This window comes from Streptomyces sp. NPDC049597 (assembly GCF_040675505.1).
Lineage (GTDB): Bacteria > Actinomycetota > Actinomycetes > Streptomycetales > Streptomycetaceae > Streptomyces.
This window is the reverse complement of the sequence record NZ_JBFAOY010000024.1, coordinates 56,787-110,900: the sequence shown is the minus strand read 5'-3', so window position 1 is coordinate 110,900 and position 54,114 is coordinate 56,787. Positions and strand designations below refer to the sequence as shown.

The following is a 54,114-nucleotide window of genomic DNA, read 5'->3' as shown; positions in this document are numbered from 1 at the left end:
ATCGCCCGTCAGACGGCGGCAGTTGTGGCCACGGGCCGCTCCGACTTCCCCAACCAGATCAACAACGTCCTGGTGTTCCCGGGCGTGTTCCGGGGTCTGCTGGACGCCCAGTCCCGCACCGTCGACACGGAGATGATGCTGGCGGCCGCGACCGCCCTCGCGGACGTCGTCACCGAGGACGAGCTCAACCCGAACTACATCATCCCGTCCGTCTTCAACGACAAGGTCGCCGGCGCCGTAGCCGGGTCGGTACGGGCTGCCGCCTGGCACGAAGGCGCCGTCTGAGGACGACCAGGAGCCTGCCTGCGGCATCCGGCCGCGCGCCCCCGCGCCACGCGGGTCTCAGACCGGGAACGCCGCTGTCAGGGGCTGTTCGGCCCAGATGACCTTGCCGTCCGCCGTGTAGCGGGTGCCCCAGCGCTCGGTGAGCTGGGCGACGAGGAACAGGCCGCGCCCGCCTTCGTCCGTGGTGTCCGCGTACCGCAGGTGAGGCGACGTGCTGCTGCCGTCGGACACCTCGCAGATCAGCTTGCGGTCGAGCAGCAGCCGGACGCCGATGGGGCCGGTGGCGTAGCGGAGGGCGTTGGTGATCAGTTCGCTGAGGACGAGCTCGGTGACAAAACCGATCTCCTCCAGGTTCCATACGGCCAGTTGGTCGGTGACGGCGGTGCGCATCTGTCCCACGGCCGCGGGATCGCGGGGCACGTCCCAGTGCGCGACCCGATCCGGGGGCAGCGCGCGGGTGCGTGCCACGAGCAGCGCGATGTCGTCGCGAGGAGGCGTCGGCAGCAGGGCGTCGAGCACCGCGCCACAGGTCTCCTCGGGCCCTTCGTCCGCGCGGCGCAGGGTGCTGCCCAGGATGTCGAGGCACTCGTCGATGTCCCGGTCGCGGTGCTCGACCAGGCCGTCGGTGTAGAGCACGAGCCTGCTGCCCTCGGGCACGTCGAACTCAGCGGCCTCGAAGGGAAGACCGCCCACGCCCAGCGGGGGACTGGCGGGCAACTCGAGGAACTGCACGGTGCCGTCGGGCCTGGCGAGCGCGGGCGGGGGGTGGCCGGCCCGGGCAAGGACGCAGCGGCAGGCGACCGGGTCGTAGACGGCGTACAGGCAGGTCGCCCCGACGATCGCATCGGCGAATTCCGTCGTCTCCTCGCCCTGGGCCAGTTCGTCGAGGCGCGCCAGGAGCTCGTCGGGCGGCAGGTCCAGGGTGGAGAAGTTGCGGACGGCGGTGCGCAGCCGGCCCATGGTGGCCGTGGCGTACATGCCCTGGCCCACCACGTCGCCCACCACCACAGCGACCCGCGCGCCCGACAGCGGGATGACGTCGAACCAGTCTCCGCCCACGCCCTGATGCGCCGGCAGATAGCGGTGCGCGATGTCGAGGGCGTTCTGCTCGGGCAGACCGCGGGGCAGCATGCTGCGCTGCAGCGTCACGGCCATGGTGTGTTCGCGGGTGTAGCGGCGGGCGTTGTCGATGCAGACCGCGGCGCGGGCCGCCAGCTCCTCGGCGAGGGCCAGGTCGTCCTCCTCGAACGGCTGGGGCTTCTCCGAGCGCCAGAAGTTCGCCACGCCCAGAACCACACCCCGGGCACACAGCGGGGCGGTGATCAGGGAGTGGATGCCGTAGTCGATGACCCGCCGGGCGCGCTCGCGGTCCTGGGCCCAGAATCCGGGGGCGTGGCGAAGATCGGGCTCGAGGACGGCCCGTCCGCTGATCAGGCCCCTGACCTGAGGCGCGGAGCGGACGAACTCGATCACTTGGTCCGAGGGATAGAGCGGAGGGTCCTCGCGGATGCCGGCGGTGGCGGTTCGGTGGAGCTGCTGCTCCGGACCCGCCGGCTCGTCGCCGCGCAGCACCGGCTCCGCGAGGTCGACGGTGACGAAGTCGGCGAACTGCGGTACCGCCACCTCGGCCAGCTCCTCGGCCGTCCTGGGCACATCGAGGGTGGTACCGATGGCAGCGGCCGCGTCGTAGAGCACCTGGAGGCGTTCCCTCGACGCTTCCACCTTGCCGGAGAGCAGCTGGAGCTCAGTGGTGTCCCGCAGCGTCACCACGTTGCCGCGAGGCCCCCCGTACCGGTCCAGGGCCCGTTGGTTGACCGCCAGCAGCCGCCCGCCCGTCAGATGCACCTCGTCGTCGGCCTCACGGCCGGAGGCCAGCAGCGTGACCATGGGCGGAGCGAGGCCCACCTCGCCCACAGGGCGGCCCTGGGCGTCCGGAGGCAGATCGAGCAAGCGCTGCGCCTCGTCGTTGACGAGCAGCAGACGACGGTCGGCGTCGACGATGAGGACTCCTTCCCGCGCGGCGTGCAGGACGGCGTCGTGGTGCTCGTACATGCGGGTGATCTCGGTCGGGCCGAGGCCGCGGGTCTGGCGCAGCAGCCGTCTGCTGAGCACCGCCGCCCCACCCGTGGTGACGACCACCGCGGCTGCCGCCATCCCCAGCACGAGCGGCAGCTGCTCCGTCGCCCTCTTGTCGACGTTCTCGATCGTGACGCCGGCGCTGACCGCGCCGACCACCGAGCCGTCAGCGTCCTTGACCGGGACGAACGCCCGGTACTGAGGGCCGAGAGAGCCACTGGTCTCGCTCTGGGTCGTCCGCCCGGCCAGCAAAGGCGACATGTCCTCGTCGTTGTCCACGCCGATGCGCTCCGGCAGGGGGTGCGTGTAGCGGATTCCCTCCCGGTCCACGACGACGATGAAGTCGACGCCGGAGCCCTTTCTGGCCGCCTCGGCCCGCGGCTGCAGCACCGCGGTGGGATCGGGTGACTTCAGGGCCTCCGCGATCCCCGGGGACTGGGCGAAACCCTGCGCGACGGCGAGCGACCGGTCCCTGGCGTCCCGTGTGCTCTCGCGCTGGAGCGTGAGCACCAGAAGGGCGAGGGCCCCGGCCGCGAGCAGCACCACGATCGCCACCTGCAGGAGGAACATCTGACCGACGACGCTGTGAGCACCGAGTGCGGACCTCATCCCTCTGGCCCGCCTTCCTGCGGACCCGTCCGAATGCGGAGCACCGAATGAGCCCCGAAAACGGCGGGGAGGTCGATCCATAACTCCTTTCTACTCTTCATTCATGACCGCAGCCACCGTTGCTTGTGCATGTCCTGACCTGCGCTGATTCCCGGAATGCTCCCCCGCGGACGCGGCCGCGGGGGAACGGCACCGGCCACCGGGGACGGATCACCCGTGCCACCCGCCCCCTCCGGCGTACCGCAGTGCCGGGAGGGAGCAGGCCGTGGTGCATCGAGAAACGTTGCCGTTTAGCGATGCTCAGGGGGTGGGCGGCGGGGTGTCCGCCGTGATGCCGGCGATCGGGTAGCTGGAGTCGGCCTGGAAACCGCGCAGCGGGAGGAAGATGCCCTGATCGCGGATGACCTGCTGACCCTGCTTGCTCAGAATGAAGCGGGTGAGTTCGGCGAAGACCGGGTTCAGTGGGGCGTCCGGCTTCTTGTTCATGTTGAGGTAGGCCAGCCGGCTCAGCGGGTATGCGGCAGACGCGACGTTCTCGTAGGTGGGTGCGTACACGGGGTCGCCGGTGTGGTGGGACAGTGACAGGACCTTGACGGGAGCGTCGATGTAGGCGTTGCCGGTGTAACCGATCGCATAGGGGTCGGCGGCGACCTGCTGGGCAAGCTTGAACACCGTCTTTTCCCAGTGGACGTTCGGGTCCGTCTCAGGCGAGCGCCATTCGCCGCGCACGTCCTTCGTGCTCAGTACGCGCTGCCGGATGAACTCCTCGTAGCCGTTCCACGGCGCGATGCCGTAGATGCGGATCGGCTTGTCGGCCCACTCGCCGGTCAGACCCAGGTCTCCCCATGTCGTGATGGGGTCGCCGCCACGGGCGCGGGTGGTGGACAGGATGGAGTCGAGCTGGTCCAGGGAAAGCTTGTCCATGGGGTTCTTCTTGTTGACCGTGAAGGCCAGGGAGTCGAGCCACCCGAACTGGCGGTAGCTGCCACCGGAGATCGGCACGCTCGTCGGGTCGTAGCCGTATGCGTCGCGGAAGCTCTTGACGTCGGTGGGCTTGAGCTCGCGGGAGACGAAGGCGCAGTCCAGGTTGCCGTTGATGAGCTCGACCGCTCCGAGGCTTCCGGCATAGGGAGGATCGACGGAGATGTTGACGTTGGGGTAGTACCTCTTGAATTCCGCGATCCAGTTCTTCGACAGCTCGGTGAGCACGTCGGACGAGGCGCACTTGAAGTCGCCCCGCAGCTCGCTCTTGTTGCGTGCGGGCTGGAACTCGTGCAGCGCCGGGTCCAGAGTGGGTTGCAGCAGCTCGGGATTCGGCTTGGCCCTGCCGTTCTGTCGGCTGTACTCCGCCTGCTCCGCCGTCTGGGGCGTATTGCTCTTCAGCGGCGGGACGGCCCAGTGCGCCATGGTGGGCGCAGTGTTGTCGCTGTCCACCGCACCCGCGACGACCGTCCCGGTCAACGTGAGGACGATCGCTGCCGACAGCACGGCCGCATTCCGCAACCGCGTCTTCTTGAAGGTCTTCCTGCTGAACACTCGCTCTCCTCTTCATCGGGGAGTGTCGTTCTGAACAGAAGAAGTTGTAGCCGGGCCCGTTGCGGCACCCTCGATCCGCGCTTTTCTGTAGCCGGAAAGCGCACCATTCACCTGCTGATCCTTTGGGATTCGGACCAACGTCATTCGGTGGCGCACGGCGTGCACAGTACGCAACTCCGGTTCGCGCCGCCACAGTCAGGACTTTTCTTCCATTGTGCTGATTGTGTTCATTGTGTTCGCGGGTATTCGTCCCGTCCGCAGGGCGGCGGGGCCGCGCTCTGCGCAAAGACCGTGAGCAGAACAAGCAGAAGGCGCAAAGAATGCTTTGATGTCATCAAGCCGCAGAACCGTTCCGCTTTGCGTCGCCCGCACATACGGTGCACGGGAAAGCGCGAACGGGCCCACCGGGGACGGTGGCCTCCGACAGGCCGCCTCGACCCGGGGCAGGCCCCCATGGATCACTCACCCGCCCGGTTCCCGGACAGCACCGGCCGGGTGAGTGCATGTCCGAGCGACCGCCGGCCGGCATCGACCTGCCCCGTACGGTCAGTGCGGCGCGGGCTCGCCTGCACCGAGCCGCCGGCCGCCGATGCCGCGGCCGAACGCCAGGGACTGCCCCTGGCCGGCGGGGCATCACGGTGATCCCCGATTTCGGATCCCCGATTTCGTCGCCCATGCCGGGGCGTGGTCGCCGCCGCGTTCGCCACGGACGCCCGCTACTCCGGCTTCCGGCCGGACCCGGCCGCGATCTTCGAAACGATCTCCGACAGGCTGAGGGCCACCACCCTCACCGTCCTCGACGCAGCCGAGCGGCAGGACGCCATCCCCCACACGGCCGGGCGGTGCCTCGCCGAGGATCGCGTCCGCGCCGCGATGCACAGCAGGGGACGCATCGCCCGCAGCTGACCCCGTGCCCTCAACGAGGCGGTCGTCGCGCGCTCGGTGCGGTACGGGAGGGAGCCATGGCCCAGCGAATGACCCGGGTGAGGGCGTGGCCGGTGAGACGGACGGCGGTCTCCGCGGCAGGGTTCGGGTTCGGCAGGCCCAGCGAGCTGCGGGCCCACGGCGGCAGCGCGGCGACCGCGTTCGCGGCCAGCAGGGCGTAGGGGCCCTTGGCCACGAGCGGCAGGGGCGGATGGAGCAGGATGAACCGTGCCGCCTCGCGGGCTTCCGCGGTGCCGCGCAGTTCGGGGCGGTAGGCGTCGAAACGGTCCGCCAGCTCGCGCCGGTCGCGCGGTGGATCGGCTACGCCGAGGGCCGATGCCACGCGTGCCATGTCGGCGATGTACGCGTCGCAGCCGGCGCCGTCGAGGGGGCGGGAGCCGAAGCGCTGGTGGGCCCTGAGGAAGCTGTCGACCTCGGCCACGTGGACCCAGCCCAGAAGGTGCGGGTCGGCCGCGTGGTAATGCAGGCCGTCGGCCGTCGTGCCCCGGGTGCGCTCGTGGACCGCACGGACGCGGTCCACGGCCGCCTGCGCGTCGTCCGCGGTCCCGAACGTGGTCACGGCGAGGAAGGTGCTGGTGCGCTGCAGGCGTCCCCACGGGTCGCCGCGGTATCCGGAGTGCGCGGCCACGGCCGCCATCGCGAGGGGGTGCAGGGACTGCAGGAGGAGGGCGCGCAGCCCGCCGATGAACATGGAGGCGTCGCCGTGCACGGTACGGATGGGCCGCTCGGGCCCGAACCACCGCGGCCCCGGCGTGTGGTGGATGCGCTCCCTGTTGGCAGGACCGGCCGGGCCTGCGACGCGGCGGAAGATCCCGGCTCCCACCCGCTTGCGCAGGTCCCTGACGACAGGCGGGGACCCATTCATGGGCCAAGTATCGACCCGGGCGGGGCGGGGTGTCACCACGCGTGGCGAGCCGGGCCGCAGACGGCCCCGCACCGGGCGGCTGCCGGTGCGATCCCGATCGCGTGGTGCGGCCCGTCGTGCGTAGGCGGGGAGCAAGGGGGAACCCGTTCGTGGTAGCGACGGGAAACGTGTTCGAGTGACGGGAGGGATGTATGGGCACCTGGCCACTCACCCCTCGGGGCCGCACAAGAGAAGGACCCGGATGGCGGACGTCAGGAACTGCCGGTGAAGGGAAGTCGGTCGACGTGACCACGAACGAGCGGCAGGGCGAGCAGCTGATCGGTGTCAGGGCGCACGAGGACGTCACCTTCGTGTTCAAGGGCCTCGCGGCACGCACGACGGCGCCCGAGTTCTCCTCCGGCGCGGCAGCGGCCTACGAGTGGGCGATGGGACATGCCGAGCGGTCACCCGTCACCGGCGCGGGCGCCGACGGCATTCCCGGCCTGCGGCTGCTGACCGCCGAGGTGGACGCGGCAGTGGTCCAGCTGGACGACCCCACCCTGCGGGCCGGGAAGCGCGACTACGTCCGCGGGGTGCACGACGCACTCGCCTGGGTCTGCGGATACAGCGATCACGCGGCGTGAGCCGGGAGCCCGCCCGTCCCGGCCCGCCGCGACGAGGGCCGTCCGCTCAGCGGTCGGAGTAGCTGAAGTCCCCCACCGTCCAGGCGCTCACGTCCTTGATGGCGATGCGGTACATGCCGCCGGTCTCGGGAATCCCCACACTGCCCTGGAGGATTCTCGCGACATGGAAGTGCAGGTGCGAGGGGGGCTCACCGTGCCGGTCGCGCCGGCCGCCGGCCTTGGTGAACACAGGGGAGAAGGCGCCCAGTTGCTCCGAGTCCTTCAGCACTTCGGCCACGCGCTCCCGCCAGACGGCCTCCGGAGCCAGCCGTCCGGTGACGACGGCGCCGGGGATCACGACGGTGAGGGACATCTGACTGGTGTGCTCGGACTCCACCGTGGCGGCGATGTCGACGAGCAGGTCATCAGGGTTCGACATGAGCGCCGATTCTACGGGGCGGGCACCGGCATGCGCCGCCTTTCCGGAGCCGTTCCTCATCCGGACTCGCGAACAGCGCCGTCGGAACCGGCGAAGCGGCCGCCCATCCCGCACGACTTCACCCCGCACCACCCGGCGGCGTCGAGGGATCCGATGCCGCTCGGCCGCCCCGGAACCGAACCGGTGGCCCGAGGCCCCGGCGACGTCGCCGCGGCCGTGGGGTGCTCCACGCGCTGAACGGGACGCCGCCCCTGCTTGCTACGCTGCGCTCTGCGTCCCGTGGGGGAAGTCCGGTGGGAATCCGGCGCTGACCCGCAACGGTAAGCGCGCCCGCCCGCCAGGCGGGGCCGCGCAAGCCCGATCACCCGTGGGACGGCTGGAGTTCCCGACTGCTCGCCGCGGACTGCGAGAGGGATGGCGCACGTCCTCGTCATGAGGGCCACCCCTTGACGTGTACGGACGCGGCCCGAGGCGAAGGACCGCACTCGTGTCCGTCAGCACGTTCCCGTCCGCGGCCACCGCCGCGCCGGCTCCGCCTGTCACGAGGCGCGTACCGGCCGCGCCGCTCACCGGCGCACTCACCGCCCTGCTGCTCGTCTCCCTCGTGTGCGCGGTCGCCCTCGGAGCCTCTGACCTGACGTGGGGCCAGGTGCTGCACCTGCTGCGGGCCGGGCTGACCGGCGGCACCATACGGGCCGACGAGCAGTCGGCCTACGCCATCGTGTGGGAGATCCGGCTGCCCCGAACCGTCCTGGCGGCGGTCGTGGGCGCCGGGCTGGCCACCGTCGGCGTGGCCGTACAGGCCATGGTGCGCAACGCGCTCGCCGACCCGTTCGTGCTCGGCATCTCCTCCGGGGCGGCGGTCGGGGCCAACGCGGTGATCCTCCTGGGGGCGTTCTCCGTCCTGGGCATGTGGGCGCTGCCGGTCTCCGCGTTCGGCTCGGCGCTGGCGGCCATGGTCCTGGTGTACGCGGCTGCGCGCAGTGCGCACGGCCTGACGCCGCTGCGGCTGGTGCTGACCGGTACCGCGATGAGTTACGGCTTCTCGGCCGTCACCACCCTCATGGTCTTCAGTGCCGACCGGGGCGAAGCCGCCCGGTCGGCGATGATGTGGCTGCTCGGCAGCCTCGGCGGGGCGACCTGGGCCTCGGTGCCGGTCGCCGCTGCCACCGTGCTCGCCGGGACGGTGCATCTCGGCCTGTCGGCGGGGCGGCTCGACGCCCTTGCCATGGGGGACGAGACGGCCGCGGCGCTGGGCGTGGACGCCAGACGGCTGCGCAGGGAACTGTTCGTCGTGACGGCCGCCGTCACCGGGACCGTGGTGGCGGTCAGCGGGGCGATCGGATTCGTCGGCCTGATGGTGCCGCACCTCGTACGGATGGTGGTGGGCGCCGGTCACCGGCAGGTGCTCGCCGTGGCGCCTGTCGCCGGAGCGGTGCTCCTGGTGTGGGTGGACGTGGTCTCCCGCACGGTGCTCGCCCCGGCGGAGGTGCCGGTGGGCGTCGTCACGGCCGTCGTGGGCGTGCCCTGCTTCCTGTTGCTGATGCGCCGCCGCGGCTACGCGTTCGGGGGCCGCTGATGCGTGTCGGCATCGAGGACCTGTCGGTCGACGTCGCGGGCGCCCGCCTCGTCCAGGACATCACCCTGCACGCCGCTCCCGGCCAGGTCGTCGGCCTCGTCGGGCCGAACGGCAGCGGCAAGTCGACCCTGCTGCGCTGCGTGTACCGGGCGCTGCGTCCCGCCGCCGGCACGGTGCGCCTGGACGGCGAGGACCTGCACGCCATGGACGCGCGCGCCGGTGCCCGCCGGCTCGCCGCGCTGCCGCAGGAGTCGTCGGCCGAGTTCGACTTCACGGTGGCCCAGGTGGTGGAGATGGGGCGCCTGCCGCACCGGCGCGGCCCGGTGCCGGGCGGTCGTCCGTCCCCGGGCGACGCCCGGATCTGCCGCGACGCGCTGACCAGGGTCGGCGCGGCTCACCTCGCGGAACGGTCCTTCCTGTCCCTGTCCGGCGGTGAGAGGCAGCGCGTCCTGATCGCCCGCGCGCTGGCACAGCAGCCCCGTGTGCTCGTGCTCGACGAGCCGACCAACCACCTCGACATCGCCCAGCAGTTGGACGTCCTGTCGCTGGTGCGGGAGTGCGGTTCCCCCGCGACGGAGTCCGGGCGCGGGCCGACCGTACTGACCGCCCTGCACGACCTGAACCTGGCGGCTGGCCACTGCGACGTGCTGTACGTGATCGCGCACGGCCGCATCGTCGCCTCCGGCCCGCCGGAGGACGTCCTGGCTCCCGAGTTGCTGGCCGACGTCTTCGGGGTGCGCGCCCACCGCGTACGGCATCCGGTGACAGGGGCCCTGCAATTGCTGTTCGACCGCGTCATCCGTGCCGGCGACCTGCCCGCTTCCCGGGCCGACGAACGTCCGGCTTCCCCGCACCCCTGCCGATGAGGAGCACCATGATCCCCGCCCTGCGACGCGCGGCCCTCGCCACCGCGCTCACCCTGAGCCTGACGGCGTGCGGCGCGCATGTCGCACCGACGTCCCGGGCGAAGGGCGACGGCCCGGTCACGCTGACCAACTGCGGTCGCCAGGTGACGTACGACAAGGTCCCCGAACGGGTGGTCACCAACGACGTGGGCATCACCGAGATCATGTTCGCCCTCGGCCTGGAGGACCGGATGGCCGGCTTCGTCATGCCGGACGACAAGGGCGATGTGACCGGCGTCCCCTGGAGAACCGGCTACGACGAGGTGACGTGGCTCTCCAAGGACCGGATCACCAAGGAGATCGTCCTGGACGCCCGTGCCGACATGGTCTTCGCGGGCTGGAACTACGGCTTCGGCGAGGACAACGGCCTGACACCTGAGGCGCTGCGCAAGGCCGGCATCGGCTCGTACGTCCTCACGGAGTCCTGCCGCAACGGCCGCGAGAAGGCGCGGGGCATCATGCCTCCCCTGGAGGCGCTCTACACCGATCTCGCCAACCTCGGGAAGCTCTTCGGCGTGGAGGAGCGGGCGCACAAGCTCATCGCGGACTTCCGCGGGCAGGTCGGCGCCACCGAGGAGAAGGCGCCCAAGGGGGTGGACCGGCCGACGGTCTTCCTCTACGACAGCGGCGAGGACAAGCCCTTCACCTCCGGCCGCTTCGCCGCGCCGCACGACATCATCGCCAAGGCAGGCGGCGACCACGTCATGAAGGACCTGAACGACTCGTGGACGACGGTGGGTTGGGAAACCGTCGTCCAGCGCGATCCCGATGTCATCGTCGTCAACGACTACGGCGACACCAGCGCGGATCAGAAGAAGAACTTCCTGCTCTCCTACCCGCCGCTCGCCCAGGTGTCGGCGGTCAAGCACCGGCGCATCTACGTGCTGGACTACGTCGACCTGGTGGAAAGCCCCCGCAATCCGGCGGCGGTCGCGGCACTCGGGGCCTATCTGCGGTCGGTGACGCCTCGTTGAGACCGGCAGTGTGCCCCCGGCCGGCCTTGCTGAGTCCCGGCGTCGTCAGGGAGCCGGGTCGAGCCGTACGCAACACCGGTTCGGGGCGGGGGCGAGGCGGGCCGTGAGGGTCTCCTCGCCGAGCCCCTGCAGCACCCCGCGCAACAGGTGCAGGTTCATGCCGCACACCGTCTCGGTGTGGGCGCGGGCCAGGGCGTGGAAGGGGCAGTTGGCGAGCGTGACGGCGTCGCCCTCGCACCGCGGCTCGAATCCGTACCGCTCCAGCAGACCGATGAGCCCTGTGTCGTCCTGCTCGGCCAGCCGCGCGCCCAGTTCCTCGGCCTTGCGGTGCAGCACGGCCCGTACGGGCTCGCCGGTCGCCTCCGCTTCCTCCACTGCCTGGGCCAGCAGTCGGCCGGCCAGCTCGTAGCGACGGTCGGGCAGGCTGACGGCGACCTGTTTCGCCGAGCGCCGGTAGAGCTTGGCGGGCCTGCCCGCGCCCGGTCCCGTGCGCCCGCTGCGACGCTCGTAGACCACGTCGAGCAGCGATTCGTCGGCCAGCCGGTCCAGATGGAACGCCGCGGTCTGCCGCGCCAGGCCCAGGGCCGTCGCGGCCTCGTCCCGGCTGACCGGGGCCGACTGCCGTACCACGTGGTCGTACAGCCTCCGGCGGGTCGGCTCGTCGAGTGCGGCGATGGCGGAGACGTCGGCGTCGCGGGTTTCCTGCGGTGCGTTCACATCACCAGTGTAAAACCGATCGCCGTTGACTAAAGAGTGTGGGCCTTCTGTCGTCAATGATAGTTGTCGATAGAAGGAGGGCGTCATGACGTCCGCAGACACCACCCCCAGGCCCGGCACCGCACGGCGGCAAGCGCTCAGCGACCCGGGGTACCAGGCATTCCTGATCCTGCGCACCGGATTCACGGTGGCGCCGGTGCTGTTCGGACTGGACAAGTTCGCCAACCTGCTCGTGGACTGGCCCGCCTACCTGGCGCCGTGGATCGACGACCTCGCGCCGGGCGGCGCCCAGGCGGCGATGTACGCGGTGGGCGTGATCGAGATCGTCGCCGGTGTCGTCGTCGCCCTGGCCCCGCGCTTCGGTGGCTGGTTGGTGGCCGGCTGGCGGGCATCATCGTCAACCTGCTGACCATTCCTGGCCACTACGACATCGCGCTGCGCGACTTCGGCCTGCTCCTCGGCGCGATCGCGCTGGCAAGGCTCGCCCAGCGGTACCAGGGCGGCCGGCGGCGACTGTGACCGCCGCCCCGTCCGCGGGGCCGCCGGTGGCGGCGCGGCCAGGGCTGCGCCGCCAGGCGGCGCAGCCCTGGCGCGGTGCCCTCACTCCTCTTCCTCGTCCTCGCCCTCGTACTCTTCGTCCTCGTATCCCTCCTCGTCCTCCCCTTCCTCCGCTTCCTCCCCTTCCTCGGCTTCCTCCGCTTCGTACGCGTCCTCGTCTTCCTCGCCCTCGTATGCGGCCGCTTCCTCCTCTTCCTCCACGGCCTCCTCGTGGGTCCGGACCACCTCGCCGTCGCGGATCTCTCCGCGCCAGCCCTCGGGCTCCTCGTCGGTGAAGGTGACGTACCGCTGGAAGTTCTTGAAGTCCAGGCGCAGGCGCCGTCCTTGGGCACGCCAGAGGTTGCCGGTCTTCTCGAAGAACCCGGAGGGGTAGTACTCGACGACGAGGACGATGCGCGTCAGGCTCGGCGCGAGTTCGTGGAACGTCACGCACCCCCGGGTCGTGCCCTTGGCGCCCTCGGAGGTCCACATGATCCGGTCGTCCGGCACCTGTTCCTGGACGGTGGCCTTCCAGCCGCGGGTCGACGGCCCCACCTTGACCTTCCAGTCGCTCGTCGTCTCGTCCCCCTGGGACACACTGCGCACACCCTTGGTGAAGCTGCTGAACTGCTCGTACTGGGTCCAGTGGTCGTACGCGGTGCGGATCGGGACGCCGACGTCCAGCGCTTCGACGATGTTCATCACCTTGGTGGTGCCCGCCTTGCGACGTCCCTTGCCGCCGCCCCCCGTCAGATCCTGGACCTTTCCGACGATGCTGTCCTTGAGGCCCTTGGTCTTCTCGCCCACCAGGGCCTTCAGCGGGGAGTCACCCTGGAGCACGCGCAGACCCGCTCGCGGCAGAGGGCCGCCGGTCTGGGCCACATCCAGGAGCTGGTCCGTCAGGTCCGCCAGTTTGTCGCCCGCCTTGTCGGCCAGGACTTCGACCTGCGCACTGAGGTGGTCGATGAGTTCGTCACGCAACAGCTCCAGCCCCGAGGCTTCGCCGCGGCCGGTGTCGCGATCTTTGGTGGCCATGGCCCTACCTCCGTCGCGTCGCCGTCTTCTTGGCCGTGGTCTTCGCCGCCGCCTTCTTCGCGGCCGTCCGTTTCGCAGGTGTCTTCTTCGCCGCGGCCTTCTTGGCGGGTGCCCTCTTCGCAGGTGTCTTCTTCGCGGGCGCCTTCTTGGCCGCCGCCTTCTTCGCAGGCGCTGCCTGCGGTTTCCTCCCGGCCGGCGGTGCCTTGCGGGCTGCCGGCGTCCTGGTGCGGCCTTCCTCGGCTGCACGCGTACGGCGCCGCATCCGCGGCCGCTCCTCCGGTTCCTCTTCTTCCTCCTCCTCTTCCTCGGCTTCTTCTTCCTCGGCTTCCGGCTCTTCCGGCTCCTCCTCGGCCTGGGGCTCTTCCTCCGCGCCCTCCTCCTCTTCCTCTTCTTCTTCCTCTTCCTCGTCGCGTTCCTCCTCCGGCTCGACGAGCCGGAGCGTGCGTTCGTGGAGCGAGTCCGCGAGATCGGCGAGCTTGCGGTCGGCCGACGCCGTCAGGGCCTTGCGACCCGCGTCGAGGACTTCGCCGCGCACCTGATCGTTCAGCTGCGATACCTGCGGAATCTCGCCGAGCCAGCGCACGCCCTGCGTGACGAGCTGCTGAGGGTTGAGCCCGAAGCGGCGCCCGGCGAGATACGTCGCCAGCCCGAAGGCGAGGCGTCCCTTCTTCGCCCGCCCGAGCACGTACCCACCCGCCATGGCGGCCCCGATGGCCATCTTGGTCGTGTCCTTCATCGGCTGGTCCCTTCGAGAGTCAAGAGACGGCCGGCAGCCCAACAACCCTTCCACGGACGGCGAATCACATGAGCAGCCTCTGGGGACCTTCGCATGGCCCATGCGTGCACCGCCGGACCGACGGCGACCGCCGGTTCACCCGCTGCTACCGGTCGGGCTTTTCCATGAGTCGGGAGACATCCCTATATGATGAGATTGTATGTTTTTGTCAGGTGTATGGCTTCCGCTCCGAGCGTCGGGGAGATCATGGCCGCTGAACAACCTGCCGAACGCCGCTCCGGCGTCGTCCACGCCATGCGAGCCGCAGCCGAACAGCTGCAGGAGCTGCTCGGCCGTACGCCGGAGTCCGTATCCGCGATCCAGCCCACGTCCGAGGGCTGGGAGGCCCGTGTCGAAGTCCTGGAGCTGGAGCGGATCCCCGAGACCACGAGCGTGATGGCGAGTTACCGCGTCACACTGGACGAGGAGGGCAACCTGCTGGGCTACGAAAAGACCCGACGCTACACCCGAGGGCACATCGACCGGGACGGCTGAGCGCTCTCATCAGCCCGCGAAGGGAGGCACCATGACCATGGTGCCGCAAGGCGGCGGCAGTGTTTCCAGAGGCGGCGGCACGGGCAGCCTCTACGACGTTCTCGACCTCATTCTCGATCGCGGCCTCGTGATCGACGTCTTCGTCCGCGTCTCTCTGGTGGGGATCGAGATCCTCAAGATCGACGCCCGCGTCGTCGTGGCCAGCGTGGACACGTACCTGCGCTTCGCCGAGGCGTGCAACCGCCTTGATCTGGAGACGGGAAGGAAGGCGCCGGCCCAGCTGACCGACGTCGTCGGCGACTCGCTGGAAAGCGGTGCCAAGGGGAAGTCGAAGGGGGCACTGACCGGCGCGGTCGAAGCGGTCACCGAGTCCCTGAAGGGCGTGACCGAGCGTGACGAGGGAGAGGACGAGGGCGAGGAGGAACCCGTCGAAAGGCGGCGGCCCGCCCGGCGCACCACCGCGCGTCGCACGAGGAGCTCGCCGCGCGAGAGGGAATGAGCCATGGCCGTATACATCTACTCCATCACCGGCAAACAGCACCCGGTGCGGCTCGACGGTCTCGACGGCGTCGGTGACCCGCCCGCCGAGCTGCGCACCGTGACCGGTGGACCGCTGTGCGCAGTGGTCAGTGACGCGCCGGACGACCTGCGTCCCAAGCGCCGTGACGTCTCCGCCCACCAGCGGGTCCAGGACCGGCTGATGGAGGACGGCACGGTGCTGCCGCTGCGGTTCGGACTTCTGGCCCCGGACGACGAAGCCGTCCGCGCCGCCCTGGAGGAGCGCGCCGAGGAGTACACGGAAAGGCTCAAGGCGCTGGAGGGCTGTGCGGAGTACAACCTGAAGGTGTCGCAGGAGGAGGAAGCCCTCCTGCGTCAGATTCTGCTCGAGTCGGACACGGCACGGGAAATCAACGACGGGATCCGCCGGGGCACAGCAGGCCCTGACGCGCCGGTACGCCTCGGTGAGCTGGTCGCCGGGGAGGTGCGGGCACGGCAGGAGGCACTGGCCTCCGGCGTGGTGGAGGCGCTCCGCCCGTTCGCCCGGGACCAGCAGCAGGCTCAGCCGACCGGCGAGGACTTCCTCAACATCTCCTTCCTTGTACCGGCCGAGCAGGAAGAGCTCTTCGTCACCACCGAGTTGAGCCTCGCCAATCAGATGGGCGAGGACGTCCACTTCCGGCTCAACGGCCCACTGCCCCCCTACAGCTTCGTCTGAAGGAACCGCCATGGGAGTGTTCACCCAGCTCGTCACCCTGCCTCTGGCACCGGTTCGCGGCGTCGTGTGGGTCGTGGAGCGGGTTCTGGAGGCCGCCGAGGACGAGTTCTACGACCCCGCCCCGGTGCAGCGTGAACTCGCGGAGCTGGAGCGGCAACTCCTTGCCGGGGAGATCGACGAGGAAACCTTCGACCGGCGCGAGGACGCACTGCTCGACCGGCTCGAAGAGATCAGGGCCCACCGCGACGGTCTGCGGCCGTGACAGCGCACGACGAGGGAACGAGGGCATCACCGTGACCGATCCCCTTCCCGACAGGCTCGGCTCCTACCCCTCACGAGCGGCACCGCCCTACGGACAGGGTTCTTCCGCCAATCTCGCCGACATCCTCGAGCGGGTGCTCGACAAGGGCATCGTCATCGCGGGAGACATCCAGATCAACCTCCTGGACATCGAGCTGCTGACCATCAAACTGCGCCTGCTCGTCGCCTCGGTGGACAAGGCGAAGGAGATGGGCATCGACTGGTGGGAGCACGACCCCTCACTGTCGTCCAGGAGCCGGTCCGACACCTCCCTGCCGTCCGGCAGAAGGCGCGAGAGGTCCCTCGCCGAGGAGAACCGGCGACTACGGGCGGAGATCGACGCCCTCCGCAAGGACGCGGCGCTTCCCGAAGCCGAACGAGAACCCGGGCACCGGCACCGCAGGAGCGGACGCGATGAGTGACCAAGTGCTCTACGCCTACGCCGTGGTGCGGGAGGCCGACGGGCTGGCGGACGTCGCGGGCACACTGACGGGTGTCGCCGGCGCACCGGTGCGCCTGATGGCCGGGACCCGCGACGACCGGCTGCTGCTCGTCGTCAGCCCCGTACCCGCGGCCGACTTCCACGAGGCGGCCCTGAAGCGGCACCTGGAGGACCTGGACTGGCTGGAGACGGTCGCCCGCGCCCACCACGCCGTCATCGACGCACTGGCCGCTCGCACCACGGTCCTGCCCATGCGCCTGGCGACCGTGTACCTCGACGACGACAGCGCGCGCACGGCGCTGGACGGCGGGGCCGGCGTTTTCGGCGAGCGGCTGGAACGACTGGCCGGACACCTCGAATGGGGCGTCAAGATCTACGCCGATCCCTCCGCGGCCCCCGCCCCCGCGCCCGGCGAGGCGGCGGACCTCGGTCCCGGCCGCTCGTATCTTCGGCAGCGCAGGGCGCAGCAGAGCGTCAGGGACGACGTCTACCGGGCCGCCGGCGTGGCGGCCGAACGGGTCGAAGCGGCAGGACGCCGGTACGCGGCCGGCCGCGCACGCCACCGTGTCCAGCAGGGTGCCCTGGCCGCTTCCGCTGACGAGAACGTCCTCAACGACGCCTACCTGGTGCACGCGGACCGTGCGGAGGAGTTCCGTGCGGAGGTGACGGGGGCGGCCGACGGGCTCACGGGCGTACGGGTCGAGGTGACCGGACCGTGGGCGCCGTACTCGTTCGCCATGCCCTCCGCCGGTCCCGACGACTCCACGGGCGGTGCGGTGCCATGACCGAGCCCCGTGACCTCCCCGCGGGGGAACCTCTGCACGGGCGGCAGGTCGCGCTCATCGACCTGCTCGACCGGCTGCTCAGCGGCGGCGCGGTCATCACCGGTGACGTGGTCCTGTCCGTCGCCGACATCGATCTCGTACGCGTCTCGCTGCGTGCGCTGATCGTGTCCATCAGCCCCGAGAACCCGTCGCCCTGGGCGATACCCGCCGCTCCGCGGGACAGCCATGACGTCTGAGGACCGGGACTCCGGGAGGAAGCGCCTCGACGAGGTGGCGGACGCCGCGGCCCGCGCCTTCCACCTGCTCCCCGCGACGCCACGCGACCTCCCGGAGGCCGGAGGGGAACCACCGGCGCGGACCCCGTCACGCCGGATCACCGCCGACCCCGACACCGTGGAACGGGACCTGGTCAGACTGGTCCTCACCCTGGTCGAGCTGCTGCGTCAGCTCATGGAGCGCCAGGCGCTGCACCGGGTGGACCAGGGGGACCTCACCGAAGAACAGGAGGAGCGGCTCGGGGCCACCCTCATGATCCTGCACGACCGCATGACCGGTCTGTGTGCCCAGTACGGGCTCACCATGGACGACCTCAACCTGGATCTCGGGCCGCTCGGCCCGCTGCTCCCGCCTTCCGACTGACGCCGGTACGGTTCGCGTGGCGTGGCGCGCGGGTGGTGGCGCACATGTAGTCCTCGTAGCGGTCGAGCACGAGGACCAGACCCAACAGCAGCAGGGGCAGAAGCAGAGCGACGGCTATCACGGCGGCCTCCCCGGAGGCGAAGAAAGCGTCCTGCTTTCCGGGTAGCCCCGCTGGAGCGGGTGGAGCGCGGTGCGCTGTGAGGATCGTGTGACGATGCGCGCACGTTGTGAAGGTGATCCTGACGACGGACTGACCTGGCGGGCAGGGCCACGGCAGGCTCCGCGGGCGGGCCGTCCCGCACACATCCATCCCACGTGCCGTGACGTGTCGGAGCGCAACGGCCCGGCCGTCACGCCGGGATGCGGACCACTCAGGTCCCGGCAGCCGACTGGGCCTCGGCAGCGGCCCGGCACAGCCGGCGCAGCCGGACCACGCCGAGGTCGTGCCGGGGCAGGTTCTCCTGCTGGTCGGCGTCCGCGGGCATGGCCTCCAGTCGTCCGGGAAAGGGACACGGACGACCGCCGGGTCGTCTCCTCGCGTCTCACCGACAAGGGGCCGGCGACGGTGGACACCGTGTTCGCCGAGCACCTGGACAACGAGAGCCGGATGCCGGCCGGACTCTCGCCGAGCGAGCGCCGCCAGCCCGCGCGGTTGCTGCGCAAGCTGGAGAGCTCGATTCCCGCCTCCGACGAGGAGGAGTCCGGCTCGGCGGTGTGAGGCCGCCGGCTGGACGGAGCGCACCGCAGGGGCAGCGGCCTGAGCCGTCGGGGGCGTCGCTCCGTCGGCGCGCGCCTCCTCAGGCTGTGAGGCGCCGACCGACGCGCTGACAGCCGATTCCCCAGGGGCAGTTGGGCCGCGTTCCGCCACGGCGCACGAAGTACGCTTGCGCCGTGACGATGCACCGGAGCGTCGATGTGAGTGTCGACGCGATGATCGAGGACCTCAGGACACTCGTCGAGACCGAGTCTCCCTCGCGCGACCTCGATGCCCTGACGGCTTCGGCGAGAGCCGTCGCCGCTGTCATCGAGAGCCGCCTCGGCGGGCACGCCCGCCTCGTCGAGAGCGAGGCCGGGCCGCATGTCCACTGGTCGGCCGGTGGCGACCCCGAAGTGCTGATCCTCGGTCACCACGACACGGTGTTTCCGCTCGGAACGCTGGAACGCCGCCCGTTCACGGTCGAGAACGGACATGCCACCGGCCCCGGGGTCTTCGACATGCTGGGGGGTGTGGTCCAGGCCGTTCACGGCCTGGCCACGCTGGCTGACCGGTCGGGCGTCGAGATCCTGGTGACGGCCGACGAAGAGGTCGGTTCACGCTCCTCTCGCGCTCTCGTCGAAGAACGAGCCCTCGCCTGCGGCGCCGTCCTCGTGCTGGAAGGCGCCGCTGACGGCGGCGCACTGAAGACCGGCCGCAAGGGGTGCGGCACGTTCGAGGTCTCCGTCACGGGCCGGGCGTCGCACGCGGGCCTTGAGCCCGCGGCCGGGATCAACGCCCTGATCGAGGCATCGCACCAGGTACTGGACATCGCGGCGCTCGCCCGGCCCGACATCGGCACGACCGTCACCCCGACCGTCGCGTCCGCCGGAACCCTGGACAACGTCGTTCCCGCACAGGCGACCGTCGTCGTCGACGTGAGGGTCGAGTCGGCCGACGAGCAGGAACGCATCGAATCCGCCTTCGCGGCACTGACTCCCCATCTCGACGGGGCGCAGATCACGGTGCGGGGAGCCGTCGGCCGGCCACCGATGCCCGAGTCGGCGTCGGCCGAGCTCTTCGCGGTGGCGAAGAAGCTGCTTCCCGGCCTGGAAGGCACGGCGGTCGGCGGCGGAAGTGACGGCAACTTCACGGCCGCGCTGGGCGTGCCGACGCTCGACGGCCTCGGGGCGGTCGGAGGCGGCGCCCACGCCGACCACGAGTACCTGGTGATCGAGGCCATGGCCGAGCGGGAGAACCTGGTCGCCGGACTGGTGCACGCGTTGAGGAACGCAGGGGAGAACGAGGACCCGCGCGACCGGTGAGCGATCGCACGGGGCCGTGACCCCCGCGACGGGGTCAGCCGGGCCGGCCGCGGCCGGTGAGCAGGTCGCGCAGGTGGTCCACCATGCTGGCGCCGGGTGCGAGGATCTTGTTCGCCGGCGGGTTGTCGGGAGCGGACGGGTGCGGCAGGGGCGGAGCCGCCTTCTTCGCGGAGCGGATCCGCTCGCCGAGTTCGTCGAGCGCGGTGGCGGGGCAGGCGTCGGCCAGCAGGGGAAACAGGCGGTTCTCCTCGTCCTCGACGTGAGAGGTGACCGACGTCCTGAGGCGGCCGAGGAGCGTGTCGAACCGGTCGTCGACGGGTCGGCAGCTCTCCAGTTCCTTGAGCATGCGCTCGACCTCGGCGTGGTCGTCGAGTTCCTTGTCGGCCAGGTCGTCGCCGCCGTCCACGTACCGGCGCACCGCCGGGTAGAGGTACTCCTCCTCGGCGACCGAGTGCCGCACCAGCTCCATGGTGAGCCGGTCGGCGAGCTCCCGTCGCTTCCCGTCGGCCGTCGGCAGCCCTTCGATCTTCTCGAACAGCGCATCGACCTCGCGGTGGTCCGCGGTCAGTTCCTCGATGACGTTTCCGCCGTGTGCCATGACGCCTCCCTGTCCTTGGTGACGGGCACCGGCCGCACCGGTCCGGGACGAATCGGTGACGTCGTCCACGTCGATGGGCGGAGCGGCGAGCCCACACAACCGTTACCCCGCCGCCCACGGTCGGCGGTGAGCCCAATCGGGTCGCATTCGGTTCCGGTGCCGCGGTGGGCGGGGCGAGACCCGGAATCGTCCGGGACAGGAAACTTGAAACGCTAACAAGCGACTCGTCGGGTCTGTAGGCTTCTGCCGCTCATCACACTATTGAGGGGGGACCTCACGTGCGCACCCATGCCGTCATCGCCGCGGCCGTCACGGCCGGAACGCTCGCCGCTCTGACCGCGAGCCCGGCCCAGGCAGCCGAATACTCCTCCGCGCTCAAGCTCCGCGGCGTCCAGTACGACGCACCGGGCAGAGACTCCAACAGCTGCTCGACCGGCAACACGGACGAGGAGTACCTGACCATCAAGAACTACTCGTCGTCGGTGACGGTCAACCTGCGGGGCTACTACGTCAAGGACGCTGCCGGCAACCGCTTCACCTTCACCGCCAACCACTACCTGCAGCCCGGCGACTACGTGAGGGTCCGTGGCGGCAACGGCACGGACTCCGACGCCGGCAACGTCGTCTACCGCGACAACTGCAACTTCATATGGAACAACGACGGGGACACGATCTACTTCTACAAGCCGTCGGGCAGCCGCGCCGACGTGCACTCCTACACCAAGAGCGCGAACGACCGCGACGGCAACGGCTACATCACGTTCCACTGAGACGTGACGACTGCGCGAGCCGTCCGCTCGTGGGCTCCCACTCCGCCGAGCCGGGCCCGCGGCTGACGGCTTCGCCGCCATCGGACATCAACAGCGCGTACGCGTACTCTCGTTGACGCCACTTCGCTCCAGCCGGGGAAGCCGGTGCGAGGCAGTGCCCGACGGCACGCCGGCCTCATGATGTTCCACACGACCAACGGACAACGTAAGGGTGCTCGTGCGCAGACTCGTCTACTACATCGCCTCGACCATCGACGGTTTCATCGCGGGACCGGACGGTGCCGACCCCACCGGCCCGGACGGCTTCTGGCCGATCTCCGAGGACTACGTGCAGCACCTCGTCACCGAGTACCCGGAGACCCTCCCCGGCCCGGCCAGGGCCGCGCTGTCCGTCACGGCGGGCGGCACACGTTTCGACACCGTTCTCGAAGGGCGCCGCTCCTACGAGATCGGCCTCCACGCCGGCGTCACCGACGCCTACCCGCACCTGCGGCACCTGGTGTTCTCCCGCACTCTGACGCAGAGCCCGGACCCCGCCGTGGAACTCGTCGCCGGGGACCCGGTCGAGAAGGTACGGGAGCTGAAGCAGCAGGAGGGCAAGGACATCTGGCTGCTCGGCGGTGGAGAACTGGCCGGCGCGCTCTACTCCGAGATCGACGGGCTGATCGTCAAACTGGGCCCGCTGACCATCGGCACCGGGATACCGCTCTTCTCCCACAAGGCCGGTTTCGATCCGCGCACGTGGGAACTCACGGACCACACCGTCCTGAAGAGCGGGGCGGTGTTCCTCACCTACGCCCGGAACGCCTCGGCGTAAGGCCGGCCCGCCCGCGCCCCGGCGCGGCGGGGGAGCCTCCGCAGCGGCCCTGACCGTCGACATCCGTCGCCGGCTCAGGGCCGTGACGCTTTGTCGCCGTGCACGGCGGTGTACTCGGCCGCGAGCCAGGGACCCAGGTGGTCGATGAGCAGGCTCAGCACCTCGGGGTCGGCCGAGGGCGCGCGGCCGGCGGCCGCGGCCAGGCGCATCTGTTCGCAGCGCTCGGGGTAGTAACGGCCGAAGAGTTCGGCCGACTCCCCGAGGTCGCTGGTCCAGCCGCCCCAGCGGGGCATGATCAGGGTGAAGCCGCTGCGGACGATCTTGCGGCCGACGATCCGGCTGAGGCCCCTTCGGCCGGCGTCCGTCACCGCCTCGGCCGCGCGCGCACGCCACCGCGGGAGCACGCGGGGGAGGTCACCGTTCGTCTCACGGGCGAGCAGGCTCGTCGGGCGGTAGCGGGGAAGGTGTTCGCCGAGGTCGCTGCCCAGCAGCGGTGTGCACAGGCAGGCCACGAAGAAGCCTCCGTCATGGCGTTCGCGTTCGCTGAGCAGGGTGTGCGCGCTCGACATGAGGATGCCGACGCCGTTGATCTGAGGGAAGGAACGGTCGAGTGCGGCCTCGATCGTTCCGGCACCGATGCGATCGGCCTTGGTGGGTTCGTCACGGAGGGCGAGGAGCAGGTCGAGATCGGAGACACCGGGGACGGCGGTGCCGCGGGGGATGCTGCCGTAGAGGTAGGCGCTGTGCAGCCGGTCGCCGGGGAACTTCTCGGTGATCTGAGCGCGGGCGGCATCGACGACGGGTACGAAGGCGTCCGGCACCCGGCTCGACGAGCCTTCCCTCGCGATGGTCCCGTCGCTCTCCAGCCCTCGTCCACTCATGGGTTCACAGTGCCTCGTGCCGCCGCGCCGCGCCGAGTGGATTTCCCGTGGCGCCGGACGTCGCGGTGGGGCCCGGAGCGGCGACGTCGGTCCGTGCGGCGGTGGTTCAGCGGCGGCGGTGCTCCCTGCGCCGGACGAACTTCAGTCCCGACCAGTCCTCGCCCAGCGCGGCGACCTTCACGTCGACGACGCCGAGGGGCAGGAACAGCTCACGCAGGGCGTTCTCGTCGATGTCGCTGTCGTGACCGCCTGCCCGGCGCGGCCAGGCGATCCACAGCGCGGCCGGGTCCGCGAGAGTGCCGACCAGACCGGGTGCCTCGGCCGCGAGTTCGGAGTGCGTGCGGTAGAAGGCCACGGTGACATCGGCGCCGTCGGTGCCGTCGTCGGCGAAAGTCACACCTTCCGGCAGGCCGGGGATCTCCCAGCCCGGCGGGCGGTGAGCCGCGTGGACCCGCTGGCCCGGTCTGACCCCGATTTTCCTCGCGAGGGGCGTTCCCGAGTGGCCCGTGCTCGTCATTTCCTCAGGACGTCGGCGACGGCGACGGCCGGCTCGCCACGACCGGAATGTTGAACACGTTGTCGGGGGTGACGATGCGCGTGATCGCCTCGCCGAAGAGGGTGCTGGGCTCCGTTTCGCCCTGCAGGATGTCCGTGTTGATGAGCACGACCAGCGTGGCCTGCGACTCGGGAAGGTAGATGGTGAGGGACTCGTAGCCGGGCAGGGAGCCGTTGTGGCCGATCCAGCCCTGGATGTCGAAGATGCCCAGCCCGTAGCCGGCGCCCGGAATAGAGGTCGGCTCCGTCTTGAGGCGCTGTTCCTGCGTCTCGCGGGACAGCAGGGTGCCCGTGGCGACGGTACGCGCCCAACTGCGCAGGTCCCGCAGCGTGGAGACCATCGCCCCGGCCGCCCAGGCCCATGAGGGATTCCAGTCCACCGTGTCCTCGACCTTCCCCGAGGCCGTCTGGTTGGTGTAGCCGTGGGCGTGCGGGCTGGGGAACTCCGCGCCGGTCGGGAAGACGGTGTGGCGCAGTCCGGCCGGCTTCACGACCCGCTGGTCGACGAACTCGTTCAGTGGCATGCCGCCGACCTTCTCCACCACCAGGCCGAGCAGGATCAGGTTGGTGTTGCTGTACTCGAACTCCTCACCGGGCTGGAACTGCACCGGGTGCTTGAAGGCGTAGTCCAGCAACTGCTGGGGGGTGAAGGGCTTCTCCGGATCGGAGACCAGTGCTTTGACGAAGCCCTCGTCCATGGAGTAGTTGAACAGCCCGCTGCGCATGCTCGCCAGGTTGCGCAAGGTGATCCTGTCCCCGTTGGGAACCCCCTTGATGTACTTGTCGATCGGATCGTTCAGACCCACCTTGCCCTCGTCGACCAGTTCGAGCAGTGCGGTCACGGTGAAGGTCTTGGTCTCGCTGCCGATACGCATGTACAGGTTCGGCTCCATGGGAGCGCCGGTGGCCTTGTCGGCGATGCCGAAGGTCCGGACGTAACTCCCCTTGCCGGGCGCCGACAGACTGACCATCACGCCGGGCACATTCGCCTCGCGCATGACCTGCCGGACCGCGGTGTCCAGACGTGCGGCGACGGCCGGGCTGAGCTCGGGGAAGTCGTTGTCGCCGGAGGCCGGCGCGGAGACGGGCGGCCCCACCGCCGGTGCGGCGCCGTACGCGCTTCCTGTGGACACCGGCACCGTCAGCATCGCGGCCGCGGCCATTGCCACGCATGCCCTGCGCCAGCGCATCTGCGAATACCTCACGGGCAGACCTCCTGCCAGGCGAGGACGTCCGGACGAGGACGCCCTGATGAGGACATCACTCCTCCTCCACGCTAGGCCCGCCGCCCAGGCCACGCATGGTGGCACCCGGGTTGCGTGCCTCGCGAAAGCGTGCACGCGGTGCGTGCCTTGCGTGGCTGCCGCCGTCTCCGCAGGGCGCCCGTCCCCGCGGAGACGGCGGCCGACGCGCCCCACAGGGTCCGGGCGGCCGAAGCCGGGTCCGACCCGGCCCGGCCGTGCGAGGACGAGTAGCCGGACGACGCCGGCCGGGCGACGATGGAGGATGGGACGGACGCAGGGCCCGGCCTCTTCGGCCTTCCCGTCCGTCGCGACAGCCGTGGGGAGTTCCGCCGCCTCTATCCGCGCAGGGGCCCACCGCTTTCCTCATCCGGCCGGACGGGTGTCTGGGCCTGCGTCTGGCCGCCCAGGACACTCAGGAGCTGTCCGCGTACGTGTCCGGGGTGTTTGGTTCACCACACCGCCGGTGACTGTCGCGATCCAGCTGTCCGTGGGGAGAGAGCAAGGCGGCCCGGCACGACCGCGCCCGCATTGCCTGGCGCTCCGTCAGCTCATCGGGACATCGAGGTCCGGACAGCCCTCAAGATGAAGCCCCGCATCTCAGCTGAAGATGTCCAGGAGGTCCGGCCCGGAGCCGTCGGCGGTGGGGCGGACCCGCACCGGGCGCGGCTCCGGATAGGTTGCCGCTGCGGCCCTCGCGCGGACGATCTCCGGGCCGCCGCACGCCGCGACCGCGAAGGCGCCGAAGACCTTGGCGAACGCGGCCGGGTCGCGAAACTCCACGCCGAACGCCCGGCCGTCCCGCAGCGGCACCCACACCACCCGGTCGATCCGTATCCACTCCAGCACCGGCTGGTCGTCCGCGGTCGACCGCCCCTCCAGCCAGAGCCGCGCCACGTGCAGGAGGTTCACCTCCTCCATCGGCAGCCGCTTGCGCCGTACACGCAGTTCACGCGTCGTCAGCGTGACCCGCTGGTCCTTCTTCGGATACCAGACGACGCCGACCCCGAACGGCGCCCACAGCAGGATCCCGATCATCGGCCAGACCAGAGCGTCGCCCCACGATCGGAGCAGCCCGCCGTCCAACAGGTACAGGGCCCCGAAGACCAGAACCCACTTCGCCGTCATCCGCCAGAACCCACTGCCTTGCCGGTACAGGACCCGCCGCTTCCTCGTCATCGCCATGGCGCCACGCTATCCGCCGCCCCGCAGCTCCCGACAAAGCCGGCTGTCCGTCAAAGTCACTCGGCCTTCGGTGTGCTCGTGACCATGGTGGGGGCCGCGTGGTCGGGGGGCCGGGTCGGGGGCCACGGCTCTCCTCATAAGGAATCCAAGTTGTCGGGCACGATGGGGGCGATCTGCTGGGTGTCGAAGTCCGCCAGGCCTTCCTCCACCGTGTTGCGGGCCGCGGGGTGCGAGCGAGGCTTGAGTCGGCGGACCAGCTCACGAACGCCGATCTCCCGGGGCGACGCCGGCCGCATGGACGGCCCGTGAGGACACGACCGCGTGCTCAGCAGGCTGAGGTCTCTGGGCGGGAACCGCACGCGCCAGGGGAATCCCACGGGTTCACACGGGAGTTCCATCTGCCCAGAGCCATGAAGCCACAGGCAGACGAATTCCGTCGGTGGCCCTCAGGCCCTGTGGTAGAGGGTGGTGAGCAGTTCGACCGCGGCCTGGGTGGCGGGGTGCGGATCCTCCCGCCACCAGGCGAGCCGTACGGCGATGGGTTCGACGTCGCGGACGGGACGGTAGACGACGCCTGGCCTCGGATACTGGTTGGCGGTCGACTCCGCGGTCATTCCGACGCAACGGCCGGTGGAGATCAGGGTGAGCCAGTCGTCCACGTCGTGCGTCTCCTCGGTCGCGGGGCGGGCCTCCGGCGGCCACAGCTCCGTCGTCGTGGTGCCGGTCCGCCGGTCGACGAGGAGGACGCGTCCGCTGAAATCGGCGAGTCGGACCGAGCGGCGGCGGGCCAGCGGGTCGTCGGAGGCCATGGCGCACATGCGCCGCTCCAGCCCCACGATGGCCGCGTCGAACCGGCGCTCGTCCAGCGGCCTGCGCACCACGGCCAGGTCGCAGGCTCCCTCCGCCAGCCCGGCCGTGGCGGAATGGACGCGGACGAGGTGCAGCTCGGTCTTTGGGTGCGCGGCCGCCCAACGGCGCTGGAACGCCAGCGTATGGCGGCCGACAGCCGACCACGCATATCCGATCCGCAGCAGTGTGTGACCGGACGTCGCCTCCCGGACCAGGTCCTCCACCTCGCCGAGCACCCGGCGCGCGTGGGCCACCACGCGCAGTCCCGTCGCCGTCGGGGCCACCTCACGAGAGGTCCGCCGCAACAGCCGTGCGCCCAGGGCGACTTCGAGAGAGGCCAGGGTGCGCGAGACCGCCGCCTGGGAGACGCCGAGCGCGATGGCGGCATCGGTGAAGGTGCCCTCGTCGACGATCGCGACGAGACAACGCAGCTGCCGCAGTTCCACATCCATGACTCAAGCGTATAGATGCCTCGGCCTGTGCATTTTGCGCATCACTCACGGCAGCTCATGATCGCGGCATGCACGCAGCGCCCGACTCAGCCCCCGCAGCAGTCGCGTCCTCGCACCCTCAGACCGCTTCGGTACCATCCGCGCCCGGACCCGGCGGCCGTTCCCTGGCCGGCGTGGCCACCATGGTCGGCAGTGGCCTGTCCAACCAGATCGGCGCCGCGACCGGCTCCCTCGCCTTTCCGGTTCTCGGCCCCGTCGGCGTCGTCGCGGTGCGCCAGTACGTCGCCGCGATCGTCCTGCTCGCCATCGGCCGGCCCCGACTGCGCGACTTCACGTGGCGGCAGTGGCGACCGGTGATCCTGCTGGCCGTCGTGTTCGGCACGATGAACCTGTCCCTCTACAGCGCCATCGAGCGCATCGGCCTCGGCCTGGCGGTGACCCTGGAGTTCCTCGGACCGCTCGCCATCGCCCTGGCCGCCACGCGCCGGCGCGTAGACCTGTGCTGCGCGGTGATCGCCGCAGCGGGCGTCGTCACCCTCATGCGCCCGCAGCCTTCCACCGACTACCTCGGGATGGGCCTGGGCCTGCTGGCCGCCGTCTGCTGGGCGTCGTACATCCTGCTGAACCGCACCGTCGGCAGCCGCGTGCCCGGAGCGCAGGGCACCGCGGCCGCCGCCGGCCTGTCCGCGCTGATGTTCCTGCCGGTCGGTCTGGTCCTCGTCCTCCGATACCCACCGACGGCGGAGGCGGTCGGCTGTGCCGTCGCCGCGGGCATTCTGGCCTCGGCCGTGCCGTACCTCGCGGACCTGCTCACCCTCCGCCGCGTACCGGCCCAGGCCTTCGGGCTCTTCATGAGCATCCACCCCGTACTCGCCGCCCTGGTCGGATGGATCGTCCTCGGTCAGAACCTCGGCTGGACGGAGTGGGCCGCCGTCGGAGCCATCGTCACCGCCAACACACTCAGCATCCTCACGTCGCGCACCTGACCCCGGGCGGCGGCACGTCAGGGCCGAGGCGGGCGGTCGGTGCCGTGGCGGTCCGGCCGTTGCGCGGAGGTAAGTGGGACACTCCAAGCGCTCCCCATGGAGTGGTGGGCGAGAGCCTCCGCGGTCGAAGCTGTCCCAGGGCGGAGTGTGTTCGCCGCCCTTGCGGAGGCCGGCCCCGCGGGTGGCGTTTCGGTGCCTGACGGCCGGCAAGGGATCCTCGAGCCCCTGGGAGGGACTTGTGGCAGACGTATGGGTGCTCCACCGCACCCCGGCCCCGGCCACGGACATGTCGGCGGCCTCCTCCGTCCTCGTACGGGCCGACACGATCAGCCTGCTGCGTGCGAACGAGTACAGCGTCAAGGCCGGGCAGCACGGCGCGACGACCGTGGTGCTCGCCGACTCCGTGGAGGGGGCCGACGTGCTTCCGCTCGACTTCCACATCGAGCTCGTCGCCGCCGTCGCCCGGGCGCGACGGGCAGCGCGGGACGGCGACCAGGACCAGGTCGTCGTCGCCGAACCCGGCCGGACCGGCGGATGGGAGTGGAACGTACAGCCGCTCGCCGAGCTGAGCTGAAGCCGTGCCGCGCCGACGGCTCCGCCGGGCTCGGTCGTTGACACGGTCGTCGATCGCTTGGGGCGCCTCGACCACCTCGCCGGTGGGAAGGAAAGGACGACCGTCCCCCGCCCTCCGGCTCCACGACACCCCGGGGCGCCGGCCGTCGGAACCAAGCACCTGCGCGCTCGTCGACCGCCTGCCCGGCGAGCGCATCGCGCCGCAGGCGAGCCCAGGCCCGCCTGCGGCGCGATGCGGTCCGGGACGAGGTGTCAGCCGCCCATGCGGGTGCGGAGCAGCTGCTTGCCCAGCTCGGCTCCCTTGCGGCTGTCGGCCTGGGCCTTGCGGAAGAGCTCCGCGACTTCGCCGTCGTTCTCGCGTTCCGCGTCCTGGATGTACGTCTCCAGTCGCAGAGCGTTGCTCAGACAGTTCTCGACGTACCAGACCAGGTTGTAGTCCTTGTCCTTGGTACCGGTGACCCCGCCCGATTCGGTGTTGGTCGCCATGGTGGACCCGCCCTTCGGTTCGGTGGATGGATGAGGCGCACGTCCGTCGGTGCTCACCCCCGGGTAACCGTCCCGGCTTCCGCTATGCGCTCATTCGCCGGCCGGCAGCGCGCCGGGGCAGGGCACCGACCGGGACCGTGCGCTGTTGGAGCACCCGCCCCTCATGCCGCCGCTTCGCTCCCGAAACGGGGCGTCGTGTGGTCCGCCGGACCCGGCGGCCCGGTGAGGACGCCCCCGCTGCGGCGCAGGACGGCGTACCCGAGGCCGATGCCGATGGCCACGGGCCATTCGATGACGTCCGCGGCCCCCAGGACGCCGAGACCGACGTAGAGGGGCAGCCCCCGCTTGGCGGGCAGCACCTGGCGGGCGACGGCCACGGGCAGCAGGGCCGCGTTGAGGGCACCGCTCGCCACGCGGTCGAGCGAGGGAACGGTGAGGGTGATCGTGCGCTGCGACCGGCCGGACTCCTGCTGGCCGGGTGGGACTTCCTGCCCGCCGGGGGCCGTGTCCTCACCCGGAGGGGACGAGCGGTCGTCGGGGTTCGTCATGGCGGTCACGACTCTCACCTCACTAGAGTTCTCGGTCCGCCGGAGACATATAGGCCCGTGTTCCCCGAATGCCGCGTCTCATTGTCTGGATGAGACTGGGATTCGTCGGGTTCACCGCATGGCAGCGCTCCGGTGGAGGGAGGTACGGCCCATGTCGCCCCAGCCGGCTTCACCGATGTGGGGAGCGTCCTTGCTGGGGCCGCTCGCGTCCCACGTGGTGTCAGGGGTCGCGGCAGGTGTGCGCGGGGCGGCGGGCCTGGTCGGACAGCTTCTGGGTCCGCCGAGCCGTGAGGTGTCATGGTGCCCCGGACGCTGTTACATCGAGGTCCACGGGGTCCACGGGGCGGAGGGCACCAGGGTCGCGCGACGGGTGGAGCGGTCGCTGGAGGAACACCCCCGGGTGCTGTGGGCGCGGGTGAACGCGCCGTCCGAGCGGGTGGTGGTCGCCGTCGCGTCGCCCCCACCGGCCGAGCGCGAGCTGGTCGAACGCGTGGAGCGCGCGGAGGGCGACCACGCGGCGGACGCGGAGGCGTTCGACGAGTGGCAGCCGGAGCCGCATCACCCGGCCGAGGGCACACCGTCCGACTCCATGTCGGCCCTGGCCGCCGACGCGGTGGCCCTGGGCATCGCGACGGCTCGCCGGATCGCCCCGTGGTTCTCGCTGCCGCCCGAGGTGGCGGCCGTGACCGCCGCTGTGCAGCGCCACCCGCGGCTGCGCCACCTGATCGACGGGCTGGACGGTGTGCCGGAGCGGGCCGATTCGGTCCTGCCCGTGGTCACCGCCCTGGTACAGGGTGTGGCGACACGCGGCGGCGGCATCGCGCTCGACGTCCTCCAGCGCCTCGCCGGATGGCGGGAGGCCAACGCCGAACGCGCGGCCTGGCAGGAGGCCCAGCCGCGACTGGTGCGCAGTCCGGAGGAGGCGGCGGCCGACGCGGTGATGCGCGAGCGACCCGGCCCGCTGCCGCAGGACGGGGCAGACCGCTACGCGGAGACCTCCATGGCCGTCGGCGCCCTGGCCGGCCTCGCCGTGCTGCCCTTCGCCGGTCCCCGGCGCGCCCTCGCCGTCGCCCTGGCCTCGGTGCCGACGGCGCCCGGCGCCGGCAGAGAGGGCTTCGCCACCACGTTCGGCAGGCATCTGGCGCTGCGTGGCGTCGTCACGATGGACCGCAGCGCGCTGCGGCGGCTGGGACAGGTCAACACCATCGTCCTCGACGAGGACGCGCTGCGCGGCAAACAGTACGAACCCGTCGACCTCGAGCTGCTGGGCGGCGCCGACCCGCGAGAGGTGTCCGAGCGGCTGTTCGCGCTGTTCGACCCGGACCGGCCCCTGGACGTGAACCGGGCGGAAGGATGGGTGCTGGGCCCGCTGCCCGAACTGGACCTGGCAGGCCCCAGCGGGCGGCGGGCCGAGGACAGGCTGCGGCGCCGCGACAGCGAGAAGGTGCTCGGCCTGGCCAAGGGCAGGCGACTGCTCGCGGTCGCGGGCCTGGCCACCCAGTCCGCCCCGGGCGCCGAGGCCGTCGCGGCGGCCGCCCGGCGCGCGGGAGCCCGCGTGGTGGTGGCCTCCGACCGTGACCGGCCGGGGCACTCGTTCGCCGACACCGTCGTGCCGGCCGGCAGCCGCCTGCCCGCATCCGTACGCACCCTGCAGGCCGACGGGGCCGTGGTGCTGCTGATCTCCGGCAACAGACGGGCGCTCGGCGCGGCCGACTGCGCGGTCGGCGTCCACGGCGACGACGAGCACACACCCTGGGGAGCGCACTTCCTGGTCGGGACCGACCTGGAAGCGGCAGGCATGATCGTGGACGCGGTCGGTACGGCCGCCCTGGTGGACCGCGACAGCCACCATCTGGCCGCCGGGGCCGGCGGCGTCGGCGCGGTGGCCGCGCTGCAGTCCGCGGGCCCACGGGCGACCGCACGCGCGATGGCCGTGAGCAACACCGCCGGCAGCGTGGCGTTCTGCCTCGGCGTCTGGCGCGCCCGGCAGCTGCTGGCCCGCCCCATGACCCCGCCCGTGGCCACCACCCCCTGGCACCTGATGCCGGCGGACCGCGTCCTCGAACGTCTGCGCACCCGACGTGAGGGACTGTCCGCGGACGAGGCCGGCGCGCGGCGCAGCGACTCCCCGACGGGCGAGCCGCCGAAGCTGAGCCTGCCGCACGCGTTCGTCGAGGAGCTGGCCAACCCGCTGACCCCCGTCCTCGCGGCCGGCGCCGCGCTCGCCACGGCGGTGGGTTCGCGCACCGACGCCGCGCTGGTCGCCGCGATCACCGCAACGTCCGCACTGGTGGGCGGCGTCCAGCGGGTACGCACCGAGCGCGCCCTCGCCGAACTCTTCGCCCGTTCCGCGATCGGCGCCCGGGTGCGCCGAGGCGGCCGCGAACGGCTGGTCACCGCCGGAGACCTGGTGCCCGGCGACATCGTCGTGCTGCTCCCCGAGGACGTCGTGCCCGCGGACTGCCGGCTTCTGGAAGCCGAAGGCCTCGAAGTCGACGAGTCCTCACTCACCGGCGAGTCCCTCGCCGTGGGAAAGGACCCCGCACCCGTGGTCTCGGCCCACATCACCGGCCGCCGCTCCATGCTGTACGAGGGCACCACGGTCTCGGCCGGCCGGGCGGTCGCCGTCGTGGTCGCCGTCGGAGCCGCCACGGAAGTCGGCCGCAGCCTGGCCACGGCCCGGCAGGCCGCACCCGAAACGGGCGTGGAGGCCCGGCTGACCTCCCTCACCCGGTCCAGCCTGCCCGTCGCCCTGGGCTCCGCCGCGGCGGTGGCCCTGTCCGGCGTTCTGCACGGACGACCCCTGACCGAGAACCTCGCATCGGCGGTCAACCTCGCCGTCGCCTCCGTCCCCGAAGGTCTGCCCTTCCTCGTCAACGCCGCCCAACTCGCGGCCGCCCGGCGCCTGGCCGACGCCGGCGCCCTGGTCCGCAACCCCCGCACCATCGAGGCGCTCGGCCGCGCCCAGGTGCTCTGCTTCGACAAGACGGGCACCCTCACCGAGGGAAAGCTTCAGCTCGCCGACGTCAGCGACGGCGAGCGCGCGCTTCCCGCCGACGCGCTGGACACCCGGTGCAAGGAAGTCCTCGCCGCCGCACTGCGCGCCACCCCGCCCGCCCGTCAGGCCGAACCGATGGCCCACCAGACCGACCGGGCCGTGACCGCAGGAGCCGGCCGGGCGAGGGTCTCCGCGTCCCTCGGGGCGCCCCGCTGGCGGCGCAGCGACACCCTCCCCTTCGAACCCGCCCGCGCCTATCACGCCACGACCGGGCACACCGCCCACGGCACGCTGCTCAGCGTGAAGGGCGCACCGGAGAACGTCCTGACCCGCTGCGCCCGCCGCCGGCCGCCGCACGGTGACGTCACCCCCCTCGACGAGGCGGCAGGCCAGGAACTGACCGCCGTGGCCGAGAGGCTCGCCGGGGCCGGCCGCCGCGTCCTCGCGGTCGCGGAACGCCGCATGGAACCCGGCGAGGACCTCACCGACGAGACCGTCCGCGACCTCGTCTTCCTCGGCTTCGTCACCCTCGCCGACCCCGTGCGCACCAGCGCGGCCCCCGCCACGGCCCGGCTGCACGAGGCCGGCGTCCAGACCGTCATGCTGACCGGCGACCACCCCGCCACCGCCGACGCCATCGCCTCCGTCATCAGCGACGTCACGGAACCCGAGGTGTGCACCGGCCCGGACATCGACCAGCTCGACGACGACGCCCTGGACGAACTCCTGCCGCACGTGGACGTCATCGCCCGCTGCAGCCCCCACCACAAGGTCCGTATCGTCCAGGCCTACCAGCGCCTCGGCCGTGTCGTCGCCATGACCGGCGACGGAGCCAACGACGCGCCCGCCATCCGGCTCGCCGACATCGGCATCGCACTCGGCCGCCGCGGCACGCCTGCCGCGACCGCCGCCGCCGACCTCGTCGTCGGCGACGACCGTCTGGAGACCATCGTCGCGGCCCTCATGGAGGGCCGGGCCATGTGGGCATCCGTCCGCGCCGCGCTCGGCATCCTCATCGGCGGGAACCTCGGAGAGGTCACCTTCAGCGTCCTCATCTCGGCCCTCACCGGCACCACCCCGCTCAACGCCCGCCAGATCATGCTGGTCAACCTGCTCACCGACCTCGCCCCCTCGCTCGCCATCGCCGTACGCGAACCAGCCGGCCAAGCCGGCGAACGGCTCCTCAAGGAGGGCCCGCACCGCTCCCTCGGCACCGCCCTCACCCACGAGATGCTGCTGCGCGGCGCCGTCACCGCGACCGGCGCGGCCCTGGCCTGGGGTGCGGCGCGCCTGACCGGCCGTGCACGGCGAGCCGGCACCGTCGCCCTCGCCGCCGTCGTCGGCACCCAGCTCGCCCAGACCCTCGTCACCGGCGGCACCGACCGCAACGTCCTGGCGGCGGGGCTCGGTTCCGCGGCCGTGCTCGTCGCCATCATCCAGACCCCCGGCATCAGCCAGTTCTTCGGCTGCACACCACTCGGACCGGTCGCCTGGGGCATCGCCCTCGGTGCGATCACCGCGGCCTCCCTCCTGGGTCTCGTCCTGTCCCCGCTCATCTCGTCGATGACCGAGCAGGCGGCCGCCGGGCAGGGGCCGGAGACCGACCGGCTCGTGTCCCCGGCCGCCGAGCCGCCGGGCGGGGAGGCGGAACGGGATCCGCGGCGGACGGCCGACGGGCGGCCTCGCGTCCGGCCCCCGAAGCCGGCGCCGCGACCGGGCACCCGCTGACGTCGCGGGAGGAGCCGGCCACGACAACGGCTCGGGCGCTCAAGTCGGCGACGCACCATGCCGGTTCCTGCGTACGGTCGTCGAGGGCAACGGATCGTGGTCGAGGGCGAACGGCGCGTGCAGCCCTGCGCCCGGCGTGCGTTGCCGGGCTTACGTGAGGCATGGCGGCGCACTCCGGCGCACACTGGGCGTATGGACGTCTACCGAGGCGACGTCACGGTGATCGCCGACGGCACCGAGTATCCGGCGAAAGCGGACTTGCGTTCGTGGGTGGAGCAGCGTCACGTGGCGGCGTTCGGCCCGACGGAGGCGTGGGTCGAGGGCGCGGCCGACTGGAACGGCAAGCTCGAGGTCAGGGACGAAGAGGTTGCCGACACGGTGACCCATGCGGCCGAGCGCCACCTGCGGATGCCCGACGGCCGTGTCGGGGATTTCGTCGTGAGTCGCCGCAGCTTCGACGCAGGGCTCCTGGTGATCGAGGGCAGCGGGGATCCGCCGTTCTGACCGGGCGGCACCGCCCCGGCACGCATGCCGGACCACCGTCGGCCCATCGAGCCGGACCGGTCTCGCAGCGAGCCGGTCCTCATTGCGACAAGGACGAACGACCATGACGAAGAAGCACGAGTCCCCCCGAAAGGCCCGCCGAGGCGATCGGGCCGACCGCGGTCCCGGCGCCCACTCGGGGCGCGAACAGCAGGCCGGCGAGCGCACCGTGCCCGGCACGGCAAGCGCCGCCGAGGGATACGACCCGCACGGCACCGGCGCGGGAGAACCCCTGAAGGGGCGGGAGAAGGACGAGGAGGACTGACCCGCACCCGTGGGGCCGGCCTCCAGGCGCGCCCGGAGGAGACGGCTCAGAACGCCGGGGCAGCCGAACGCCGAGGGAGCCGAGCCGCGACGCGCTCGCGAGGCACCGGGCACCCGGCACCGGCCCGAACGCCCGGCCACGACGGGTCCGTCACTTCTGAGGGTGCTGGCGCGATGCGTCCTTGAAGCGCCCCAGAGCCTTGGTCAGCACACTCCGCGGGGAGTTGTCGGGCCTGCGGGCCCCGGCCGGACGCGGAAGCGGCAGGCCGTCCGATCCGGTCGCCTCCGCCAGTGCGGCCCGGGCCAGTTCGGCCGCCTCCCGGTACAGGTCGCGGGACGCGGTCATGGCGTCGAGTGCCTCGGCGTACCTGGTGACGAGATCGCGGGTGTAGGCCAGCTCCTCCTCCATGGTGAGCAGATGCCAGCGGCGGCGAAGACTGTCCAGGGCCTGCTCCGCGCCCGTGGTCAGGGTTCGCGGCAGAGCGGCGAAGGCCGTGATCCTCTCGACGAGTTCCGTCGGCTCCGAGCCGTCCAGGAAGACAGTGCGGACGGCGAAGCGTTCGGCGTCGAACTCCGGGCCCGTCGACGCCGTGGGCAGCACCGCCGCACCGCCGCGGGGCACCCGAACTCCCAGGTCCTTCAGCGCCCAGTTGACGATCTGGAACTGGTCCGGCGCGGCTCGGTGCTCCACGACCCGATGGCGCAGGCTCGGCGGCAGGTAGGGCGTGAGGGGCAGGCGGCCGCGCGCGTCGGGGGTCATCGCCTCGTGGACGACGACATGGATGTTCCAGCTGTCGCGGGCGCAGTCCTTGAGGAGGCGGCGCATCTCCTTGTCGTCGCCGGGCAGCGGATTGGTGGTCCGCAGGCGCGGCCCGGGTACGGCGTCGTGGTCCCAGGCGATGCGGTCGTCGTCGGGCCAGAACATGCCGGCGGGGGACGGCCACCGCTGGTCCCAGGCCCGCTCGGCCTCCGCGGCCAGCGTCCAGGCGACCGCCTGGCCGTCCCGCGGCCGACCCGGGGAGTCGAAGGTCGTCAGCTGGGCACGCACGGTGACGCCGCCGTCCACGCGCCAGCGGGCCTCGATGAGGCGGCGTACCGCGGAATTTGGCGGGGCGGCGCTGTCGGCGGTGTCGAGCGCGGGAGGCAGGCCGCCCGGACCTGCGGAGGAGGCGTCGGCGGGAGCGAGGTCGAGGAAATCGTCGATGACCCCAGCGGCCTTGAGCGCGATGAGGTTGCGCCGGACGTCCTGCTCGGGCGCGGGCCCGAGGTGGCGTCCGTGTCCCAGCCACGTGGTGTCGGGGGCGGCGGTCACGGAGGTACTGGTCTTTGGCATGGAGGCGTTCTGTGGGGCGGTCGAGGACGGGCCCCAGTATGGTGCCGTGTACCCGGCGGGGGATACGGGGGAGGGGCCGGAAGCCGGAAATTTTCTGGGTTGTTGCGGCAGCGAGCGGCACGTCAGGCATACGGACCGCGTTTGGAGACCAGGCCTCCGTCAAACGCCACCTCTGCCGCACCGTCGGCGGTGACCTCGGCGAGGACGAGCGCCGGGGCATGCCCGCCGGGCTGCCGTACCGGATCTGCCCGGCCTGTGACGCCGCCGCTGTACCCGGGGTGCTGCCGCCCCAAGTGCGGGCTCGCTGTTCGCCGCGCTCACCGGTGCATGGCCGTCACTGGAGTACCCATAAAGTGACCTCCATGTCTGCCACGCTGAGTTCGACGAGAACCCGCGCCGCCCTCCGTACCTCGGCGCGTGTCTCCGGTGAGTTGCTGATGGTCCTCGTGACGGCCGCGGCGGTCCTCTGGCTGCTGGGCCGGATGTGGTCGGTCGTCTGGCCGCTCGTCGTGGGCCTGTTCCTCACCACGCTGACGTGGCCCCTGGCTCGCTTCCTGCGCCGGTGCGGCTGGCCGCCCGCCCTGGCCGCGTCCGCCGTGACCGTGCTGTTCCTTCTGGTTGCCGCGGGGATCGTGGCGCTGATCGCGGTGCCCGTGTCGTCCCAGTCCGGGGAGTTGACCGACGGCGTGGTCGAAGGCATCCAGAGGCTGCGCGAGTGGGCCGCAGGGCCGCCGCTGAACGTCGGCGACGACCAGATCAGCCGTGCCCTCGACACCGGGATCGCGCGCGTCCAGGACAGCGTCGGCAGCATGGTCACCGCTGTCGCCACAGGAGTTGGCACCGTGTTCAACGGTGTGGTCACCGCCGTCCTCGCCCTCTTCCTGATGTTCTTCTTCCTCAAGGACGGACCGCGCTTCCTGCCATGGCTCGCCCGCCAGCTCCCCGGACGGCTCGCCACCGACGTCCCGACCGTGGCCGAGCGCGGGTGGGAGACCCTGGGCGCGTTCGTGCGTTCGCAGGCGTTCGTGGGCCTGCTCGACGCCGTCCTGATCGGCCTCGGCCTGTGGATTCTGGGCGTACCCCTGGTGCTCCCGCTCGCGGTGCTGACGTTCGTATCCGCGTTCGTGCCGATCGTGGGCGCCCTGTTCGCCGGTCTGGTCGCGGTGCTCATCGCGCTGGTCTCGAACGGCCTGACGGACGCGCTGATCGTGCTGGCCGTCATCGTCGTGGTGCAGCAGCTCGAGGGCAACGTGTTCCAGCCCATGATCCAAAGTCGCGGGCTCGGCCTGCACGCGGCGGTGATCCTGCTGGCGGTGACGCTGGGAGGCAGCCTGGCCGGAGTCGTGGGCAGCCTGCTCGCGGTGCCGGTCGCCGCGCTGATCGCAGTGGTCTGGAACTACCTGCGCGAGCAGCTGGGCGACCCGCTGCCGGAGCCGGGCCCGGAGAGGGACGAGCCGGCGGCAGGGGCCGCCGTGTTGCCGTAGCCGCCCGGATCGAGACCCGGTGAGGCACGGCCCGCCGTTCCGGGGTGTTCATGTGTTGTGTGACGAGATGTCATAGGCGGCATCCGGGTGGTTCGGCGGCGCCCCTGCAACTGCCCCGGGCCGGTATGCGCTCCTCGTATCCAGTCGTTCGACATCCGAGGAGGCACTCATGACCGGCTGGCAGCCTTTCACCACCACCCCGGGCGCAGGGCCCGTGTTCGACCCCTACCGGTTCCCGGGCGCGGTCGCCGACGAACGTCCGGAGGGGGCGCACACCACCCTCGGCCTGCTGGAGCCGGGCGACTTCGTGCGGCCCGCTCCCGACCCCGGCCGGCGTGCGGCCGTGCCGCTCAAGCCGACCGACCGGCGGCGTCTGGACCTGCACGCCGTGCTCACGGCGGCGGGCATCGCGCCGCGGCCGGGTGATCTCGCCGCCATCGAGGCGCTGTGCGCACTGGACGACACGACCCACGCCGCACTCCAGCGATGGATCACCCGCGCACCGTGAACCCGGGCACCGAATCACGTCGCCCCGGACGGCGCGGTGCCCGTCACGCGGCCCGTGAGTACGCGGGTCGGTCGCCGGCGTTCGCCGCACCTGGTGGCGGGCCGGACTTCCTCACTCCGGGATTCCTCCCATCTCGTCGGTGCCGAAACCCTCCCGGCTCGGCAGACGCGTCGGCGGCGGGGTCCCGCCGGGCTGCTCCGCGGTCTGGGCCGGCTGCGCGGGCCCGCCGGCCCGGGCGGCGTCACCGATGGTCCCCTGCCGTCCGCCGATCTCGATCCTCCGGCGCTTTTCGTGTCCCGCTCGCCTCTTGGGGATCCGGACGGTGAGGACGCCGTCGGTCAGGTCGGCCGCGATCCTGTCACTGTCCGTTTCCGTCGGCATGCTCGTGCGGTAGGAGAACCTGCCGGTCCGCCGGCTCAGCACCTTCCCGCGCCTTTCCTCCGTCAGCTCTCCGGTGATCGAGAGCTCGTCGCCCTCGACCTCGATGTCGATGCTCTCCGCGGGGACGCCGGGCAGCTCCGCCCGCACGACGTACGCGTTCTCCTCTTCCTCCTCCTCGGCCGTCGGCATCCACACGCCGCCCGTCGAGGCCGGTGCCGCGGCCTGCTCCAGGAGCCGCCCCATCCGGCTCCACATGTCCTCGAACTCGCTGAACGGGTCCCATGCCCGGTGCAGCTCCGAGGAGCCGCCTCCATGTCGTATCGGCAGGGCCATGGCCGCCTCCCACGTGCGATGCGTTCTCGTGCGCCAGGCGGGTTACCGGCAGCCAGGGTGCTAAACGACTGCCCAGGGGCCGCCCGCCAGGGCCGGCCCGGCGGTTCGGGGTCCCGCAGGCGTCACCCGAGCTGGTGCGGGAGTGCGCAAATGGGTACAGGATGGCAAAGGCCCGGAAGGGCACCGGCTCGGTGCCAGGTGAGCACCCCGGCACTGCGGGGCAGGAAGCCGGGCCTCCGCCGCCTGAGCCGCGAAGAACATCTCCGGTGAGACTCGCGAGGGGCCGATCATGGGAGACCTGAGCAGCGTGACCGTAGGGGTGCTGGGATCCTACGGGGGGCGCAACGTGGGCGACGAGGCGATCCTCACCGCCATGCTGGACCGCATCCGGGCGGGCCGTCCGGACGCGCACCTCGTCGTGTTCTCCCGTAATCCGGAGCAGAGCCGCGCCACCTACCCGGACGTCGAGGTGGTGGGCTGGGAGGGCGTGTGCCGCGAGCGCATCTCCGAGCACCTGCGCCGGCTCAGCGTGCTCGTGCTCGGCGGCGGCGGGATCCTGTACAACACCGAGGCGCGCCGCTATCTGCGACTGGTCCGCACCGCGCAGGATCTCGGCGTTCCGGTCTTCACCTATGCCATCGGAGCCGGTCCGCTCACCGACGAGTCGGACTGCGCGTGGGTCCGCGCGACCCTCGCCGACGCGGCCGAGGTCACGGTCCGCGACGAGGAGTCGAAGCTGGTGCTGGAGGAGGCCGGACTGACCCGGCCCATCTCCGTCACCGCCGACCCGGCGCTGCTGCTGGAGCCCGGTGACAGCGGCGAGGAGCTGCTCCGGTTGGAGGGTGTGCCGCGCGGTGGGCACCTCGTGGGGATGAGTGTGCGGGAGCCCGGCCGCGCGGCCGAGCACCTCGACGAAGAGGGCTACCACCAGCTCCTCGGGAACGTGGCCGACTTCCTCGTCCACCGGCTGGACGGCCACGTCGTCTTCGTCCCGATGGAACGCGACGACATCCGGCACGCCCACGGCGTGGTCTCCCACATGATCCATGCCGAACGCTGTCAGGTGCTGCACGGCAGCTACCGGCCGCAGCAGGTTCTCGACATCGTGAAGCAGCTGGACCTCGCCATCGGCATGAGACTGCATTTCTTGATCTTCGCCGCGCTCGCCGGGATCCCCCTGCTTCCCCTGCCCTACGCCGGGAAGGTGTTCGACTTCGCCCAGCAGATCGGCGCGCCCGCCCTGCGGGGAGTGGTCAGAGAGGCCGCGGGCCCGCTCCTCGCGGAAGTGGACCGTCTGTGGGACGAGCGGCCTGAGCGCGTGGCTCATCTCGCCACCCGGACGGCAACGATGAAGTCGCGGGCGGGCGAGACCGGCGACCGGCTCCTCGCCTATCTCGACCACGCCGCTCCCCGTCCGCTCGCCTACCAGGCCGAACCGGCAGCCGCCTTCCGGACCGGCTGACCCGCACTACGAGCCCCCGACCCCCGGAGGAACCGTGTCCTACCTGATGCCGCCCCGCGTGCCCCGGAGCGTGGAGCTGCCACCGCGTCAGGCGCTGCACGCCGGCTCCACCCAGGTACTGGTGATCGGTGGCGGCCCCGCCGGTATCGGCGCGGCTCTCGGCGCCTCCAACGCCGGCGCCCAGGTCACCCTTGTCGAGCGGTACGGATTCCTCGGCGGGAACGCCACCGCGGCGCTGGTGATGCCGCTGATGAGTTTCCACAACGAGGTCAAGCAGGCGGTCACCGGCGACTCGGCACGTCTGCTGCCGCCCGACCACGGGGAGGGCGAGCCGGTCGTCGGCGGAGTCCTGTGGGTGCTGCTCGAGCAGTTGGTGCGCGCGCAGGCGGCGATCCGCCCCTCCTTGGAGACCGGTTACACCGTGCCCTTCGACGCGGAGCTGTTCAAACTCGTGGTGTACGACCTCCTGGAGCAGCACGAGGTCCGTACCCTGCTGCACGCGTTCGCCTCCGGTGTCGTGGCCATGCCGGACCGCGCGCGGGCGGTGTTCGAGACCAAGTCGGGGCCGATCGTCATCGACGCGGATGTGATCGTCGACTGCACCGGTGACGGCGACATCGCCGCTTCGGCCGGGGCCGCGTACGAGATCGGCCGGCCCGAGGACGGCTGGACGCAGCCGATGACGCTGATGTTCCGCATGGTCCGCTTCGACCACGAGGAGTTCGCCGCCTACGCCCGGGCCCACCCGGATCAGTGGAAGGGCGTGCACGGCCTGTGGGACCTGGTGCGCGAGGCCACGGATGCCGGGGAACTCGACCTGCCGCGCGAGGACATGCTGTTCTTCGCCACGCCCAACACCGGCGAGGTCGCGGTCAACTCGACCCGCGTCACCGAGGTGCTCGGCACCAGTGTCTGGGACCTGACCCGTGCCGAGTTCGCCGCCCACCGGCAGATGGCGCAGATCGCCCGCTTCCTGCGCAGCCGCGTGCCGGGCTTCGCCGACTCGTACGTCGTGCAGAGCGGCGTCCAGGTCGGTGTCCGCGAGACGCGCCGGATCCTCGGCGCGTACCAGCTGACGGGCGAAGACGTGCTGAACGCCCGCAAGTTCGACGACGTCATCGCCCGCGGGGCCTATCCAGTGGACATCCACAACCCGAGCGGTCGCGGTACCACGCTCAAACGACTCCAGCGCGGCCAGTCCTACGACATCCCGCTGCGCTGCCTGTTCCCCACGGACGTGGACCGGGTTCTGGTCGCGGGCCGCTGCATCTCCGGCGACCACGTGGCTCACTCCTCCTACCGCGTCATGCCGATCTCCATGGCCACCGGGCAGGCCGCGGGCGTCTGCGCGGCCCTCGCGGCAGTCCAGGGAAAGCGCCCCCGGGACGTCCCGGCGGACGCGGTCCAGGCAGAGCTTCGCTCCCAAGGCGCCAGCCTGTCGTGATGCCCGCGGCACCGGCCGTCGGCCGGTCCTCGTCACGAGGGCTTCGTTCCTCGGAGCACGCCCCGGCGCAGGCGGCGCGTACGGCCTGACCTGGTCCGTGCCTGGACGGCACCGGCCCCGTTTGCCGGGTGCCTTCGGGCGAACAGTGCACCGAACACGTGGTGCGCGACGCCTGCGGTGGTACGCGCATGTGCATGGCCCCCAGGTCGTCGGACCCCCAGGAGCGCCCCTCCGGTGCGCCGCCCACCGCACAGCCGTCACGCGTGCCCGAGGCGCTGCGGACGGCCGCCGCGTACGCCTGGCGGATCCTCGTGGTGGCCGCCGCCGTCTACGGTGTCTTCGCACTGCTGGGGCGGTTCCACGAGATCGCGGTGGCCGTGTTCCTGGGCCTCGTCCTCACCGCCGTCCTCCGGCCGGTGGCGGATCTGGCCGCACGCCTCCTGCCGCGTCCTCTCGCCGTCGCGGGCTCGCTGCTGGGCTGCATCCTGCTCGTGCTGGGTGTGCTGGCGCTGGTGGGCGAGGTGGTCTCGGGAGAGCGGACCACGCTCGTACGGGAGTTCCGCGTCGGCATCGAGAGGATCGAGAACTGGCTGGAGCAGCCCCCGTTCCGGGTCGCCCCGGAGGCCCTCGGCGACATCCAGTCCCGCATCGGCCAACTGCTGTCCAGCCACCGGTCCACCGTCCTCAGCGAAGCGCTGAGCGGCGCCGGACGGCTGGTCGAGGTGCTGACCGTGCTGGCCCTCGCGCTGTTCTGCTCGGTCTTCTTCATCCACTCCGGCGACCGCCAGTGGGGGTGGTTCTGCGGCCAGTTGCCGGCCGCCGCCCGGGATCGCGCGACGGTGGCGGGCCGGGCCGCCTGGCGGACGTTCACCGGATACACCCACGGCATCCTGCTGGTGGCGGCCACCAACGCGATCCTGGTGGGGATCGCCCTCTTCGCGCTCGGGGTGCCTCTCGCGCTGCCGCTGGCACTGCTGGAGTTCTTCGCCGCCTTCATCCCCCTCGTCGGTTCGCCCATCGCCCTGGCCGTCGCCGCGGTGGTCGCGCTCGCGTCCGAGGGCCCGCTGATCGCGGCCGTCGTCGTCGCCCTGATCGTGGTCATCGGCCAGATCGAGGGGCATCTGCTGCACCCGATCGTGATGAGCTGGGCCGTCCGGCTGCATCCCCTGGTCGTCGCGCTGTCGGTCGTCGGCGGGGCCGTCGCCGCCGGCGTGGTGGGGGCTGTCGCCGCCGTGCCCCTGGTGGCCGTGGTGTGGTCGGTCCGTCAGGCGCTCAGGACCGCGCGCCCGTCCGGCGGGAACGGCTGACCGGCGCTCAGGGCACCGCCGCACCCTCCTCGTCGGAGGCGGCCAAGGCCCTGGCCAGCGGCATCCTGGCCAGGGCGAGGACACCGGCCACCACCAGCGCCACCCCCGCCGCCTGCGGCAGCAGCCACCAGCCGGTGCGGACGTGCTCCTCGAAGAGGAGGAGACCGAGAGCCAGGCTCACGGCAGCGTCGCCGAGGGTGAGCGCCGGCTGGGAGGCGACCAGCGGACCCGCCTGCATCGCGTGCTCCAGCAGGAAGATCGCGGCCACGCCGGTGGCCGCGAAGGCGTAGGTCTGCCAGGCCGTGAGGAACGCGCCGAGGCCGTGGTCGTCCAGGATGTGCACCGCCTCCTTCATCAAGGCCGCGGTGAGGGCGTAACTGATCGCGGTGGCCGTGCCGAGACAGGCCGCGCGGGACCGGCCCTCCGGCCGGCGCAGGGCGGCTGCGGCCAGCGCGAGGACCACCGCGGCGCACACCGGCAGCGCGATGAGCCAGCGCTCGGCCGGCACGTCGGTGCGGTTGCCCGACGGCGACGCGGCACCGAGAGCGATGCCGAGACCCACGACGACGGCGGCCAGCGCCACCCAGCCGGCGCGCGGCAGGCTTCCGTGCAGCAGCCACGTCGCCAGGATCAGGGCGAGCGGCAGTTCGAGGACGAAGAGCGGCTGAACGATCGTCAGCGGCCCGGTCCCCAGCGCCACCGCCTGGCAGACGCCCGCGACGACGACGGCGGCCATGCCGGCCAGCCAGACGGGCCGGCGCAGCAGATCCAGCATGAGACCGGCGCGGAAGCCCTGGGAACTCGGGACGACGAGGGCCGCCTTGCGCTGCAGTACGGTGGCGAACGCGTTGCTGAGCGCCGCGCCGAGCGCGAAGAGCACCGGCAGCAGGGTGTGCACGTGGTCGGCCTCCGGCAGTCGACGGGAGGGCGGGCGCCGGTGACGGCGGTACACCGTCGGCCTCGCGGACCCGGCCCGCTTCCTGCCATGGTGCCCACCGCCGGGCCGCGCCCGCGATCCGAGCGGGCGGCGTCGCCCCGTGGTCCGCCGCGATGCGAGCCGCGCAGCATCGCCCCCGTGGCCCGCCCGTGCCGCTCCTGCGCCCGTCCGGGAATCTGCGGGGAACCCGGTGATGCCGTCGGCCGTCCGGCGGACACTCCGGCGCCCGTGCGCCCGCTGTCGGGGCCGGGCCCCGGCGACGGCCGGGTGCCGCGCCTGCTGTCATGGGTTCCTCGGCCCGGGCCGAGCGCGCGGCTGCCGCACCTCTCGGCCGGCTACGGCGGAGGCCGGCTCAGGTACTCGGCAGAGCCCGGCTCAGGTACTCGGCGATGCGGTTTCCCCACGTGCGGATGTCGGCGCGTGTCCGGGACACGTGGAGTTCGGCGCGCGGCAGGACATGCGCCAGCGTCTGCGCGGTCGACAAGGGGTGCCCCGGGTCATCCGCCCAGCCGAGGACCAGCACCGGCTGACGCAGCGTGGCGACTTCCGCGGGGGAGGGCAGATCGGACGCTGCCAGCCCGCGCAGGACGGCGGGCAGCAGCCGCTCGGCAGGCGTCGGAGGGAGCTCCGGAACGTCGGCCAGGACGGCCGGGCGAGGTCGCTGTGCCCTGGTGGCGAGCCAGGCGTCCCGCCCCTCCCGTTCGACGGTGTCCGCCGATTCCCGGTTGGCCCGCGCATGCGCCGGGCGCGTCGTCCAGGCCGTCGGCGGGATGAGCAGGACCAGCCGGGAGAACCGGGCGGGCGCACGCACAGCGGCGTGCAGCACGGTTCCGCATCCCATCGACGCCCCCATGGCGGCGGCGGGCGCCGACGCGCCCAGGTGGTCGAGCAGGGCCAGCAGATCGCCGCCGAGCGACCGGTAGGTGTAGTCGCGGTCCACGGGGTCGCCGGTCGAACGGCCGTGCCCCCGGGCGTCATAGCGGACCAGACGATGCCCCGCCCGCACGACCGGCTCCCAGTCGAAGAGGCCCATGCGGTCCTCGGCCGCCCGGCTCACGAAACCGCCGTGCGCGTACACGGCGAGAGGGCCCGCACCGGCGTCCTCGTAGACCAGCTCGGCCCGGCGATGCGTGAAGCGGCCCTCCCGCACCGTGTACCCGCCCATGCCACCAGCCTGACCTGAGGCACGGGCGCCCGCCACCGAGTCGACGTACGGACCCAGACGGGCGGGGCGTGCGTTCCTCATCACGGCTCACCTGCCGTCCCGTCGAGGCGCCGGGCGTACGCCCCTCACGGGCCGTCGTGGACGAACGGTGCCCACAGGGCCGGGTCGGTGGGGTGGGCCTCGCGCAGGACGGCGACCGCCCGGTGCAGAGCGACCGCCGCACCGGCGGCGTCCGTGCCGGCCAGGTGCCGGTAGAACGCGGCCGCGACGACCGGTGCCACGCGGTCCGGCACCGACCAGAGCGCGGCCACCACATGCCGGAACCCCGCGGTGCGCAGCGCTGCGGCGGTGTGGAGCGCCTCGTCCGGCAGCGGGCCACTGCCCAGGCGCGTGTGGCAGGCGGACAGGAACGCCAACTCGGCCTCCTCCAGGCGCAGTCCGGAGAAGTCGTTCACGTTGATGTCCCGGTCGCGCAGGCAGAGCCCGGAGGTGGTGGGGGCGGTCATGTCCAGGGTCCCGTGACAGGCGAAGTGCACCCACGCGTGACGGGGCAGCTGTTCGCGCACGGCCCGTACCGTGGCGGCGTCGCCGCTCAGCACCGTCACCGGCCGGCCGGCCGCCTCCCGCACCGCCCGCAACTCCTCGGCCACCTCGGGCAGCACGGTGTGGCCCCGGCGGGTGTCGGACAGGCCGACGGCGAGCAGCCCGGTGGCGCCGGAGCCCCGTGCGCCCGTCCGCCACCGGCCCTTCCGCGGCCGGCTGCCCGTGTCGGGGGAGGGGCGGCCGCCGGCGGCTTCGGCGAGGGCGGACAGGGTGCTCGTGTACGACGACACGACGGCGTACGGCAGACCTGCCGGTTCGGTCCGGTCGTGGACCGAACGAGGGTACTTTCCGGCCGCGTGCAGCGGCAGGACCATCAGAGAAGCCGTCGGGCACCACCACAGGTGCGGCGGTGACGCCGTCCTGTACGGCAGGCCCAAGCTGTCCAGCACCGGGCGGGAGATCCGGTCCCACAGCCACTGCAGCGTGTCGTGCACCGTGTGCCGCGCCCGTTCCCGGGCAAGTCCGCCCGAGGAGAGCGCGTGGGAGAGGTGGGCGAGGTAGGTGTTGGCGACGCGGTCCGTCTCCGCCAGGTCGATCCCGGTCAGCGGCACCACCTCCACCGCGCCGCCGGGGCGCACGACGATCGCGTCGCAGCGGATCGCGCTGATGTTGACGACGACCACCGGGCCGCCCGCGGCGGCGGCGGCGAGTTCGGCGAACCGCGGCGGGGCCAGGAAGCGCTCGAACCCCGGCAGGCCGCGCACGCGGTCCACCAGACGCCGCCAGCGCAGCACCAGCCGCATGCGTTCCTCGGCGTCCCGGTGGCGGCCGTCCGTCAGGGCGTCACGGACCTCTGCGAGCCCGGCCGCCAGGCCCGTGTCCCGAGCGGCGAGCCGGTCGAGATCCGCGCGCAGGTGCAAGGCGCCCCGCCACATGACCGAACGTCCCTGCTCCAGCAGTTCCACCGCCACCTCGGGCAGGCCGGCCGCGATCGCGATGGCGGCCGCGTCCCGGGGCAGGGCCGCCCCGTCACGCAGACCCTGCTGCTGATCCTCGCGGTCCAGGCCCGCCCAGCCGAACTCCTGGAGCAGCGCCACTCCTGCCCGCGCCCCTGCCAGCGCGTCGTCGACGTCCCCGCACTCCCACGCGACGCCCGCCCAGATGCGGGCGGCGACGAGACGGTCCCGGACCGGCGACCCAGGCGCTCCGGCCGCGGCGCGGACCGCCGCGAGCGCGGCCGCGCGGTCGGGGTCGTCGCCTCTTCGGCCCCCTTTGGCCTCCCCTTGTACGCCGTCCTTCGCGCTGTTCCGCGCGGCCTCGGCCGTGAGACACCGGGCGATCAGCGCGCCCGCCAGTCCCGTCATGACCTCGGCGTAGACGACGGCCGACTCGTCGCACAGGGCGGCCGCCGTGGCGTACGCCTCCACCGCCTCCGTCACGGCCGCGTCCCTGCGGTCGTCGTCCTCCTCGGTCCCGAGGAGCAGCCGGCCGAGCGTGCGCTGTGCCTCCACCGCCGTACCGGTGCCCTCGGCGGCGGCCACCGCCTGCCGAGCCGCCTGCACGGCGCCGGCCCGGTCGTCGGCTTCCAGCAGGGCGGCGGCCAGGCGCAGCAGAAGCACCGGCCGCACGGTGTGGCCCTCGGGCAGTGCCGACAGCGCACGCCGGACGGTGGCCGGCGCGCCGTCCCCTTCGACCGTGTACGCGGACTGCACCAGCGCCTCCGGCAGGCCCACGACGTGGGGCGCCTTCGTCTGCTGCTCCTCCTGCGCCTGGCGCGCCGTTCGTGTCGCTTCCCGGGCCGCCCGGGCGTCGGCGCCGCGACCGGTCAGGTCGGCGCGGCCGCGCAGTGCGGTGGCGAGGTTCGTGGCCGCGGCGATCCGGTGCCGCGGCTCGTCGGCCTCGGCGTACGCGATGCGCAGCAGGAGGACGGCGGCGTCCAGGTCCGCAACGCTCCCGCGGCGTCCGCCGCGCAGCAGCAGGGCCACCGCGCAGTTGATCCGCCCGACGGCGTCCGGGAACCGCTCGACCGCCGCGCGCCCCCATGCGACTGCCTCGTCCAGGAGCCGGCCCGCGTCCGAGTCCACTCCGCTCAACGCGTCCGAGTCCGCTCCCAACGCGTCCGAGCCCTTATCGGTCTCCGAGCCCTTTCCGGCCTCCGAGCCCTTTCCGGCCTCCGTGTCCGCGCGGAGGTGGGCCAGGGACGACAGCACGGCGCACAGCGCCGACTCGAGCTCCGCCCGTTCGCGGGGCCCGGCACCGGGACGCCCCAGCGTCCGACGCCCGATGCCGACGGCCTCCTTCGCCCATACGGTCTCACCGGTGATCTCGAAGCGGCGGCGCAGCAGCGCGACGGCCGGGCGGGCCGCGCCGAAGCGGTCGGGGTGGTCGGGAGGGAGGTTTGACCACACGGTCACCGCGACCGTCGCCGCCTCCTCGAGGTCGGCCGTGTGCCCCCGCAGGTCGTACCGGTGTCCGAGGACGTCCCGCAGTTCGCCCAGGAGCGTTCCACGCAGCGGGTGGCTTTCAGGCGCGGCCCGGACGGCGTCCCGGTGGACGTTCACCGTCCGTACGAGAGCGGCGTCGTCACCGGTCAGCTCGAACGCCCGGAACGACGCGACGGCGAGTGCTCGCAGCACCACGGGGTCCTCGACGGGGCCGTCTGCGCCCGGCCGTGAGCGGAGCCGTTCCAGGTTGCCGGCCGCCTGCGCGTGTCCCGCCGCGGCTGCGGTCGCGAACCAGCGCTCGGCGGCCGGGTCGCCCGCGTTGTACAGCAGGACGCCGAGATTGTTGGCCGCCTCCGGATGCCCGGCGCCGTGCGCGCGGGCGTACCAGTCGCGGGCCTCGTCGACGCGACCGGCCCTTTCCGCCAACAGCCCCAGGTTGTACGGACCGTTGGCGTCACCCTGTGCCGTCGCCTCCAGGAACGCCTGCCGGGCCTCCGCCGTACGGCCCTGGCGGTCCAGCTCCACGCCCCGCACCGCAGACCGCCATCCGGCCGCCCCGTCGTCCCGATCCATCAGGCCCCTCCCCCCGGCCGCCCGAAGGACCCCAACTCCCCCGGGAGACAACGCGATCAGCATCCCAGGGCCGGCAGCGTCTCACTAGAGTGTGGCCATGTCCGACGCAGCGTCCCCTTATCTCGCCACGGCAGACTTCGAGTGGACCGAGCGCGCCTTCCGGCTCCTGGAGTCCCAGCAGCTGACCGTGTCCCTCCACAGCGCGGGCGACGTCCCCGCATACGTGGTGTCCGGGCCCTGTCCGCGGTGCGGACACCCCTTCACCGACCGTCAGGTCCTGGTCGCCCTCGCCGGGCTCTCCGGGCCCGACCGGCAGGGGCACGGGGGCGCGGCCCCGGCCGCGGTGGTCCTCGACGTCACCTGCGGCTGCGGCTCGGCGCACGACGACGCCCCTGAGGGAACGACGGGCTGCGGCGCCAGCTTCCGGATCGAACTGGTCGCCGAATGACGCTCAGGCCCCGGCTTCCGCAGCGCCCTCCCTCGGCCACGGACCTTGCCGAACGCGACCGCTTCCGGGAGCTGGTGCGCTCGTCGCTGCCCGGCGTACGGGCGGCGGCCGAGGCCTGGCGGAACGGGCTGGCCGCCTTCATCACGCTGCTCGGCGCCGCCGTCGTCATCAAGGGCCCGGCCACCACCGCCGACATGACGACGGGCTGGCGGGCGGCGGTCACCCTGCTCGTCGGCGGCGGGCTGGCGCTGGCCGTGGTCGGTCTGTGGCATGCTCTGGCGGCTCAGGCCGGTACCCGGCCGCTGGCGGTCACCCTGGCCGACATCCACCGCGACCACGGATCCCTCGACGGCTTCGAGGTCGCCACCGCGATGCGCTCCGCCCGCAAGCTGACCCGTGCGCGGCAGGCGGTGGCCGTGGCCCTGGCACTGCTGTTCACGGGCACGGCGCTCACATGGTGGGCGCCCACCGCACAGCGTGGTGCGGTGAAGGTGACCCACGGCGAGGGGACCACGTGCGGCACCCTGCTGTCGGCGGACGGTGGCCGGCTGCGCATCGCGGTCAAGGGCCAGGCCCGTCCCACGGTCGTCGCGCTCACGGCGGTCCGGAACATGTCGGTGACCCCCAGCTGCCCTTGAGGGCCGGCCTCTCCCAAGGCGACCGCCGCCGACGCCGGTCGCCCACCTTCATGAGCACCGCGGAGGACTGCCGGAGGACTCTCGCCGGCTGCACCGCTGTGGGTCTGAGCGCGCACACCGCCGGACCGACGGCGGGTGAGGCACCCTCGGTGTCGACATACGCGGCAGACAGCCACATATGCAAATTTCCGGTCATCTTGCTCCATGCTGGTTCGTGCCGCGTCAGGCCCAGCCCCGCGGCGCGCCCCCTCGCCGGGGCGGTATGTGCCAGGCGCGGACCGACCGGAGGACCATGTACAGGCAGCAGGACCACCCCCGTCCAACCCCTCGCACGCGGCGTGCCGTTCTCGGCGCCGGGATCGCGGCAGCCGGATCCGCTGTGCTCGCCGCCTGCTCGGGCGGCGACGCCGGCCCCGCAGGCCGTGCGGGAAGGGAAGCCCCCGCTCCGGGCGCGGGAGGTTCCGTCTCCGGGGACGGCAAGAAGGTCTCGCCCACCTGGACACCGAGCCCCGAAGGCAAGCTGCGCCACCGCACCTTCACGGCCACGCCCGCAACGGTCGAGATCGGCGGCGGACGCACCGTCAGGACCTCTGTCTACAACGGCGAACTGCCCGGCGAGGAGGTGCGGATCACCGCCGGCGACATGCTCGAGCTGACGCTCGCCAACCATCTGCCCGAACCCACCACGGTGCACTGGCACGGCATCGCCCTGCGCAACGACATGGACGGCGTGCCCGATGTGACACAGCCGTCCATCAGACCGGGTGGAGAGTTCACCTACCGCTTCCGGACGCCGCACCCCGGCACGTACTGGTTCCATCCGCACCTGGGCCTCCAGGTCGACCGCGGCATGTACGCGCCGCTGATCGTGGACGATCCCAACGAGCCCCTCGAGTACGACGCGGAATGGATCGTCCTGTTGGACGACTGGCTCGACGGGGTCGACGGCTCCACTGCCGAGGACGTCTTCGACCGGCTCCGCAAGGGCAAGCCCGCCATGGGCCACGGCTCCGCACACCGCGGGCACGACGACGGTGATCGGCCGGTGGGGGCGAAACCCTCCGGAGGAGTCGCGGCCGGGTACGGGCCGCCCGGGGCCCACGCGCCGGAGCGGCGCGACGCGTCGCCCTCACCGAGGGCGACGAAGGGCCCTGACCGGCTGATGACGGGCGCCCACAGCCCCCTGCTCGGCGGCCACGCGGGCGATGTCGCCTACCCGCACTACCTGGTCAACGGACGCACGCCCGACGACCCGGCACAGTTCAGGGCCAGACCCGGCGACCGGATCCGGCTGCGCCTGATCAACGCGGGCGCCGAGACACCGTTCCGCGTGGCGCTCGGCGGCCACCGGCTGACGATCACCCACAGCGACGGCTTTCCCGTCCGCCACCACCGGACCGACGCCCTGCTCATCGGGATGGGCGAGCGGTACGACGCTCTGATCACCGCGAAGGACGGCGTGTTCCCGCTCACCGCGCTCGCCGAGGGCAAGAACGGCGCCGCCATGGCCGTGCTGCGCACGGCGAGCGGCGCGCTGCCCGGCCCCGACGCCCGCCCCGCCGAACTGCGCCGAGCCGTCCTTCCCTCGGCCCGCCGGCTCGAACCCCACGAATCCGTCCGGCTCGACCGGCGCCGACCCGACCGCATCGTCAGAGTCACCTTCACCGGCGACATGAACGACTACGACTGGGGGACCGACCACCGCCCCTACATGCCCGACCGCGTCCATCGCGTCGAACACGGCGAACGCGTACGCCTCGTGGTCATCAACGCGACCGACATGTGGCACCCGGTCCATCTCCACGGCCACACCTACGCCCTCGCCGGCATCGACTCCCACGGCGCCCGCAAGGACACCGCCACCGTCCTGCCCCACAACAAGCTCGTCCTCGACTTCGACGCCGACAACCCCGGCCTGTGGATGCTCCACTGCCACAACCTCTACCACTCGGAGTCCGGCATGATGACCACCATCGTCTACGACCCCTGAGCCCACCGGTCGGCGGCAGGCGAACGCGGCAGAGGCGCGTCGGGCACGGCGCGCCGGTGCCGGGCGGCTCGCGGGTTACCGTCGGCGGCATGGACGCTGATCGCGGCGGGTGGCGCCGATGTCTGCTCGGCGGAGCGGTGTTCGCGGTGTGCATGGCCGGCACCACGCTGCCGACCCCGCTCTACAGCCTCTACCAGGAGAAGTTCGGGTTCGGCGAGCTGATCGTGACCGTCGTGTACGCCGTGTACGCCTTCGGGGTCATCGGTGCGCTGCTGCTGGCGGGCAACGCCTCGGACGCCGTGGGCAGACGGCCGGTCCTGCTGGCCGGCCTGGGATTCGCGGCGGCGAGTGCCGTCTGCTTCCTGTGCGCCACCGGGCTCGGCTGGCTGTATGCGGGGCGGTTGGCGTCGGGTCTGTCCGCCGGCCTGTTCACCGGTGCCGCCACGGTGTACGTGATGGAGCTGGCACCCCCGGGAGGCGCCTCCCGGGCCACGTTCGTGGCGACCGCCGCCAACATGGGCGGGCTGGGCTGCGGTCCACTGCTCGCCGGGGTGCTCGCTCAGTACGCCGCGTGGCCGCTGTACCTGCCGTTCGCCCTGCACCTCGCACTGGTCGCCGGCTCGGCCGCCGTGCTGCTCCTGCTGCCGGAGACCGTGAGGGAGCGGCGGCCGGCGGTCACCGTACGGCCGCAGCGGCCCGGCCTGCCCCCGCAGGTGCGGGCGGTGTTCGGGCCGGCGGCGACCGCCTCGTTCGTGGGCTTCGCACTGTTCGGGGTGTTCACGTCGGTCAGCCCGGCGTTCCTCGCGCAGTCCCTGGATGTGCACGACCACGCCGTGAGCGGGCTGGTCGTCGCACTCGCGTTCTTCGCGTCGACCGCGGGGCAACTGGCGGTCGGCCGCGTCGGTGTGGCGCGTTCGCTGCCGCTGGGCTGCGCCGGGCTCTTCGCCGGGCTGGCGCTGCTCGCCGGAGCGTTGCGCTGGGACCTGCTGCTGTTGGTGGTGCTGAGCGCGCTCGTCGGTGGCGGCGGGCAGGGCCTGGCCTTTCGCGGGGCGCTGTCCGCGGTGGCCGGGGCGTCACCAGCGGACCGTCGCGCGTCCGTGGTCTCCACACTGTTCGTGGTGGCGTACACGGGTATCTCGCTGCCGGTGATCGGCGTCGGGGTACTGGTGGGTCCGATCGGCCTGGAGGGTGCGGGGCTCGTCTTCATCGCCTGCATGGCCGCCCTGGTGACGACCGCGGCCGCCTACCTGCTCCGGAGTCCGGTACGGGCGAGAACGTGAGCGTGCCGGGTGTGGCGCGCGTCCTGCTCCGGGCGCGAGCGGCGTCGCCCTGATCCCCGGCGCGGACACGCCGGGGTTCAGGGTCCTCGCGGTGCCGACGACGTCCCGAAGGTGCGGGACCGGTGCGTTGACAGCGTCGCACAGGCCTCCGGATACTGACTGAAGGTTCAGTCAGTATCTCCCGTTGCCGCACCTGGAGGCACCATGTCAGACCTCCCCACCGAGCTGGTCCCGTTCAGCCCCGAGCAGCGTGGCATCGTCGAGCTCACCCGTGCCTTCGCCCGCGAGGAGATCCGCCCGCGGGCGCGTTCCGTGGACGAGGCCGACGTCGAGACGCCCTGGGACCTGTGGCGCAAGGCCGCGAAGGTGGGCATCACCGGCTTCATGCTTCCCGAGGAATACGGGGGCGGCGGATTCACCGACGTCTTCACCCAGTGCCTGGTGCAGGAGGAGCTGTGCGTCGGCGACCTCGGCATCGGCAATCTGCTCTGCTCCAACGGGTTCTACGCCGACCCGCTGCTCGCACTCGGCACCGAGGAGCAGAAGCGGACCTGGCTCACCCCCCTGGCCGGGCCCGACACCCCGATGACCGCCC

The 54,114-nt window shown here is 72.0% G+C and carries 53 protein-coding genes, 2 pseudogenes and 1 riboswitch (1 of these 56 cut by a window edge); of the genes and pseudogenes, 34 read left to right on the top strand and 21 right to left on the bottom strand.

Going from position 1 to position 54,114, the window contains the following annotated elements:
• On the top strand, positions 1–285 hold a 285-nt coding region (locus AB0K02_RS25035), incomplete at its 5' end, for a malic enzyme-like NAD(P)-binding protein (protein ID WP_365994762.1).
• A 57-nt stretch (positions 286–342) separates the two neighbouring features.
• Here the strand turns inward: AB0K02_RS25035 and AB0K02_RS25030 are convergent.
• Positions 343–2,970: a SpoIIE family protein phosphatase gene (locus AB0K02_RS25030; RefSeq protein ID WP_365994761.1), complete on the bottom strand. Its 2,628-nt coding sequence runs from the start codon at positions 2,968–2,970 to the stop codon at positions 343–345.
• A gap of 300 nt (positions 2,971–3,270) precedes the next feature.
• Positions 3,271–4,506 (bottom strand): substrate-binding domain-containing protein, encoded by a 1,236-nt coding sequence (locus tag AB0K02_RS25025; protein ID WP_365994760.1) that lies wholly within the window; start codon positions 4,504–4,506, stop codon positions 3,271–3,273.
• Between the two features lie 684 nt (positions 4,507–5,190).
• On the opposite strand from AB0K02_RS25025, the gene AB0K02_RS25020 reads away from it, so the two are divergent.
• Positions 5,191–5,412 carry a hypothetical protein gene (locus AB0K02_RS25020; protein WP_365994759.1) on the top strand — a complete coding sequence of 74 codons (222 nt, stop codon included), beginning with the start codon at positions 5,191–5,193 and terminating at the stop codon, positions 5,410–5,412.
• Positions 5,413–5,422: 10 nt separating this feature from the next.
• Here the strand turns inward: AB0K02_RS25020 and AB0K02_RS25015 are convergent, their stop codons facing one another.
• Positions 5,423–6,316: an oxygenase MpaB family protein gene (locus AB0K02_RS25015; RefSeq protein ID WP_365994758.1), complete on the bottom strand. Its 894-nt coding sequence runs from the start codon at positions 6,314–6,316 to the stop codon at positions 5,423–5,425.
• Between the two features lie 284 nt (positions 6,317–6,600).
• Here AB0K02_RS25015 and AB0K02_RS25010 point away from each other — a divergent pair, with 284 nt between their 5' ends.
• Positions 6,601–6,939 (top strand): hypothetical protein, encoded by a 339-nt coding sequence (locus tag AB0K02_RS25010; protein WP_365994757.1) that lies wholly within the window; start codon positions 6,601–6,603, stop codon positions 6,937–6,939.
• A gap of 46 nt (positions 6,940–6,985) precedes the next feature.
• Here AB0K02_RS25010 and AB0K02_RS25005 read toward each other — a convergent pair whose 3' ends face one another.
• Positions 6,986–7,357 carry a hypothetical protein gene (locus AB0K02_RS25005; RefSeq protein ID WP_365994756.1) on the bottom strand — a complete coding sequence of 124 codons (372 nt, stop codon included), beginning with the start codon at positions 7,355–7,357 and terminating at the stop codon, positions 6,986–6,988.
• Positions 7,358–7,639: 282 nt separating this feature from the next.
• Positions 7,640–7,724, top strand: a riboswitch (cobalamin riboswitch).
• Positions 7,725–7,844: 120 nt separating this feature from the next.
• Here AB0K02_RS25005 and AB0K02_RS25000 point away from each other — a divergent pair.
• Genes AB0K02_RS25000 through AB0K02_RS24990 form a run of 3 tightly spaced genes read left to right on the top strand, consistent with a single transcriptional unit; the run spans position 7,845 to position 10,815 of the window.
• On the top strand, positions 7,845–8,936 hold the full coding sequence (locus AB0K02_RS25000; protein WP_365994755.1) for an iron ABC transporter permease: 1,092 nt from the start codon (positions 7,845–7,847) through the stop codon (positions 8,934–8,936).
• Positions 8,936–9,802 (top strand): ABC transporter ATP-binding protein, encoded by an 867-nt coding sequence (locus AB0K02_RS24995; protein WP_365994754.1) that lies wholly within the window; start codon positions 8,936–8,938, stop codon positions 9,800–9,802. The genes AB0K02_RS25000 and AB0K02_RS24995 overlap by 1 nt, the downstream gene beginning before the upstream one ends.
• Positions 9,803–9,810: 8 nt before the next feature.
• Positions 9,811–10,815, top strand: a complete 1,005-nt coding sequence (locus AB0K02_RS24990; protein ID WP_365994753.1) for an ABC transporter substrate-binding protein — start codon at positions 9,811–9,813, stop codon at positions 10,813–10,815.
• Positions 10,816–10,860: 45 nt separating this feature from the next.
• On the opposite strand, the gene AB0K02_RS24985 is transcribed toward AB0K02_RS24990, so the two are convergent.
• Positions 10,861–11,532 carry a helix-turn-helix domain-containing protein gene (locus AB0K02_RS24985; RefSeq protein ID WP_365994752.1) on the bottom strand — a complete coding sequence of 224 codons (672 nt, stop codon included), beginning with the start codon at positions 11,530–11,532 and terminating at the stop codon, positions 10,861–10,863.
• Between the two features lie 85 nt (positions 11,533–11,617).
• Between AB0K02_RS24985 and AB0K02_RS24980 the strand changes: the two are divergent.
• A pseudogene (locus tag AB0K02_RS24980) lies at positions 11,618–12,051 on the top strand (hypothetical protein).
• Positions 12,052–12,132: 81 nt separating this feature from the next.
• On the opposite strand, the gene AB0K02_RS24975 reads toward AB0K02_RS24980, so the two are convergent.
• The gene (locus tag AB0K02_RS24975) at positions 12,133–13,104 is read right to left on the bottom strand and encodes an SRPBCC family protein (protein WP_365994751.1); all 972 of its coding nucleotides are present in this window, start codon (positions 13,102–13,104) and stop codon (positions 12,133–12,135) included.
• Between the two features lie 4 nt (positions 13,105–13,108).
• A complete protein-coding gene (locus AB0K02_RS24970) occupies positions 13,109–13,840 on the bottom strand; it encodes a histone protein (protein ID WP_365994750.1) in 732 nt (243 codons plus the stop codon).
• A gap of 246 nt (positions 13,841–14,086) precedes the next feature.
• Between AB0K02_RS24970 and AB0K02_RS24965 the strand changes: the two genes are divergently transcribed.
• The 8 genes from AB0K02_RS24965 to AB0K02_RS24930 are packed head-to-tail and all read left to right on the top strand — an operon-like array spanning position 14,087 to position 17,756.
• On the top strand, positions 14,087–14,374 hold the full coding sequence (locus tag AB0K02_RS24965; RefSeq protein WP_365994769.1) for a gas vesicle protein: 288 nt from the start codon (positions 14,087–14,089) through the stop codon (positions 14,372–14,374).
• Positions 14,375–14,405: 31 nt separating this feature from the next.
• Positions 14,406–14,873 (top strand): gas vesicle protein GvpJ, encoded by a 468-nt coding sequence (gvpJ, locus tag AB0K02_RS24960; RefSeq protein ID WP_365994749.1) that lies wholly within the window; start codon positions 14,406–14,408, stop codon positions 14,871–14,873.
• A 3-nt stretch (positions 14,874–14,876) separates the two neighbouring features.
• On the top strand, positions 14,877–15,590 hold the full coding sequence (locus tag AB0K02_RS24955; protein ID WP_365994748.1) for a GvpL/GvpF family gas vesicle protein: 714 nt from the start codon (positions 14,877–14,879) through the stop codon (positions 15,588–15,590).
• A 10-nt stretch (positions 15,591–15,600) separates the two neighbouring features.
• Positions 15,601–15,852: a gas vesicle protein GvpG gene (locus tag AB0K02_RS24950; protein WP_365994747.1), complete on the top strand. Its 252-nt coding sequence runs from the start codon at positions 15,601–15,603 to the stop codon at positions 15,850–15,852.
• 31 nt (positions 15,853–15,883) lie between these two features.
• Positions 15,884–16,312 (top strand): gas vesicle protein, encoded by a 429-nt coding sequence (locus AB0K02_RS24945; protein ID WP_365994746.1) that lies wholly within the window; start codon positions 15,884–15,886, stop codon positions 16,310–16,312.
• On the top strand, positions 16,305–17,117 hold the full coding sequence (locus AB0K02_RS24940) for a GvpL/GvpF family gas vesicle protein (RefSeq protein ID WP_365994745.1): 813 nt from the start codon (positions 16,305–16,307) through the stop codon (positions 17,115–17,117). Before AB0K02_RS24945 ends, AB0K02_RS24940 begins: the two co-directional genes overlap by 8 nt.
• On the top strand, positions 17,114–17,353 hold the full coding sequence (locus AB0K02_RS24935; RefSeq protein ID WP_365994744.1) for a gas vesicle protein: 240 nt from the start codon (positions 17,114–17,116) through the stop codon (positions 17,351–17,353). Before AB0K02_RS24940 ends, AB0K02_RS24935 begins: the two co-directional genes overlap by 4 nt.
• Entirely contained in the window at positions 17,343–17,756 is a 414-nt protein-coding gene (locus AB0K02_RS24930; protein ID WP_365994742.1) for a gas vesicle protein K, read from the top strand. Before AB0K02_RS24935 ends, AB0K02_RS24930 begins: the two co-directional genes overlap by 11 nt.
• Before the next feature lie 371 nt (positions 17,757–18,127).
• On the opposite strand, the pseudogene AB0K02_RS24925 reads toward AB0K02_RS24930, so the two are convergent.
• Positions 18,128–18,250: pseudogene (locus AB0K02_RS24925) on the bottom strand (3-phenylpropionate dioxygenase); the annotation flags it as partial.
• 71 nt (positions 18,251–18,321) lie between these two features.
• Between AB0K02_RS24925 and AB0K02_RS24920 the strand changes: the two are divergent.
• Together AB0K02_RS24920 and AB0K02_RS24915 are read left to right on the top strand one after the other, a co-directional pair.
• Positions 18,322–18,474 (top strand): hypothetical protein, encoded by a 153-nt coding sequence (locus tag AB0K02_RS24920; protein WP_365994741.1) that lies wholly within the window; start codon positions 18,322–18,324, stop codon positions 18,472–18,474.
• 173 nt (positions 18,475–18,647) lie between these two features.
• Positions 18,648–19,775: a M20 family metallopeptidase gene (locus tag AB0K02_RS24915; RefSeq protein ID WP_365994740.1), complete on the top strand. Its 1,128-nt coding sequence runs from the start codon at positions 18,648–18,650 to the stop codon at positions 19,773–19,775.
• 34 nt (positions 19,776–19,809) lie between these two features.
• Here the strand turns inward: AB0K02_RS24915 and AB0K02_RS24910 are convergent, their stop codons facing one another.
• A complete protein-coding gene (locus AB0K02_RS24910; protein WP_365994739.1) occupies positions 19,810–20,373 on the bottom strand; it encodes a hemerythrin domain-containing protein in 564 nt (187 codons plus the stop codon).
• A gap of 278 nt (positions 20,374–20,651) precedes the next feature.
• Here AB0K02_RS24910 and AB0K02_RS24905 point away from each other — a divergent pair, with 278 nt between their 5' ends.
• Positions 20,652–21,143, top strand: coding sequence for a lamin tail domain-containing protein (locus AB0K02_RS24905; protein ID WP_365994738.1), 492 nt, complete (start codon positions 20,652–20,654; stop codon positions 21,141–21,143).
• 217 nt (positions 21,144–21,360) lie between these two features.
• Positions 21,361–21,960 carry a dihydrofolate reductase family protein gene (locus AB0K02_RS24900; RefSeq protein ID WP_365994768.1) on the top strand — a complete coding sequence of 200 codons (600 nt, stop codon included), beginning with the start codon at positions 21,361–21,363 and terminating at the stop codon, positions 21,958–21,960.
• A 74-nt stretch (positions 21,961–22,034) separates the two neighbouring features.
• On the opposite strand, the gene AB0K02_RS24895 is transcribed toward AB0K02_RS24900, so the two are convergent.
• From AB0K02_RS24895 to AB0K02_RS24875, 5 genes are all read right to left on the bottom strand, one after another.
• On the bottom strand, positions 22,035–22,841 hold the full coding sequence (locus AB0K02_RS24895) for a nucleotidyltransferase (RefSeq protein WP_365994737.1): 807 nt from the start codon (positions 22,839–22,841) through the stop codon (positions 22,035–22,037).
• Positions 22,842–22,947: 106 nt separating this feature from the next.
• Positions 22,948–23,358 carry a DUF3052 domain-containing protein gene (locus AB0K02_RS24890; protein WP_365994736.1) on the bottom strand — a complete coding sequence of 137 codons (411 nt, stop codon included), beginning with the start codon at positions 23,356–23,358 and terminating at the stop codon, positions 22,948–22,950.
• 4 nt (positions 23,359–23,362) lie between these two features.
• On the bottom strand, positions 23,363–24,544 hold the full coding sequence (locus tag AB0K02_RS24885) for a serine hydrolase domain-containing protein (RefSeq protein WP_365994767.1): 1,182 nt from the start codon (positions 24,542–24,544) through the stop codon (positions 23,363–23,365).
• Between the two features lie 693 nt (positions 24,545–25,237).
• Positions 25,238–25,822 carry a hypothetical protein gene (locus AB0K02_RS24880; RefSeq protein ID WP_365994735.1) on the bottom strand — a complete coding sequence of 195 codons (585 nt, stop codon included), beginning with the start codon at positions 25,820–25,822 and terminating at the stop codon, positions 25,238–25,240.
• Positions 25,823–26,268: 446 nt separating this feature from the next.
• Positions 26,269–27,123 (bottom strand): LysR family transcriptional regulator, encoded by an 855-nt coding sequence (locus AB0K02_RS24875; protein ID WP_365994734.1) that lies wholly within the window; start codon positions 27,121–27,123, stop codon positions 26,269–26,271.
• Between the two features lie 68 nt (positions 27,124–27,191).
• On the opposite strand from AB0K02_RS24875, the gene AB0K02_RS24870 reads away from it, so the two are divergent.
• The gene (locus AB0K02_RS24870) at positions 27,192–28,109 is read left to right on the top strand and encodes an EamA family transporter (protein WP_365994733.1); all 918 of its coding nucleotides are present in this window, start codon (positions 27,192–27,194) and stop codon (positions 28,107–28,109) included.
• A 238-nt stretch (positions 28,110–28,347) separates the two neighbouring features.
• The gene (locus AB0K02_RS24865) at positions 28,348–28,683 is read left to right on the top strand and encodes a hypothetical protein (protein WP_365994732.1); all 336 of its coding nucleotides are present in this window, start codon (positions 28,348–28,350) and stop codon (positions 28,681–28,683) included.
• Positions 28,684–28,934: 251 nt separating this feature from the next.
• Here the strand turns inward: AB0K02_RS24865 and AB0K02_RS24860 are convergent, their stop codons facing one another.
• Positions 28,935–29,168, bottom strand: coding sequence for a hypothetical protein (locus AB0K02_RS24860; protein ID WP_365994731.1), 234 nt, complete (start codon positions 29,166–29,168; stop codon positions 28,935–28,937).
• A 161-nt stretch (positions 29,169–29,329) separates the two neighbouring features.
• Entirely contained in the window at positions 29,330–29,725 is a 396-nt protein-coding gene (locus AB0K02_RS24855; RefSeq protein WP_365994730.1) for a hypothetical protein, read from the bottom strand.
• A 181-nt stretch (positions 29,726–29,906) separates the two neighbouring features.
• Here AB0K02_RS24855 and AB0K02_RS24850 point away from each other — a divergent pair, with 181 nt between their 5' ends.
• From AB0K02_RS24850 to AB0K02_RS24840, 3 genes are all read left to right on the top strand, one after another.
• Positions 29,907–34,442 carry a cation-translocating P-type ATPase gene (locus tag AB0K02_RS24850; protein ID WP_365994729.1) on the top strand — a complete coding sequence of 1,512 codons (4,536 nt, stop codon included), beginning with the start codon at positions 29,907–29,909 and terminating at the stop codon, positions 34,440–34,442.
• Between the two features lie 192 nt (positions 34,443–34,634).
• Positions 34,635–34,946 (top strand): hypothetical protein, encoded by a 312-nt coding sequence (locus tag AB0K02_RS24845; RefSeq protein WP_365994728.1) that lies wholly within the window; start codon positions 34,635–34,637, stop codon positions 34,944–34,946.
• Positions 34,947–35,049: 103 nt separating this feature from the next.
• Positions 35,050–35,250 carry a hypothetical protein gene (locus AB0K02_RS24840; RefSeq protein ID WP_365994727.1) on the top strand — a complete coding sequence of 67 codons (201 nt, stop codon included), beginning with the start codon at positions 35,050–35,052 and terminating at the stop codon, positions 35,248–35,250.
• Between the two features lie 150 nt (positions 35,251–35,400).
• Here AB0K02_RS24840 and AB0K02_RS24835 read toward each other — a convergent pair whose 3' ends face one another.
• Positions 35,401–36,582, bottom strand: coding sequence for a hypothetical protein (locus AB0K02_RS24835; RefSeq protein ID WP_365994726.1), 1,182 nt, complete (start codon positions 36,580–36,582; stop codon positions 35,401–35,403).
• A gap of 362 nt (positions 36,583–36,944) precedes the next feature.
• Here AB0K02_RS24835 and AB0K02_RS24830 point away from each other — a divergent pair, with 362 nt between their 5' ends.
• Both AB0K02_RS24830 and AB0K02_RS24825 read left to right on the top strand, forming a co-directional pair.
• Complete coding sequence (locus tag AB0K02_RS24830) at positions 36,945–38,066, top strand: AI-2E family transporter (RefSeq protein ID WP_365994725.1); 1,122 nt, start codon at positions 36,945–36,947, stop codon at positions 38,064–38,066.
• A gap of 169 nt (positions 38,067–38,235) precedes the next feature.
• Positions 38,236–38,574 carry a hypothetical protein gene (locus AB0K02_RS24825; protein WP_365994724.1) on the top strand — a complete coding sequence of 113 codons (339 nt, stop codon included), beginning with the start codon at positions 38,236–38,238 and terminating at the stop codon, positions 38,572–38,574.
• Between the two features lie 111 nt (positions 38,575–38,685).
• Here the strand turns inward: AB0K02_RS24825 and AB0K02_RS24820 are convergent, their stop codons facing one another.
• Positions 38,686–39,288, bottom strand: coding sequence for an Hsp20/alpha crystallin family protein (locus tag AB0K02_RS24820; RefSeq protein WP_365994723.1), 603 nt, complete (start codon positions 39,286–39,288; stop codon positions 38,686–38,688).
• Positions 39,289–39,577: 289 nt separating this feature from the next.
• On the opposite strand from AB0K02_RS24820, the gene AB0K02_RS24815 reads away from it, so the two are divergent.
• The 3 genes from AB0K02_RS24815 to AB0K02_RS24805 all read left to right on the top strand — a co-directional run bounded on the left by AB0K02_RS24815 (position 39,578) and on the right by AB0K02_RS24805 (position 43,501).
• Positions 39,578–40,750, top strand: coding sequence for a polysaccharide pyruvyl transferase family protein (locus tag AB0K02_RS24815; RefSeq protein WP_365994722.1), 1,173 nt, complete (start codon positions 39,578–39,580; stop codon positions 40,748–40,750).
• A 46-nt stretch (positions 40,751–40,796) separates the two neighbouring features.
• Entirely contained in the window at positions 40,797–42,194 is a 1,398-nt protein-coding gene (locus tag AB0K02_RS24810; protein ID WP_365994766.1) for an FAD-dependent oxidoreductase, read from the top strand.
• 194 nt (positions 42,195–42,388) lie between these two features.
• Positions 42,389–43,501, top strand: a complete 1,113-nt coding sequence (locus AB0K02_RS24805; protein ID WP_365994721.1) for an AI-2E family transporter — start codon at positions 42,389–42,391, stop codon at positions 43,499–43,501.
• A 7-nt stretch (positions 43,502–43,508) separates the two neighbouring features.
• Here the strand turns inward: AB0K02_RS24805 and AB0K02_RS24800 are convergent, their stop codons facing one another.
• The 3 genes from AB0K02_RS24800 to AB0K02_RS24790 form a co-directional block, all read right to left on the bottom strand.
• On the bottom strand, positions 43,509–44,399 hold the full coding sequence (locus AB0K02_RS24800; RefSeq protein ID WP_365994720.1) for a DMT family transporter: 891 nt from the start codon (positions 44,397–44,399) through the stop codon (positions 43,509–43,511).
• 391 nt (positions 44,400–44,790) lie between these two features.
• Positions 44,791–45,684, bottom strand: coding sequence for an alpha/beta fold hydrolase (locus AB0K02_RS24795; RefSeq protein ID WP_365994719.1), 894 nt, complete (start codon positions 45,682–45,684; stop codon positions 44,791–44,793).
• A gap of 44 nt (positions 45,685–45,728) precedes the next feature.
• A complete protein-coding gene (locus AB0K02_RS24790; protein ID WP_365994718.1) occupies positions 45,729–49,163 on the bottom strand; it encodes a CHAT domain-containing protein in 3,435 nt (1,144 codons plus the stop codon).
• 97 nt (positions 49,164–49,260) lie between these two features.
• Here AB0K02_RS24790 and AB0K02_RS24785 point away from each other — a divergent pair, with 97 nt between their 5' ends.
• The 5 genes from AB0K02_RS24785 to AB0K02_RS24765 all read left to right on the top strand — a co-directional run.
• Complete coding sequence (locus tag AB0K02_RS24785) at positions 49,261–49,611, top strand: hypothetical protein (RefSeq protein WP_365994717.1); 351 nt, start codon at positions 49,261–49,263, stop codon at positions 49,609–49,611.
• The gene (locus AB0K02_RS24780; protein WP_365994716.1) at positions 49,608–50,249 is read left to right on the top strand and encodes a hypothetical protein; all 642 of its coding nucleotides are present in this window, start codon (positions 49,608–49,610) and stop codon (positions 50,247–50,249) included. The genes AB0K02_RS24785 and AB0K02_RS24780 overlap by 4 nt, the downstream gene beginning before the upstream one ends.
• Positions 50,250–50,541: 292 nt before the next feature.
• Positions 50,542–52,239, top strand: coding sequence for a multicopper oxidase family protein (locus AB0K02_RS24775; RefSeq protein ID WP_365994715.1), 1,698 nt, complete (start codon positions 50,542–50,544; stop codon positions 52,237–52,239).
• A gap of 89 nt (positions 52,240–52,328) precedes the next feature.
• On the top strand, positions 52,329–53,519 hold the full coding sequence (locus AB0K02_RS24770; protein ID WP_365994714.1) for an MFS transporter: 1,191 nt from the start codon (positions 52,329–52,331) through the stop codon (positions 53,517–53,519).
• Positions 53,520–53,723: 204 nt separating this feature from the next.
• On the top strand, positions 53,724–54,114 hold the start of the coding sequence (locus tag AB0K02_RS24765; RefSeq protein WP_365994713.1) for an acyl-CoA dehydrogenase family protein. 767 nt of this gene lie beyond the right edge of the window; the window shows 391 of its 1,158 coding nt (coding positions 1–391); the start codon lies at positions 53,724–53,726; the stop codon falls past the right edge of the window.

Excerpts from the sequence above, each read along its gene's own strand:
- AB0K02_RS24890 (WP_365994736.1), bottom strand. The coding sequence starts at position 23,358 with ATGACGAGCACGGGCCACTCGGGAACGCCCCTCGCGAGGAAAATCGGG.
- AB0K02_RS24895 (WP_365994737.1), bottom strand. The coding sequence starts at position 22,841 with ATGAGTGGACGAGGGCTGGAGAGCGACGGGACCATCGCGAGGGAAGGC.
- AB0K02_RS24995 (WP_365994754.1), top strand. The coding sequence starts at position 8,936 with ATGCGTGTCGGCATCGAGGACCTGTCGGTCGACGTCGCGGGCGCCCGC.
- AB0K02_RS24825 (WP_365994724.1), top strand. The coding sequence starts at position 38,236 with ATGACCGGCTGGCAGCCTTTCACCACCACCCCGGGCGCAGGGCCCGTG.
- AB0K02_RS24990 (WP_365994753.1), top strand. The coding sequence starts at position 9,811 with ATGATCCCCGCCCTGCGACGCGCGGCCCTCGCCACCGCGCTCACCCTG.
- AB0K02_RS24770 (WP_365994714.1), top strand. The coding sequence starts at position 52,329 with ATGGACGCTGATCGCGGCGGGTGGCGCCGATGTCTGCTCGGCGGAGCG.
- AB0K02_RS24870 (WP_365994733.1), top strand. The coding sequence starts at position 27,192 with ATGCACGCAGCGCCCGACTCAGCCCCCGCAGCAGTCGCGTCCTCGCAC.
- AB0K02_RS24975 (WP_365994751.1), bottom strand. The coding sequence starts at position 13,104 with ATGGCCACCAAAGATCGCGACACCGGCCGCGGCGAAGCCTCGGGGCTG.
- AB0K02_RS24845 (WP_365994728.1), top strand. The coding sequence starts at position 34,635 with ATGGACGTCTACCGAGGCGACGTCACGGTGATCGCCGACGGCACCGAG.
- AB0K02_RS24840 (WP_365994727.1), top strand. The coding sequence starts at position 35,050 with ATGACGAAGAAGCACGAGTCCCCCCGAAAGGCCCGCCGAGGCGATCGG.
- AB0K02_RS25030 (WP_365994761.1), bottom strand. The coding sequence starts at position 2,970 with ATGAGGTCCGCACTCGGTGCTCACAGCGTCGTCGGTCAGATGTTCCTC.
- AB0K02_RS24860 (WP_365994731.1), bottom strand. The coding sequence starts at position 29,168 with ATGGCGACCAACACCGAATCGGGCGGGGTCACCGGTACCAAGGACAAG.
- AB0K02_RS24835 (WP_365994726.1), bottom strand. The coding sequence starts at position 36,582 with ATGCCAAAGACCAGTACCTCCGTGACCGCCGCCCCCGACACCACGTGG.
- AB0K02_RS24810 (WP_365994766.1), top strand. The coding sequence starts at position 40,797 with ATGCCGCCCCGCGTGCCCCGGAGCGTGGAGCTGCCACCGCGTCAGGCG.
- AB0K02_RS24950 (WP_365994747.1), top strand. The coding sequence starts at position 15,601 with ATGGGAGTGTTCACCCAGCTCGTCACCCTGCCTCTGGCACCGGTTCGC.
- AB0K02_RS24780 (WP_365994716.1), top strand. The coding sequence starts at position 49,608 with ATGACGCTCAGGCCCCGGCTTCCGCAGCGCCCTCCCTCGGCCACGGAC.
- AB0K02_RS24790 (WP_365994718.1), bottom strand. The coding sequence starts at position 49,163 with ATGGATCGGGACGACGGGGCGGCCGGATGGCGGTCTGCGGTGCGGGGC.
- AB0K02_RS24820 (WP_365994723.1), bottom strand. The coding sequence starts at position 39,288 with ATGGCCCTGCCGATACGACATGGAGGCGGCTCCTCGGAGCTGCACCGG.
- AB0K02_RS24885 (WP_365994767.1), bottom strand. The coding sequence starts at position 24,544 with ATGCTGACGGTGCCGGTGTCCACAGGAAGCGCGTACGGCGCCGCACCG.
- AB0K02_RS24785 (WP_365994717.1), top strand. The coding sequence starts at position 49,261 with ATGTCCGACGCAGCGTCCCCTTATCTCGCCACGGCAGACTTCGAGTGG.
- AB0K02_RS24795 (WP_365994719.1), bottom strand. The coding sequence starts at position 45,684 with ATGAGGAACGCACGCCCCGCCCGTCTGGGTCCGTACGTCGACTCGGTG.
- AB0K02_RS24805 (WP_365994721.1), top strand. The coding sequence starts at position 42,389 with ATGGCCCCCAGGTCGTCGGACCCCCAGGAGCGCCCCTCCGGTGCGCCG.
- AB0K02_RS24970 (WP_365994750.1), bottom strand. The coding sequence starts at position 13,840 with ATGAAGGACACGACCAAGATGGCCATCGGGGCCGCCATGGCGGGTGGG.
- AB0K02_RS24910 (WP_365994739.1), bottom strand. The coding sequence starts at position 20,373 with ATGGCACACGGCGGAAACGTCATCGAGGAACTGACCGCGGACCACCGC.
- AB0K02_RS24815 (WP_365994722.1), top strand. The coding sequence starts at position 39,578 with ATGGGAGACCTGAGCAGCGTGACCGTAGGGGTGCTGGGATCCTACGGG.
- AB0K02_RS24955 (WP_365994748.1), top strand. The coding sequence starts at position 14,877 with ATGGCCGTATACATCTACTCCATCACCGGCAAACAGCACCCGGTGCGG.
- AB0K02_RS24830 (WP_365994725.1), top strand. The coding sequence starts at position 36,945 with ATGTCTGCCACGCTGAGTTCGACGAGAACCCGCGCCGCCCTCCGTACC.
- gvpJ (WP_365994749.1), top strand. The coding sequence starts at position 14,406 with ATGACCATGGTGCCGCAAGGCGGCGGCAGTGTTTCCAGAGGCGGCGGC.
- AB0K02_RS24930 (WP_365994742.1), top strand. The coding sequence starts at position 17,343 with ATGACGTCTGAGGACCGGGACTCCGGGAGGAAGCGCCTCGACGAGGTG.
- AB0K02_RS25005 (WP_365994756.1), bottom strand. The coding sequence starts at position 7,357 with ATGTCGAACCCTGATGACCTGCTCGTCGACATCGCCGCCACGGTGGAG.
- AB0K02_RS24775 (WP_365994715.1), top strand. The coding sequence starts at position 50,542 with ATGTACAGGCAGCAGGACCACCCCCGTCCAACCCCTCGCACGCGGCGT.
- AB0K02_RS24935 (WP_365994744.1), top strand. The coding sequence starts at position 17,114 with ATGACCGAGCCCCGTGACCTCCCCGCGGGGGAACCTCTGCACGGGCGG.
- AB0K02_RS25015 (WP_365994758.1), bottom strand. The coding sequence starts at position 6,316 with ATGAATGGGTCCCCGCCTGTCGTCAGGGACCTGCGCAAGCGGGTGGGA.
- AB0K02_RS24875 (WP_365994734.1), bottom strand. The coding sequence starts at position 27,123 with ATGGATGTGGAACTGCGGCAGCTGCGTTGTCTCGTCGCGATCGTCGAC.
- AB0K02_RS24965 (WP_365994769.1), top strand. The coding sequence starts at position 14,087 with ATGGCCGCTGAACAACCTGCCGAACGCCGCTCCGGCGTCGTCCACGCC.
- AB0K02_RS24940 (WP_365994745.1), top strand. The coding sequence starts at position 16,305 with ATGAGTGACCAAGTGCTCTACGCCTACGCCGTGGTGCGGGAGGCCGAC.
- AB0K02_RS24880 (WP_365994735.1), bottom strand. The coding sequence starts at position 25,822 with ATGGCGATGACGAGGAAGCGGCGGGTCCTGTACCGGCAAGGCAGTGGG.